59 protein-coding genes (1 of these 59 running past the window's edge) are annotated in these 55,591 nt (G+C 66.4%); 39 read left to right on the top strand and 20 right to left on the bottom strand.

Annotated features, from left to right (window positions below; translation table 11 throughout):
• Positions 1-112: 112 nt before the first annotated feature.
• The 5 genes from CHB74_RS04985 (at position 113) to CHB74_RS04965 (ending at position 4,382) form a co-directional block, all read left to right on the top strand.
• Complete coding sequence (locus tag CHB74_RS04985; protein ID WP_089218501.1) at positions 113-1,126, top strand: DUF7064 domain-containing protein; 1,014 nt, start codon at positions 113-115, stop codon at positions 1,124-1,126.
• Positions 1,107-2,255, top strand: a complete 1,149-nt coding sequence (locus CHB74_RS04980) for a phosphotransferase family protein (protein ID WP_245842635.1) — start codon at positions 1,107-1,109, stop codon at positions 2,253-2,255. The genes CHB74_RS04985 and CHB74_RS04980 overlap by 20 nt, the downstream gene beginning before the upstream one ends.
• An 85-nt stretch (positions 2,256-2,340) precedes the next feature.
• Entirely contained in the window at positions 2,341-2,652 is a 312-nt protein-coding gene (locus CHB74_RS04975) for a DUF6285 domain-containing protein (RefSeq protein WP_089218499.1), read from the top strand.
• Positions 2,653-3,420: an enoyl-CoA hydratase/isomerase family protein gene (locus CHB74_RS04970; protein WP_089218498.1), complete on the top strand. Its 768-nt coding sequence runs from the start codon at positions 2,653-2,655 to the stop codon at positions 3,418-3,420.
• A complete protein-coding gene (locus CHB74_RS04965; RefSeq protein WP_089218497.1) occupies positions 3,417-4,382 on the top strand; it encodes an enoyl-CoA hydratase/isomerase family protein in 966 nt (321 codons plus the stop codon). The genes CHB74_RS04970 and CHB74_RS04965 overlap by 4 nt, the downstream gene beginning before the upstream one ends.
• On the opposite strand, the gene CHB74_RS04960 is transcribed toward CHB74_RS04965, so the two are convergent.
• Genes CHB74_RS04960 through CHB74_RS04935 form a run of 6 tightly spaced genes read right to left on the bottom strand, consistent with a single transcriptional unit; the run spans position 4,349 to position 11,948 of the window.
• The gene (locus CHB74_RS04960) at positions 4,349-5,674 is read right to left on the bottom strand and encodes an amidohydrolase family protein (protein WP_089218496.1); all 1,326 of its coding nucleotides are present in this window, start codon (positions 5,672-5,674) and stop codon (positions 4,349-4,351) included. The two genes, CHB74_RS04965 and CHB74_RS04960, sit on opposite strands and share 34 nt — an antisense overlap.
• A complete protein-coding gene (locus CHB74_RS04955) occupies positions 5,668-6,957 on the bottom strand; it encodes a CoA transferase (protein ID WP_245842633.1) in 1,290 nt (429 codons plus the stop codon). Before CHB74_RS04955 ends, CHB74_RS04960 begins: the two co-directional genes overlap by 7 nt.
• Positions 6,958-6,995: 38 nt before the next feature.
• A complete protein-coding gene (locus CHB74_RS04950; RefSeq protein WP_089218495.1) occupies positions 6,996-7,934 on the bottom strand; it encodes an alpha/beta hydrolase in 939 nt (312 codons plus the stop codon).
• Complete coding sequence (locus tag CHB74_RS04945; RefSeq protein WP_089218494.1) at positions 7,931-9,088, bottom strand: thiolase C-terminal domain-containing protein; 1,158 nt, start codon at positions 9,086-9,088, stop codon at positions 7,931-7,933. The genes CHB74_RS04950 and CHB74_RS04945 overlap by 4 nt, the downstream gene beginning before the upstream one ends.
• A 2-nt stretch (positions 9,089-9,090) precedes the next feature.
• Complete coding sequence (locus tag CHB74_RS04940; protein ID WP_089218538.1) at positions 9,091-9,513, bottom strand: Zn-ribbon domain-containing OB-fold protein; 423 nt, start codon at positions 9,511-9,513, stop codon at positions 9,091-9,093.
• Positions 9,514-9,539: 26 nt separating this feature from the next.
• Positions 9,540-11,948 (bottom strand): CaiB/BaiF CoA transferase family protein, encoded by a 2,409-nt coding sequence (locus CHB74_RS04935; RefSeq protein WP_089218493.1) that lies wholly within the window; start codon positions 11,946-11,948, stop codon positions 9,540-9,542.
• 310 nt (positions 11,949-12,258) lie between these two features.
• Between CHB74_RS04935 and CHB74_RS04930 the strand changes: the two genes are divergently transcribed.
• The 21 genes from CHB74_RS04930 (at position 12,259) to CHB74_RS04830 (ending at position 32,362) form a co-directional block, all read left to right on the top strand.
• A complete protein-coding gene (locus CHB74_RS04930; protein ID WP_089218492.1) occupies positions 12,259-13,164 on the top strand; it encodes a VOC family protein in 906 nt (301 codons plus the stop codon).
• Positions 13,161-14,054 carry a CoA transferase subunit A gene (locus CHB74_RS04925; protein WP_245842631.1) on the top strand — a complete coding sequence of 298 codons (894 nt, stop codon included), beginning with the start codon at positions 13,161-13,163 and terminating at the stop codon, positions 14,052-14,054. The genes CHB74_RS04930 and CHB74_RS04925 overlap by 4 nt, the downstream gene beginning before the upstream one ends.
• Before the next feature lie 10 nt (positions 14,055-14,064).
• Positions 14,065-14,874 (top strand): CoA-transferase subunit beta, encoded by an 810-nt coding sequence (locus tag CHB74_RS04920; RefSeq protein WP_089218490.1) that lies wholly within the window; start codon positions 14,065-14,067, stop codon positions 14,872-14,874.
• Entirely contained in the window at positions 14,871-15,329 is a 459-nt protein-coding gene (locus CHB74_RS04915; RefSeq protein ID WP_089218489.1) for a Zn-ribbon domain-containing OB-fold protein, read from the top strand. Before CHB74_RS04920 ends, CHB74_RS04915 begins: the two co-directional genes overlap by 4 nt.
• Positions 15,326-16,507: a lipid-transfer protein gene (locus tag CHB74_RS04910; protein WP_089218488.1), complete on the top strand. Its 1,182-nt coding sequence runs from the start codon at positions 15,326-15,328 to the stop codon at positions 16,505-16,507. Before CHB74_RS04915 ends, CHB74_RS04910 begins: the two co-directional genes overlap by 4 nt.
• Positions 16,507-17,598 carry an NAD(P)H-dependent flavin oxidoreductase gene (locus tag CHB74_RS04905; RefSeq protein WP_089218487.1) on the top strand — a complete coding sequence of 364 codons (1,092 nt, stop codon included), beginning with the start codon at positions 16,507-16,509 and terminating at the stop codon, positions 17,596-17,598. Before CHB74_RS04910 ends, CHB74_RS04905 begins: the two co-directional genes overlap by 1 nt.
• 14 nt (positions 17,599-17,612) lie before the next feature.
• On the top strand, positions 17,613-18,365 hold the full coding sequence (locus CHB74_RS04900) for an enoyl-CoA hydratase family protein (RefSeq protein WP_089218486.1): 753 nt from the start codon (positions 17,613-17,615) through the stop codon (positions 18,363-18,365).
• Positions 18,366-18,368: 3 nt separating this feature from the next.
• Entirely contained in the window at positions 18,369-19,520 is a 1,152-nt protein-coding gene (locus CHB74_RS04895) for an acyl-CoA dehydrogenase family protein (protein ID WP_089218485.1), read from the top strand.
• A 5-nt stretch (positions 19,521-19,525) separates the two neighbouring features.
• Positions 19,526-20,527, top strand: coding sequence for an acyl-CoA dehydrogenase family protein (locus tag CHB74_RS04890; RefSeq protein ID WP_089218484.1), 1,002 nt, complete (start codon positions 19,526-19,528; stop codon positions 20,525-20,527).
• A complete protein-coding gene (locus CHB74_RS04885) occupies positions 20,520-21,671 on the top strand; it encodes an acetyl-CoA C-acetyltransferase (protein ID WP_089218483.1) in 1,152 nt (383 codons plus the stop codon). The genes CHB74_RS04890 and CHB74_RS04885 overlap by 8 nt, the downstream gene beginning before the upstream one ends.
• Positions 21,671-22,270 carry a gamma carbonic anhydrase family protein gene (locus CHB74_RS04880; RefSeq protein WP_089218482.1) on the top strand — a complete coding sequence of 200 codons (600 nt, stop codon included), beginning with the start codon at positions 21,671-21,673 and terminating at the stop codon, positions 22,268-22,270. The genes CHB74_RS04885 and CHB74_RS04880 overlap by 1 nt, the downstream gene beginning before the upstream one ends.
• Before the next feature lie 22 nt (positions 22,271-22,292).
• Entirely contained in the window at positions 22,293-23,195 is a 903-nt protein-coding gene (locus tag CHB74_RS04875; RefSeq protein ID WP_089218537.1) for an SDR family oxidoreductase, read from the top strand.
• Positions 23,196-23,199: 4 nt separating this feature from the next.
• A complete protein-coding gene (locus CHB74_RS04870) occupies positions 23,200-24,333 on the top strand; it encodes an acyl-CoA dehydrogenase family protein (RefSeq protein ID WP_089218481.1) in 1,134 nt (377 codons plus the stop codon).
• Positions 24,334-24,339: 6 nt separating this feature from the next.
• Positions 24,340-25,119, top strand: a complete 780-nt coding sequence (locus CHB74_RS04865) for an SDR family oxidoreductase (RefSeq protein WP_089218480.1) — start codon at positions 24,340-24,342, stop codon at positions 25,117-25,119.
• A 4-nt stretch (positions 25,120-25,123) separates the two neighbouring features.
• On the top strand, positions 25,124-25,585 hold the full coding sequence (locus tag CHB74_RS04860) for a MaoC family dehydratase (RefSeq protein ID WP_089218479.1): 462 nt from the start codon (positions 25,124-25,126) through the stop codon (positions 25,583-25,585).
• Between the two features lie 7 nt (positions 25,586-25,592).
• Complete coding sequence (locus CHB74_RS04855) at positions 25,593-25,964, top strand: nuclear transport factor 2 family protein (protein ID WP_089218478.1); 372 nt, start codon at positions 25,593-25,595, stop codon at positions 25,962-25,964.
• A gap of 6 nt (positions 25,965-25,970) precedes the next feature.
• Positions 25,971-27,173 (top strand): thiolase family protein, encoded by a 1,203-nt coding sequence (locus tag CHB74_RS04850; RefSeq protein WP_089218477.1) that lies wholly within the window; start codon positions 25,971-25,973, stop codon positions 27,171-27,173.
• On the top strand, positions 27,173-27,490 hold the full coding sequence (locus CHB74_RS04845; protein WP_089218476.1) for a 2Fe-2S iron-sulfur cluster-binding protein: 318 nt from the start codon (positions 27,173-27,175) through the stop codon (positions 27,488-27,490). Before CHB74_RS04850 ends, CHB74_RS04845 begins: the two co-directional genes overlap by 1 nt.
• 717 nt (positions 27,491-28,207) lie before the next feature.
• The gene (locus tag CHB74_RS04840; RefSeq protein ID WP_089218475.1) at positions 28,208-30,904 is read left to right on the top strand and encodes a TonB-dependent receptor domain-containing protein; all 2,697 of its coding nucleotides are present in this window, start codon (positions 28,208-28,210) and stop codon (positions 30,902-30,904) included.
• 16 nt (positions 30,905-30,920) lie between these two features.
• Positions 30,921-31,637 (top strand): PepSY domain-containing protein, encoded by a 717-nt coding sequence (locus tag CHB74_RS04835; protein ID WP_245842627.1) that lies wholly within the window; start codon positions 30,921-30,923, stop codon positions 31,635-31,637.
• A complete protein-coding gene (locus CHB74_RS04830) occupies positions 31,634-32,362 on the top strand; it encodes a PepSY domain-containing protein (protein WP_089218473.1) in 729 nt (242 codons plus the stop codon). The genes CHB74_RS04835 and CHB74_RS04830 overlap by 4 nt, the downstream gene beginning before the upstream one ends.
• Before the next feature lie 32 nt (positions 32,363-32,394).
• Here the strand turns inward: CHB74_RS04830 and hutC are convergent, their stop codons facing one another.
• The 9 genes from hutC to CHB74_RS04785 all read right to left on the bottom strand — a co-directional run bounded on the left by hutC (position 32,395) and on the right by CHB74_RS04785 (position 38,809).
• Complete coding sequence (gene hutC, locus CHB74_RS04825) at positions 32,395-33,150, bottom strand: histidine utilization transcriptional repressor HutC (protein ID WP_089218472.1); 756 nt, start codon at positions 33,148-33,150, stop codon at positions 32,395-32,397.
• A gap of 85 nt (positions 33,151-33,235) precedes the next feature.
• A complete protein-coding gene (locus CHB74_RS04820) occupies positions 33,236-33,682 on the bottom strand; it encodes a DUF411 domain-containing protein (protein WP_089218471.1) in 447 nt (148 codons plus the stop codon).
• A 218-nt stretch (positions 33,683-33,900) separates the two neighbouring features.
• Positions 33,901-34,356 carry a DUF1178 family protein gene (locus tag CHB74_RS04815; RefSeq protein ID WP_089218470.1) on the bottom strand — a complete coding sequence of 152 codons (456 nt, stop codon included), beginning with the start codon at positions 34,354-34,356 and terminating at the stop codon, positions 33,901-33,903.
• A gap of 43 nt (positions 34,357-34,399) precedes the next feature.
• Positions 34,400-35,362 (bottom strand): 2-phospho-L-lactate transferase, encoded by a 963-nt coding sequence (cofD, locus tag CHB74_RS04810; RefSeq protein WP_089218469.1) that lies wholly within the window; start codon positions 35,360-35,362, stop codon positions 34,400-34,402.
• On the bottom strand, positions 35,359-36,132 hold the full coding sequence (gene cofE / locus CHB74_RS04805; RefSeq protein ID WP_089218468.1) for a coenzyme F420-0:L-glutamate ligase: 774 nt from the start codon (positions 36,130-36,132) through the stop codon (positions 35,359-35,361). The genes cofD and cofE overlap by 4 nt, the downstream gene beginning before the upstream one ends.
• The gene (gene npdG / locus CHB74_RS04800) at positions 36,132-36,800 is read right to left on the bottom strand and encodes an NADPH-dependent F420 reductase (protein WP_089218467.1); all 669 of its coding nucleotides are present in this window, start codon (positions 36,798-36,800) and stop codon (positions 36,132-36,134) included. The genes cofE and npdG overlap by 1 nt, the downstream gene beginning before the upstream one ends.
• Positions 36,801-36,905: 105 nt before the next feature.
• Complete coding sequence (locus tag CHB74_RS04795) at positions 36,906-37,733, bottom strand: carbon-nitrogen hydrolase family protein (protein WP_089218466.1); 828 nt, start codon at positions 37,731-37,733, stop codon at positions 36,906-36,908.
• Between the two features lie 2 nt (positions 37,734-37,735).
• On the bottom strand, positions 37,736-37,993 hold the full coding sequence (gene grxC / locus CHB74_RS04790; RefSeq protein WP_089218465.1) for a glutaredoxin 3: 258 nt from the start codon (positions 37,991-37,993) through the stop codon (positions 37,736-37,738).
• A gap of 54 nt (positions 37,994-38,047) precedes the next feature.
• On the bottom strand, positions 38,048-38,809 hold the full coding sequence (locus CHB74_RS04785; protein WP_089218464.1) for a ComF family protein: 762 nt from the start codon (positions 38,807-38,809) through the stop codon (positions 38,048-38,050).
• 44 nt (positions 38,810-38,853) lie between these two features.
• Here CHB74_RS04785 and CHB74_RS04780 point away from each other — a divergent pair, with 44 nt between their 5' ends.
• From CHB74_RS04780 to acs, 3 genes are all read left to right on the top strand, one after another.
• On the top strand, positions 38,854-39,747 hold the full coding sequence (locus CHB74_RS04780; RefSeq protein WP_089218536.1) for a methyltransferase domain-containing protein: 894 nt from the start codon (positions 38,854-38,856) through the stop codon (positions 39,745-39,747).
• Between the two features lie 84 nt (positions 39,748-39,831).
• Positions 39,832-40,803: a bile acid:sodium symporter family protein gene (locus CHB74_RS04775; RefSeq protein ID WP_089218463.1), complete on the top strand. Its 972-nt coding sequence runs from the start codon at positions 39,832-39,834 to the stop codon at positions 40,801-40,803.
• A 70-nt stretch (positions 40,804-40,873) separates the two neighbouring features.
• Complete coding sequence (acs, locus tag CHB74_RS04770) at positions 40,874-42,814, top strand: acetate--CoA ligase (RefSeq protein ID WP_089218462.1); 1,941 nt, start codon at positions 40,874-40,876, stop codon at positions 42,812-42,814.
• Between the two features lie 99 nt (positions 42,815-42,913).
• Here acs and CHB74_RS04765 read toward each other — a convergent pair whose 3' ends face one another.
• The 3 genes from CHB74_RS04765 to CHB74_RS04755 form a co-directional block, all read right to left on the bottom strand.
• Entirely contained in the window at positions 42,914-43,216 is a 303-nt protein-coding gene (locus CHB74_RS04765) for a plasmid stabilization protein (protein WP_089218461.1), read from the bottom strand.
• 68 nt (positions 43,217-43,284) lie between these two features.
• The gene (locus CHB74_RS04760) at positions 43,285-43,581 is read right to left on the bottom strand and encodes a PspC domain-containing protein (RefSeq protein WP_089218460.1); all 297 of its coding nucleotides are present in this window, start codon (positions 43,579-43,581) and stop codon (positions 43,285-43,287) included.
• A 159-nt stretch (positions 43,582-43,740) separates the two neighbouring features.
• Positions 43,741-44,610 (bottom strand): alpha/beta fold hydrolase, encoded by an 870-nt coding sequence (locus tag CHB74_RS04755; protein ID WP_089218459.1) that lies wholly within the window; start codon positions 44,608-44,610, stop codon positions 43,741-43,743.
• Positions 44,611-44,647: 37 nt separating this feature from the next.
• Between CHB74_RS04755 and CHB74_RS04750 the strand changes: the two genes are divergently transcribed.
• The 10 genes from CHB74_RS04750 (at position 44,648) to CHB74_RS04705 (ending at position 54,612) form a co-directional block, all read left to right on the top strand.
• Positions 44,648-46,045, top strand: a complete 1,398-nt coding sequence (locus tag CHB74_RS04750) for a protein adenylyltransferase SelO family protein (RefSeq protein ID WP_089218458.1) — start codon at positions 44,648-44,650, stop codon at positions 46,043-46,045.
• Positions 46,046-46,153: 108 nt separating this feature from the next.
• Positions 46,154-47,569, top strand: a complete 1,416-nt coding sequence (astD, locus tag CHB74_RS04745; RefSeq protein ID WP_089218535.1) for a succinylglutamate-semialdehyde dehydrogenase — start codon at positions 46,154-46,156, stop codon at positions 47,567-47,569.
• 142 nt (positions 47,570-47,711) lie between these two features.
• Positions 47,712-49,265, top strand: a complete 1,554-nt coding sequence (locus CHB74_RS04740; RefSeq protein WP_218821386.1) for a hypothetical protein — start codon at positions 47,712-47,714, stop codon at positions 49,263-49,265.
• Positions 49,262-50,263, top strand: coding sequence for a glycosyltransferase family 2 protein (locus CHB74_RS04735; protein WP_218821385.1), 1,002 nt, complete (start codon positions 49,262-49,264; stop codon positions 50,261-50,263). The genes CHB74_RS04740 and CHB74_RS04735 overlap by 4 nt, the downstream gene beginning before the upstream one ends.
• 2 nt (positions 50,264-50,265) lie before the next feature.
• Positions 50,266-50,664, top strand: coding sequence for a GtrA family protein (locus tag CHB74_RS04730; protein WP_089218456.1), 399 nt, complete (start codon positions 50,266-50,268; stop codon positions 50,662-50,664).
• Positions 50,665-50,721: 57 nt separating this feature from the next.
• The gene (gene cobA, locus CHB74_RS04725; protein WP_089218455.1) at positions 50,722-51,510 is read left to right on the top strand and encodes a uroporphyrinogen-III C-methyltransferase; all 789 of its coding nucleotides are present in this window, start codon (positions 50,722-50,724) and stop codon (positions 51,508-51,510) included.
• A complete protein-coding gene (locus CHB74_RS04720; protein WP_089218454.1) occupies positions 51,507-51,803 on the top strand; it encodes a DUF2849 domain-containing protein in 297 nt (98 codons plus the stop codon). Before cobA ends, CHB74_RS04720 begins: the two co-directional genes overlap by 4 nt.
• Entirely contained in the window at positions 51,803-53,437 is a 1,635-nt protein-coding gene (locus tag CHB74_RS04715; protein WP_089218453.1) for a nitrite/sulfite reductase, read from the top strand. Before CHB74_RS04720 ends, CHB74_RS04715 begins: the two co-directional genes overlap by 1 nt.
• A complete protein-coding gene (locus tag CHB74_RS04710; RefSeq protein ID WP_089218452.1) occupies positions 53,430-53,855 on the top strand; it encodes a DUF934 domain-containing protein in 426 nt (141 codons plus the stop codon). The genes CHB74_RS04715 and CHB74_RS04710 overlap by 8 nt, the downstream gene beginning before the upstream one ends.
• Positions 53,848-54,612 (top strand): phosphoadenylyl-sulfate reductase, encoded by a 765-nt coding sequence (locus CHB74_RS04705; protein WP_089218451.1) that lies wholly within the window; start codon positions 53,848-53,850, stop codon positions 54,610-54,612. Before CHB74_RS04710 ends, CHB74_RS04705 begins: the two co-directional genes overlap by 8 nt.
• A 126-nt stretch (positions 54,613-54,738) precedes the next feature.
• On the opposite strand, the gene CHB74_RS04700 is transcribed toward CHB74_RS04705, so the two are convergent.
• Positions 54,739-55,212, bottom strand: a complete 474-nt coding sequence (locus tag CHB74_RS04700; protein ID WP_089218450.1) for a nuclear transport factor 2 family protein — start codon at positions 55,210-55,212, stop codon at positions 54,739-54,741.
• Positions 55,209-55,591: the 3' end of a DUF1214 domain-containing protein gene (locus CHB74_RS04695; RefSeq protein WP_089218449.1), read on the bottom strand. 700 nt of this gene lie beyond the right edge of the window; 383 of the gene's 1,083 nt are visible here — the last part of the coding sequence; its start codon lies off the right edge, out of view; the stop codon is at positions 55,209-55,211. Before CHB74_RS04695 ends, CHB74_RS04700 begins: the two co-directional genes overlap by 4 nt.

Here is a 55,591-nt window from a genome sequence, read left to right as displayed (position 1 = left end):
GGCGGGGATCCATAAACTCTGCGGTCGACGAAGCGCGGCACGGCTTGAGGATATGGATTCCCGCCTACGCGGGAATGACGAGAAAAAGATGAAATCACGGAGGGATGCCAGCATGAACCCAGCCGATTTCCGGCTCGACCGGGCCGACGAATTTCCCCACCCCGCCGGCCCCGAACCCCATTTCAACGAAAGCACCTATGCCAACGCCTTCGATGCCGTAACCGGCGTCGGCGGCTGGCTCCGGCTCGGCAACCGGGTCAATGAAGGCCGCGCCGAACTGTCGGTCTGCCTCTATCTGCCCGATGGCCGCATCGCCGTCCGCTTCAGCCGCCCGCGCATCGAAAACAACCTCGCCTTCGATGCGGGCGGCCTGCGCTTCGATGTCGTCGAACCGATGCGCCGCCTCGATGCCGCTTATGAAGGCGACGTGTTCATCGTCACCAACCCGGATGATCTGCGCACGCCTGAAAAACTGTTTGCGGAAGCGCCGCGCCTGCCCTGCTCGCTGGCGTGGCAGCTCACCACCATCTCGCCCCAGCATGGCGGCGAACCCGTGCGCGATGACGTGCAGACCATGTATGGCCGCGATTTCTCGCTCGGCCATTTCAACCAGCACATCGCCGCCACCGGCCATTTCACCATCGGCGACGAACATTTCCCCATCAACGGCCATGGCTGGCGCGATCATAGCTGGGGCCCGCGCTGGTGGACCAACATCATCTGGTATCGGCTGTTCCTGGCCGCCTTCCCCGATGGACGCGGCTTCATGATCCACCGCATTGCCGGCGAAGACGGCCGCACGCGCCGTTCGGGCGTGCTGCTGATGGACGGCCAATATCACGAGATCACCGATTTCGACGCGATCACCGAATGGACCGACCAGCAGGATCCGGCGGCGATGCGGATCATCGTGCGCACCGAAACCGGCCTCACCGCCGAAATCCGGGGCGAGGTGCTGTCGCTTGCGCCGTTGCGCAACCGGCGGGAGGAAAAGGGCCGCGAACTGCTCAGCCGCATCGCCGAAGGCCATACCCGCTTCACCTGGGATGGCGTGGTGGGTTACGGCATGACCGAATATATCGAGCGCGTTGCGGAGGATGGAAGCCTTGCCGGATACCCGCTCTGATCCTGCCATAGCGCTGGCCGCCGCCGTTCGCCGCCGCTTCGGTGGCGGCACCTCGGTCGAAAATGTCGTGCAGGCCACGCTCGGCGGGTCGAACCGCACCTTGTTGTTCGATCTGGTCGAAGGCGGCGGCACGCGCCGCCGCCTGGTCTCGCGCGAAGAAACCTTCACCGGCGAAGCCAGCCCCTTCCTGTCACCCGGCCAGCAATTCCGCCTGACGGCCTATGTCCACGCGGCCGGCGTGCCGGTGCCCGAACCGATCTTCGAATATGATGGCCAGGACGCACTCGGCCCCGGCTTCGTCACTGCCTTCGTCGCCGGCGAAACCCTGCCCCGCCGCCTCATCGAACGCGATGATCGCGCCGCCCTGCTCGTCCAGCTCGCCGAAGCACTGGTGCGGCTGCACGGGCTGGACGTGCCGCCCGCCTCTACCGAGCCATCATCCCGCCGTGGTGCATCATCCCAGCCCATTCCGTCATCCCAGCGAAGGCTGGGATCGCAAGCAGCCGAAGCGCAACGACAACAAAGCGATGCCAACCCACCCTCGCCTGACGCTGACGATAATGGCAGCACACAACACCCCCTCGCCTTCCTCGCCGACATTCCCGAATCCGGCGATCCCGTCGCGGGCATGCGGCTGCGGCTCGATGCGCTCGATGAACCCCATCCCGCGCTCGAACTCGGCCTGCGCTGGCTGGAAACACACCGTCCGCCCCAGCGGCCGCGCGCGCTGGTCCATGGCGATTTCCGCAACGGCAACTTCATGGTCGGCCAATCGGGGCTCGCCGCGCTGCTCGATTGGGAATGCAGCCATCTCGGCTCGGGCGTGGAAGATCTCGGCTGGCTCTGCACGCGCTCCTGGCGCTTCGGCCGCAATGCCGATCATGCCGGCGGCTTCGGCACCCGCGACGATCTCATCGCCGCTTATGCCTCCGCCGGCGGCCCGCGCCTCGACGCGGATGAAATCCGCTGGTGGGAACGCTTCGGCCTGATCCGCTGGGCGATGTTCAACGTGCTTCAGGCCCACGGCTTCGCCCATGGCCGCCGCTCACCCGCCTACGCCGTCTGCGGCCGCAACACCGCGCTCATGGAATATGATCTGCTGATGACGCTGAAGGGGAGCTATGATTGATGGCCGGCCAGCACCGCTTCGTCCCGTCAGCCCCTGATCGTCATCGCAGCGGAAGCCGGTATCGCATGTTCAGGGGAACCCGCTGATGCGCCACTACCGCCCCTCCACCGCCGATCTCCTCTCGGCCGTGTCCGATTTCCTGCGCGAACTCGGTCCCCGGCTCGAAAGCGGCGATCGTTACCAGTCGCTCGTCTGCACCCACATCCTCGCCATGGTCGAACGCGAGCTTCGCGGCGAACCGCTCGCCGACGAGGATGAAGCCGCTCTTGTCGCCGCGATCCGCGCGGGCGATCATGATGGTGATTGGGATGCCACCTTCGCCCGCATCCTCAACCGCACGGTCGCGCGCGTCGCGATCGCCAAGCCCGATCATCTTGCACCGGAGCACCGTTCCTGAATGTCCGATCGCGTCACCCTTGAAATCGCCGGCGGCATCGCCCGCCTCAGCCTCGCCAACCCCGCGCGCCGCAATGCGATCGATCTCGAATTCCTCGAGGATTTCGCCGCCGCCGCGCTCGATATCCAGTCCGATGCCAGCGTCCGCGTCATCCTCTTGCGCGCCGATGGGCCGGTCTTTTCGGTGGGTGGCGATCTCGCCGATATGGTCGCCAACCGGCACCGCGCCGAACGCCACGTCCTTGAAATGGCATCGCTCTTCCACCTCGGCATCGAACGGCTGCAAGCCTCGCGCGCGCCGCTGGTCGTCGCGCTGGGCGGCACGGCGGCGGGCGGCGGGTTCAGCCTCGTCCTCGGTGCCGATCTCGTCATCGCCGGCCAGTCGGCGAAGCTCGTTTCCGCCTATCTCAAGTCCGGCCTCACCCCCGATGGCGGCGCGACCTGGTTCCTGCCGCGCCTCGTCGGCCGGCAAAAGGCGTTCGAGATCATGGCATTAAGCCCCGTTCTTTCCGCCCAGGATGCGCAGGCGCTCGGCCTTGTCGCCCGCGTCGTCGCCGATGATGCGCTCGATGCCGAAGCCACGGCCGTGGCCGCGCAGCTTGCCGCCTTGCCGTCGGATGCCCTGTTCGTCCTCAAGCGCCAGCTTCACGCCAGCCCCGGCCATGGCCTTGCCGATCAGCTTGCCGTCGAAGCCGGCGGCATCGCCCGCTCCGCCGCCCAGCCCGACGTGCAGGCCGCGCTCGACGCCTTCTTCGCCAAGGGCAAATGACCGACATTCTCTCCGCCGATGGCCTCGCGGCGCTCGCCGCCGCGATGCCGCTGGCGGAGGAATTCGGCCCGCACAGCGATCGGCCCTATCTCGCCATCGCGCTCGACGGCGCTGATCCGCTTCATGCCGATTGGCTGCGCGGCCTGCCCTGCCCGGTCATCGGCCTCGGCGCCGGCCCGCTTGGCCCGGCCTGCGATACCGTGCTCGACGATCCCGCCGATCTCGCCGCCATCGCCCGCAACATCCGCGCCACGCCGATCGCCGCGATGGTCCTCGTCCAGCACCTGCGCGCTGCGGAGGGCCTGGACGCTACCGCACACCTCACGGCCGAAAGCTTCGCTTACGCCACGCTCCAGCAAGGCACTGAATTCAAAAAATTTTCCTTCACCCGCCGGCAGCCGGCAGCCAGCAACGCCCCGCTGATCATCATCGATCGCCCCGACGATGCCACCATCCACCTGACCCTCAACCACCCCGCAAACCGCAACGCGATCGACGTCGTCATGCGCGACGCGCTGGCCGAGGCGCTGGATCTCGCGCTCGCCGATCCCGATCGCCCGGCCGTCCACCTTGCCGCCGCCGGCCGCTGCTTTTCCACCGGCGGTGAAGTCGCGGAATTCGGCCTCGCTGCCGATCCCGCCACCGCCCACTGGGTCCGCTCGCTCCGCCTGCCCGCGCACCGGCTGGCGCGGCTGGCCGATCGGCTGACGGTTCACGTCCAGGGCGCGGCGATCGGCGCCGGCGTGGAGATGGCGGCCTTCGCCCACCGCCTCACCTGCACGCCCGATGCCTGGTTCCATTTGCCCGAACTCCAATATGGGCTGATCCCCGGCGCCGGCGGCACCGTCAGTCTGCCCCGCCGGATCGGCCGGCAGCGGACAGCGCAGATGGCGCTATCGATGCGACGGGTGCCGGCCGCGCTCGCGCTTCAATGGGGGCTGGTGGACGCCATCGCGGAATAGGCCATGGCGCCGCCCACCCACGTCCCGCGCACCTGAACGCCCGCAAGGTCGCGCCGCGCCGCCGCCCATGGCCGATCGATCAGGCAGAGATCCGCCACCTCGCCCACCGCCACCCGCCGCGCGGAGCCACCGGGGTCCGCCGCCGTGCCGGTGTAGAGCGCCAGCGCCTGTTCCGCCGTTATCGCCTCATCGGGGCGCAGGCCCGCCGGACGCGTCACCGCCGCCGCCATCGCCGCCCAGGGATCGCTGCCGCCGAAGGGCGCGTCGCTGCCCGCCGCCACCCGGATGCCGGCGTCGAGCAGCGAGCGCAGCGGATACAGGAAGGGCAGATCAGCGGCGTCCACCTCCGCCAGATAGGCCGCTCCCCGCTCGACGATGAAATGAGGCTGCGTCACCACCGTCAGCCCCAGCCGGGCGATCCATTCGATCGCGTGCGGCGGCGCGACGCCGCAATGTTCGATCCGATCGCCGGGATGCGGCCCGGCGGCCTCGATCGCGGCCAGCACCAGCATCAGTTCGGCCAGCGTGACGCAATGCGCGGCGACCGGCCGGCCGGCCTGATGCGCGCCCGCCACCTCCACCACCAGTTGATCGAGGCCCGGCAGATTGTGGTCGTGATAATGCAGCTTCACCGCACCCACGCCGTTCTGCCCATCGAGCGTCCGCCGCCCCATCACGACCAGGCGCTGCGGCAAGCCAGCCCCCAGATAGCGCGCCAGATCGTCGGGGCCGTTGCGCGGCGTCACCTCGGTCAGCCCGGTCACGCCGCGCCGGGCCAGCGCGGCGCCGACCGGCAACAGATCGGGCGGATCGCGGGGCAACCGATCGGCCAGCCAGCTATCGCCGTCGACCAGCCGGCCATCCGCCGGCCCGCCGCCGAGCAGGTCGATCGCCCGGCTATTGAGCACCCACATCCGCCCACCGCGATGCTGGATGCGGATCGGCCGCGCGGGGCCATGGGTGTCGAGCCAGTTGCGATCGATCGGGCCGATACTGTCGTGATAGCCAATGCCGCGCAGCCAGCCGGTACCCGGCGCCCCCGCCAGCGCGGCTGCCAGTTCGTCCAGCGAACGCACGTCGGGCGGCCCGCAGCGCAACGATGCCATCGCGGCGGCCGTGGCGTTGAGGTGGATGTGATGATCGTGCAGCCCCGGCAGCAGCGCCCCGCCGGCCGCCGGCATCACTGCCTCCCCCGAATGCGGCATCAGGAAGGGTGCGATTTCGGCGATCCGGCCATCGGCCAGCCGCACATCGACGATCGCCCCGCCCAGATCGGCATCCTGGATCAGCATTCCCCCAGCACCTCTGCCGTATCCGCCCCCAGCGGCCGGGCCGGCGGCCCCGGCGCGCGCAGCGGATAGAGTGGCGCATCGTCCGCATCGGCCATCGCCTGCCATTCGGCCAGTTGGGCCCCGGTGGCGATGCCCGCCCCGATCGCGTGCGCCACGATGCCAGCCAGCGACAAGGCGATCAGCCGTGCCTTGCCATTACGCCAGGCGGCGAGCGCGGCGAGCGCGGCATGAAGGCCGGTCAGCGGATCGGCGATCGCATCGCCGGCGAAGAGCGGCTCCCCCCAACCCTCCTGCATCGCGTTGGCCAAACCGCCCGCCACAGCCGTGTCATCGCCGAAACCGACGCGATCGGCGGCGGCCCCGTCGCGGCCATGAGCGGTGATCGATACCCAGATCGTCCCGCGCGCCACGGCCGCCGCCGCGTCCACGCCAAGCTGGGCAAGGCCGCGCGGCCGCGATCCTTCGATCACGATATCCGCGCGCGCGATCAGGCGCTGGAGCGCGGCACGCCCATCGGCCGATGCAAAGTCCAGGGCCACGCTTTCCTTGCCGCCATTGAGCAGATCGTAAAATCCGCCATGGCCGGAGCGCGCACCATCGGGCCGGCGGGTGCTTTCCACCTTGATCACCCGGGCACCGGCGCGACCAAGCAACGATGCCGCCAGCGGCCCCGCCCAGAGCGGCGACAGATCGACCACCAGCGGCCTTTCTCCGCTGCGGCAGGGCATTGGAACCGAGGCATGAAACCAGTGTGCACCCGTTGGTGCCGGCATGGCGCAAGCGATGGGCAGGCCGATTTGGATCCCGCGCTCGACCAGCGGCGCCACCGGCAGGCGGGCGGCGATTTCGGTAATGGCGCCCCAATCGCCGGCGCCGGCCTCCAGCCAGGCCGGGATCAGCCCCCAATCATCGTCACGGGCAAGGTTGAGCGCAAACGCCCCGTCGGCTGCGCCGATGATCCGGCACGAGCCATTGGCCGAGCTTCGCCCGCCGCGCCGCAGGCCCATCAGGCGCGCGCGTTCGCCGAGCAGCAGCGCCCCGCTGGCCGGAAGATCGGCAGCAGGCGCCAGCGCGCGCAAGGCAAGCAGGGCAGCGTCCGCCGCAACCGTGAGCGCGGCCGGGCACATCAGCGGCGGGCCATCCGCCTTTCCCGTCACTGCCATCAGCCCGGCGCGCCGCCAGCCAAAAGCGGGATGATCGCCCCCGCCATGCACCGCATCCGCGCGGCCGAGATCGGCAAGCAGCGCGCGGGCGCGTTCGGCGGCGGTGCTATCGGCAGTCACGGGTGGACCATGCCCGGATCGACGGCGCGAGGCGAGCCTCAGTCGACCGTCAAGCCATCAACCCACCCCAGAATGCGCCCATATAGCCGGTCCGCGCCCGGCGCGACGAAGACGTGATGGCCCGACGTGCGCACGACATAGAGGGTGAAATCGGGGCAATTGCCATAATCACGCGGCATCAGGTGCGGCGGCCCGGTCATGTCGCGATCGCCGACCGACAGGAATACCGGCACGTCCAGCTGCCCCAGTTCGCGAACGACATTGCCCGGCATCATCGCATGCGTGCCGACATTGGCGAGCACGCGATCCATCACCTGCCGCAGCGCGCGGCCGGACGGCGTATCCTTGTCATGCACGGGTGCGGGCAGATAGGGCTGATCGCCAAAGCGCGCGCGGGCAAATTCCACCACCCGTGAACGGCCGCCATCGGGCGTTTCGAGCGCGGCGCGAATATCATCGTCGAGATATTCGGGCAGGCCGACCGTGCCGAAGCAGAAGAGCAGCATGGCATGGAAATCGCGCCGTGCCGCCTGATGGACGACGCCGATCATCGCGCCCGCCGAATGGCCGGTGCCGATCGTCGGCAGATCGGCCAGGGCCGGAAGCCCCGCCACCTTGCCGGCCGCGATCCGGCGCCGCAATTCGGCCAGCGCGCGGATATTGGCTTCGGCGACGATCTCCGTCGTCAACGCATAGCCGTCCGCCGGGCGTGTGCTTTCGCCAACGCCCGCTGGATCGATCGTGGCGACGATATGCCCCGCCGCGACCATCGCGGCGGCGAAGCTAAAATCGCCCCCCTCGCCCGCCGGATCGCCGAGATCATAATAATTGCGCGACACGCCACCGCCCGGCACGCACCAGAACAGCAGCGGCCGCGAAGCAAGCACCGCCGGCACGTGGACGTCGAGGGCGAGCGTGATCGGCTCACCCCCGTCGACCAGCGCGCCGACGTCGAGGCGCAGGGTCTCGACGCTCACAGCCCGAGGATCGCGCCCGCCACGCCCGAGGCGCAGAACACGGTCTCGACATTCTTCACCTGATTGGCGGCCAGCCCGCGCAACTGGCGGACCCCTTCGGTGATGTTGTTCATGCCGTGGATATAGGCTTCGCCCATCAGCCCGCCATTGGGGCTGAGCGGCGTGCGGCCGTCGAGATCCATATGGCCGTCGCGGATATAATCCTTGGCCTCGCCCCGCCCGCAAAAGCCGAAGCCTTCGGTCTGGCGCAGGATCTGCGGGGTGAAATTGTCATAGATCATCGCGACATTGGTTTCGCGCGGCGAGATGCCGGCGGCCTTGGTGAGCCGTTCCGTCACGCGGCGCGAAACCTCCAGATCGGTCAGGTCGCCCTCATAATAATCCGAGATGATCTCGTGATTGTTGAGGAAGGCATATTCGGCGCCGAGGATGCGCGCCGGCCGGCTCTTGGTGTCCCGCGCGCGATCCATCCGGGTGATGACCAGCGCAACGCCGCCATCCGATTCCTGGCAGCAATCGAGCAGATGGAGCCAAGGCGCCACGATCCACTTGGAATTCTGGTGGTCTTCCAGCGTGATCGGCTTGCCATAGAACCAGGCGTTCGGGTTGGTCGCGGCATTCTGGCGCAGCAGCACCGCGATGCGGCCAAGATCTTCCGACGTGACGCCATAGCGGTTCATATAGGGTCCGCAGGATAGCGCCTCCCACACCGCCGGCGTCTGCGCGCCATAGGCCATGCACCATTCGATGAAGGTGCTGCTCTTGCCATTGGGCTGGATCTGCAGATTGGGCTGGCCGAAGCGATAGGCGGAACGCTCGTTCATCGCGCGCCACACCACCATCACGTCGCAAAAGCCCGATTCCACGGCCTTCTTGGCGTGAACGAGAGTGGTGACGGAGGACGCGCCGCCCTGGGGCGTGCGCAGCGTATATTTGATCTCCCGGCAGCCGAGGTTGCGCATGAGATCGACCTCGTCCGAATGATCGAGATCGAAGGTCAGGCAGCCATCGACGTCCTTGGGATCAATGCCGGCATCGTCGAGTGCGGCGAGCACCGCTTCGGCCATCAATTGCTGTTCGGAACGCCCCGAATTTCGCGAAAATTCGGTCTGCCCGATGCCGACGATGGCGGCCTGCGAATTGCGATCGACCATGATCAGCCCTCCTTCGCCGGATGGAAGACGGGGATCTTGTGGCCCCCGCGCGTGGTGGCGAAAGCGACTTCCACCTTCATGCCGAAGCGCATGTCCTGCGGCGCGACATTTTCGACATTGGTGACGAAGCGCAGCCCCTCCTCCACCTCGACCAACGCCACCACCGGCGGCTGATCGAAGCCGAAGGCCGGCGGGTGGATCGGCATCACCCAGCTGATCACCGTGCCACGACCCGACAATGGCTGTTCCTGCCGGTCCTTGCTGCGGCATTCGGGGCAGATCGGCCGGGGCGGATGCCATAGCCGGCCGCATCCGCCGCATTTCTGCGCCACGAAGCGCCCTTCGTTCGCGGCCCGCCAGAATGGTGCGCCGTCCACCGTCATGATCGGATCCGGACGGTTGGGATTGGGATTGACGTCGCTCACGGCCCCCTCCTTCATCGCGGCCCCGGTCATTGCCAGGGGCTCTTCATCTGCTGCTGCGTGGCGCGCGGCGGATCGCAGGCGATCGCGCCCTCCCCGGCCAGCGCGTCGATCCCGGCTTCGTCATAGCCAAGGCCGTGCAGGATCGCGGCGGTATCCTTGCCCACGATCAGCGGCGGCCCCTGGATCACACCGGGCGTACCCGACAGTTCGTAGGTAAGCCCCACCTGTTCCAGCTTGCCGACCGCCGGATCATGATATTCGGTCGTCCAGTTGCGCTGCTTGAACAGCGCATTGTCGAACAGGCCGAGCGAGTAGCGATCGTCCGAAAGCTCGCCTGGAACACCGGCTTCGGCCAGCGCCATCAGCGCCAGCGCCGCCGTGCGCCCGGCGAAGAAGCCAGCGGCGTCATCGCCGGCCAGCCGGTCGAACGCCGCCTTTTCGGCATCGCTGACGGCGGCCACCTGCACCCAGCCATCCTGCGCCTGATAGAGCCGGTAATGGCCGGAAAAGCCGGTCTGATCCTTGTCCAGCCGCGGCCGGGGGATCGCCGCGCCATCGGGCTTCGCAATGGCGTAGCTGGTGTTCAGAAGGCAGGCGTTGATGATCGAGGTATCGACGAACTGCCCCTTGCCGGTGCGTTCGCGATCCTTGAGCGCGTTGAGGATGCCGACCGCCGACAGGAAGCCGTTGCCGGTATCGCCGAGCGACGAGAGGCTCCAGATCGGCTTGCCGCCGGCATGGATCGCGCCGTCCTCATGCTGGATGCCCGCCAGGCAGGCGCCGGTCTGGTCGTTCCCCGGCAGGCCCATGCGCGGCCCCTTTTCGAACCCGCGCGTGTGGCAATAGATCAGCCGGGGATGTTCCTTGGACAGCGTTTCATAATCGATGCCGAGCCGCTGGGCCGCATCGTAGCGCATATTGTGCTGCACCACGTCCGCGCTGGCGATCAGCTCCTTCAGGATCGCCATCGCCTTGGGATGCTTAAGCATCAGCGCGATCGAGCTTTTGCCGCGATTGGCGACGTAGGCGATGTGGTTCTTGTGCCAGTAGGTATCCCACAGCGCGTTGATCTTGATCACTTCCGCGCCAAGATCGGCGAGCAGCTGGCAGCCGAACGGCCCCGCGATGGCAAGGCCGAGATCGAGCACGCGAATGCCCTTCAACGGGGCATCGCCCGCCGGCGCCTTCGCGGTCGCGGCCACGGGATCGGGCAGCGCTGCGGCTTCCGCCTTCACGGCGCCGGTATCGGCGCCGCGCGCATGCGCCGGCCCCTGCACCGCGCCCTGGCTGTTCGACAGGCGATAGGTGATGCCGACCTGGTTGATCGGCCCCAGTTCGGGGTCGTCCACCGTCGTCACGCAACGATCGTCGATCAGCAGCGGATCGGTGAGCGATTCTTCGAGCGAGCGGCATTCCTGCATCGTCATTTCGGCGACGCGCGCGGCCTCCACCCATTCGGCCGCGCTGAACTTGGAAATCGCGTCCTGCAGGATTGGCTGATAATGCGCCATCACCAGCAGTTCCTCCGGCCCGATGCCGAAGCGATCGGGATCGTTCTGCACGGTAAGATCGGGCGAGGCGTTGAGCGTGTCGCCCGCCGACGCGCCAAGGATGAAGCGCGGATTGGGCACCCAATTATGCACCCAGCGCCCATCCTTGCACTGGAAATGGCCCTTGGGCGACTTGGAGCTCAGGATCCAGGTGTTGAAGCCCGGCGCGTCCGGTTCCTCCATGCGCTGCCACACGCCCGCCGCGCAGGCCATCGCGCCCTGCTGGAGCGAGGTGCTGACCTTCTGGCCACGCCCCGTCTTCTCGCGCGCGAAGAGCGCGGCGGCAACGCCGGTCGATGCCGAGAAGAAGGCGCCGAGCGACGGCCATGGCGAGGAGACGAACAGCGGCCCTTCGCGATCCGCGCCCTGCACCCATTCGGGCTGGATGTCGGCCGCCTCGACGAACGGGTTTTCACGGCCGGTCATGTGCCAGACCGCACCTTCGGCATAGCCACGTTGTTCGAACTGCAGGCCGACCCGCGCCGCAACCAGCGCATCATAGCCCTTGCGATCCTGATCGGGCGTGCCTTCGCCATAAGCGGTGATCGAGCAATAGATCAGCTTCGGGTTGATCGCCGCCAGCGTGTCATAATCAATGCCCAGCCGCTTGGTGACGCCGGGCGAAAAGCTTTCGATCAGGACGTCCGCATCGGCCGCGAGTTTGAGAAACAGTGCGTTCTCGCCGGCGTCCTTGAGGTTCAGGACGGCGCTGCGCTTGCCGCGATTCCAGACCTTGTAGCCAAGCATGTGCGAGAACGGATCGCCTTCCGGGCGTTCGATCCGCGTTACCTGCGCACCATGATCCGCCAATAGCATCGCCGTCATCGGCCCGGCTATCCCCCAGGACAGATCGAGCACCTTGAGGCCGTCGAGAACGCCGGACATTAAGCTCTCCTCATCATCGCCCCGCGTCTTCGCGATGGCCGTTGCGCGCGACGCGGGAGATCACCCGAACCGCCAACATGAATCCAATTCACCTTGAAAGCCACGCACTGTCAACTGGCAAGCGGATTGCCGCGTCATTGGGCGGCATCACTCCGCACTGAGAGCGTTTTTGGCAGCGCGAGTGACCATATGCGCAATCGCATGCCGATTTTCGCCACGAAGACCGCTTGAAATGCGCGTGCCCCACCGATACAGCCGATCCCGTGCAACGCCGCCGCCAGCGCGGCGGATAAAGAGGAGTGTTGAGGGCATGGCCGTACATTCGCTCGCCTATCTTGTCGTAGGCGCCCGCGATCTCGATGCCTGGACGCGTTACGCCGAATCGGTTGTCGGCATGATGCGGACGGAATCGAACGAGAAAGACGTTCTGCTCTACCGCCTCGATCATCGCACGTTCCGGTTCCGGATCGAAGCGCATGATGCGGACAAGCTGCTTGCCAGCGGCCTGGAATGCGCGACCCGCGCGAATTGGGAAAAGGCGCTCGCGAATCTCGAAAAGGCGGGTGTCGCGGTCGAGAAGGCCAGCGCCGCCGAAGCCAAGGCGCGCGGCTTCCACGACATGTTCCGCTGCGTCGATCCGGCGGGCAACCCGCTGGAAATCGGCTGGGGCCACATCGTCGCCGGCACGCCGTTCGTCTCGCCGGAAGCGGTGGACGGCTTCGTCACCATGGACGGCGATCTCGACATGGGCTTCGGCCATGCCGTGCTGCCGGCCCCGAATATCGACGAGACGCGCGCTTTCTATGTCGATCATCTCGGCTTCGCCAATTCGGACGAGATGCGCGTCTATCTGCAGGGCGGCCCGGAAGATCCCGGCATCGGCATGCACTTCCTGCACGCCGGCGGCCCGCGCCACCATGTGATCGGCCTTGCCCAGTTCCCCAATCCTTCGGGCATGGTGCACACGATGGTCGAGGTCGCCACGCTCGATGAAGTGGGCATCGCGCTCGATCGCGCACTGGCGGCCGGCACGCATATCTCGTCGACGCTGGGCAAGCACACCAACGACAAGATGGTCGGCTTCTACATGCGTACGCCGGCCGGCTTCGACATCGAATATGGTTATGGCGGCATCCGCCCCGACTGGAACAATTTCACCCCCACCTTCACCATCAAGGAAGACCTGTGGGGCCACAAATGGGATTTCGGCCAGTGACTGAAGTGACATTCGACAAGCGCATGACGGTCGACGAGATCGTCGGCCAGCTCAAGGACGGCATGACGATCGGCATCGGCGGCTGGGGCCCCCGGCGCAAGCCGATGGCGCTGGTGCGCGCCATCCTCCGGTCTTCGCTGAAGGACCTCACCATCGTCGCTTATGGCGGCGCGGATGTCGGCATGCTGTGCGCGGCCGGCAAGGTGAAGAAGCTGATCTTCGGCTTCGTCTCGCTCGATGCGATCCCGCTGGAACCCTATTTCCGCAAGGCCCGCGAATCCGGCCAGCTGCCCGACATTCTGGAGCTGGACGAAGGCATGCTGCAGTGGGGCCTGAAGGCCGCCGCGATGCAGCTTCCCTTCCTGCCGACCCGCGTCGGCCTGGGCACGGACATCGCCACCTATGGCAATTTCGAGACGGTGAAGTCGCCTTATGCCGACGGCGAAGTGCTGCTGGCGATGCCGGCGCTCAAGCTGGATGCGGCGCTGATCCACGTCCACCGCGTCGATCATCGCGGTAACGTCCAGGCGCTCGGCCCCGACACCTATTATGACGAGTGGTTCGCGAAGGCCGCCGCCAAGACCTATGTCTCGGCCGAGGAAGTCGTCGAGCGGATGGACCTCAGCTATCCGGACGACGCCAAGGCGAACGTGTTCGAGCGTTGCTTCGTCACCGGCGTGGTCGAAATCCCGCAGGGCGCGCACCCGACATCGCTGCCGCCGAGCTATGGCTGGGACATGGGCCACTTCAAGGCCTATGCCGCCAGCGCCGCCGAAGAAGGCGGCTGGGACAAGTATATGGCCGAAGTGATCGGTCCCGACGAAGCCCATTATCTGGCCGCCGTGGGCGGCGCCGAGAAGGTGGCCCAGCTGCCCCTCCCGATCTTCTGAGGACCAAGGCATGAGCGTTTCTGATTGTTCGCTGGCCGAACTGCTGATCGTCGCCTGTTCCGAGGCATGGCGCGGCAATGGTGAAGTCGTCGCCACCGGCATCGGCCCGGTTCCGCGCCTCGGCGCGAGCCTCGCCAAGCTGACGCACACCCCGCAGCTGATGATGACCGACGGCGAAGCCTATCTGGTGGAAGAGCCGGTGCCCGTCGGCCCGCGCGGCTATGACGATCGCAAGGCGGCGGGTTACCTGCCCTTCTCGCGCTTCTTCGATTCCGCGGTGTGGACCGGCCGTCGCCACGCGATGGTTTCGCCCACGCAGATCGATCGCTTCGGGCAGACCAACCTGTCCTATCTGGGCGGCAGCTACCAGCAGCCGAAGACCCAGATGCTCGGCGCGCGCGGTTTCCCCGGCAACAGCATCTATCATATCAACTCGATGTTCGTGCCCTTCCACTCGAAGCGACTGTTCGTCGAAGGCGAGGTCGATATGGTGTCGAGCGTGGGCTACAACCCCGCGCGTCGCATCCCGGGCGGCAACTATTCGGGCGTCGATCTGCGCGTCATCGTCACCAACCTCTGCGTGATGGATTTCGGCGGCAAGGACAACGCGATCCGCGTTATCTCGCTCCATCCGGGCGTGACGATCGAGCAGGTGCGCGAAGCCACCGGCTTCGAGCTGCAGGTGGACGGCGATCTGCCGACCACGCCGCTGCCGACCGAGGAACAGCTGGCGATCATCGCCAAGCTTGACCCGCACAACCATCGTGCGACCGTCATCAAGGGGAATCCCCCGGCGATCGCCAAGGAGTCCGTAGCATGAGTGCAGGCGCCGCGCAGGCAACTGTCCCCGTCCTCGACGGCTGGTTCACCACCGCCGGCGCGGCGCCGCACCTGATCGGCACGCGGTGCTCGGGCTGCGGGACCTATTATTTCCCCAAGCTCGAAACCTTCTGCCGCAATCCGGACTGCGAAAGCTCGCAGTTCGAAACGGTCGAGCTTTCGCGCACCGGCAAGGTCTGGTCGTTCACCAACGCCTGCTACAAGCCGCCCGAACCCTATATCGCGGCCGAACCCTTCGTGCCCTATACCATCGCAGCGGTGGAGCTTGAGCGCGAGAAGATGGTCGTGCTCGGCCAGGTCGTCGAAGGCGTCGGCGTGGAAAGCCTGAAGGCCGGCATGGAAATGGAACTGGTGCTCGAAACCATTCCCGATGCGACGCTGCCGGAAGGCAAGCTCACCTGGAAATGGAAGCCCGTGGAAGGAGCCGGCCAATGAGCGGCGAGATCGCGATCATCGGCGTCGGCATGCACCCCTGGGGCAAATGGGGCCGCAACTTCGCTGAATATGGTGTCGCAGCCGCGCAGGCGGCGATCCGTGACGCCGGTATCCACTGGCGCGACGTGCGCTTCATCTCCGGCGGCGGCACCGTCCGCAACGGCTATCCCGGCTATGTCGCCGGCGCCACGATCGCCCAGGCGCTCGGCTGGCAGGGTGCGGAGGTCAACACCTCCTACGCGGCCTGCGCCTCCGGCTCGCAGGCGCTGGCGGCTGCCCGCACCAAGATCCTGTCGGGCGATTGCGAGGTCGCGCTGGTCGTCGGCGCCGATACCACGCCCAAGGGCTTCCTGGCCCCGGCCAAGGGCGAACGCCCGGACGATCCCGATTGGGTTCGCTTCCGCGTCGGCATCACCAACCCGACCTATTTCGCGCTCTATGCGCGCCGCCGCATGGAAATCTACGGCGACACGCAGGACGATTTCGCGCTGGTGAAGGTGAAGAATGCCGAACATGGCTTCACCAACGAATATGCGCGCTATCGCAAGAAGTTCACGGCTGAGGACGTCGCCGCGTCGGCGATGGTGGCCGATCCGCTGCGGCTGATGGACGTGTGCGCCACGTCCGACGGCGGCGCCGCGCTGATCGTGTGCAGCCTCGATTATGCGAAGAAGATCGGCAAGGGCGATGCCGTGCGCATCGCCGCGATCTCGACGGTGACGCCGAGCTTCCCGTCGGCGCTGGTCGAAATGCCCGATCTCGCCACCGACAGCGCGGTCGCGGCCGCGCCCTTGAGCTTCCGTTCGGCGCTGCCGACCAAGGCCTATGAGCAGGCCGGCGTCGACCCGAAGGACGTTTCGGTCGCCGAGGTTTACGACCTGTCGACCGCGCTCGAGCTCGACTGGATCGAGGATTGCGGCCTGTGCGCACGCGGCGAGGCGGCAGCGCTGACCCGTTCGGGCGCAACCCGCATCGGCGGGCGCATCCCGGTCAACCCGTCGGGCGGGCTCGCCTGCTTCGGCGAAGCCGTGCCGGCGCAGGCGCTGGCGCAGGTGTGTGAATTGACGTGGCAGCTGCGCGGTCAGGCGGGTTCCCGCCAGGTCGAAGGCGCCAAGGTTGGTATTACCGCGAACCAGGGCCTGTTCGGCCATGGCTCGTCCGTTATCGTGGTGCGTTGATGGCTTACGACCCCCTGAACAACATTCTGACCGAGCGGCTGGGTTGCCGCGTGCCGGTGATCCAGACCGCGATGGGCTGGGTTGCCGAACCGTCGCTGGTGATCGCGTCGACCAACGCGGGCGCCTTCGGCTTCCTTGGCGTCGCGGTGATGACGCCCAAGGAAGCGGCCGAGAAGATCAAGATCGTCCGCGAAGCGACGACCGCGCCGTTCGGCGTGAACTTCCACATGTTCCAGCCGGGCGCGTCGGAGATCGTCGATCTCGTCATCGCCAATAAGGATCGCGTGCGCGCCGTCAGCTTCGGCCGCGGGCCGGACAAGAAGATGATCCAGCGTTTCAAGGACGCCGGCATCCTCTGCGTGCCGACCGTGGGCGCGGTGAAGCACGCGCAGAAGATGGTCGAACTCGGCGTCGACATGGTGACCGTGCAGGGCGGTGAAGGCGGCGGCCATACCGGCGCCGTGCCGACCACCGTGCTGCTGCCGCAGGTGCTGGACGCGGTGAAGGTGCCGGTGATCGCCGCCGGCGGCTTCGCCGATGGCCGTGGCCTCGCCGCCGCGCTCGCTTTCGGTGCTGTCGGCATCGCCATGGGCACGCGCTTCCTGATGACGCAGGAAAGCCCGCTGCCGCAGAAGGCCAAGGACGTCTATCTGAAGGCCGGCACCGACGACATCATCGTCACCAAGAAGATCGATGGTCTGCCGCAGCGCATGGTCCGCACGCCCTTGTTCGACAAGATCGAAAGCTCCGGCACGATCGGCATGTGGCTGCGCGCGATGGAAGGCGGCCTCGAAATGAAGAAGCGCACCGGCGCCAGCTGGGGCGAGATGATCCAGGCGGCCAAGGGCATGACCAGCCATGGCGGCCTTAGCTTCATGCAGGCGATGCTCGCCGCCGCCGCGCCGACGCTGATCCAGAAGGCCGTCGTCGAAGGCGACATCGAAAACGGCCTGCTCGCCACCGGCGTCGTCGGCGGCCGGATCAACAAGCTGCCGACCTGCGCCGAACTGATCGCCGACATCGAGCGCGAGGCCCGCGCCCACATCGCCGCGCTGACCGGCGCCCCCGCCGCCGCCAACGCCGCGGCCTGAGGAGAGACAGAACCATGCCCATTCGCACCCATGTCGAGGACCGCATCGGCGAGATCATCATCGACCATCCGCCGGTCAACGCGCTCGATTCCGATGGCTGGAACGAGTTGCCCGAACACATCACCGCCATGGGTCTGCGCGACGACGTGCGCTGCATCCTGATCCGCGCCGAGGGCAAGGGTTTCTGCGGCGGCGTCGACATCAAGGAGATGCAGGCCAATCCGGGTCTGATCACCAAGCTGAACCGCGGCAATTACCGCACGTTCAAGGCGATCCACCTGAACCCGCTGCCCGTCGTCACGGCGGTCCACCGCTTCGTGATCGGCGGCGGCATCGGCATCTGCGGCGCGTCGGACGTCGTGATCGCGGCCGAGGACGCCTATTTCTCGCTGCCCGAGGTCGATCGCGGCGCGATGGGCGGGGCGAGCCACCTGCAGCGCATGTTCCCGATCCAGAAGGTGCGCGCCGCCTTCTTCACCGGCGGCAAGATCGACGCACAGGAAGCCTATCGCCTCGGCGCGGTCGAGATGGTGGTGCCCAACGACCAGCTCGTCACCAAGGCGCGCGAATTCTGCGCGGTGATCGCCGGCAAGAGCCGCAAGGCGCTGACCATCGCCAAGGAAGCGCTGAACGGCCTGGAGCCGCGCGACGTGGATCAGGGCTATCGCTGGGAACAGGGCTTCACGCTCGAAATGTACATGCACGAAGACAGCCAGAAGTCGCGCGACGCCTTCGTCCACGACAAGGGCCAGGCGGCGAAGTTCTAAGCCATGGATCTCAACTACACCCCCGAACAGATCGCCTTCCGCGCCGAAGTCCGCGCGTGGATGGAGGCGAACGTCCCCAAGACCCCGCTCAAGACGCTGGAAGGCCGCGAAGGCTATGACCAGCATGTCGAGTGGGAACGCACGCTCGCCTCCGGCAACTGGGGCATGGTGACGTGGCCGGAAGCCTATGGCGGCCGCAACCTCGATCTGATCCGCTGGCTGATCTTCGAAGAAGAATATTATCGTGCCAAGGCGCCGCTGCGCGCCAACCAGAACGGCATCTTCCTGCTCGGCCCGACCATCATGGAATATGGCACGGACGAGCAGAAGGCCCGTTTCCTGACGCCGATGGCCAAGGGCGAGATCATGTGGGCGCAGGCCTGGTCGGAACCCAATGCCGGGTCCGACATGGCGGCGATCCGCAGCCGCGCCGTGCGTGACGGCGATCATTATGTGATCAGCGGTCAGAAGACCTGGTCGAGCCGCGCGGCCTTTGCCGACTGGTGCTTCGGCCTGTTCCGCACCGATCAGGACAGCAAGCGCCACAAGGGGCTGAGCTTCATCCTGCTGCCGCTCAATTCGCCGGGCGTCACCGTGCGCCCGATCCGCCAGTTGCATGGCGAGACCGGCTTTGCCGAAATCTTCTTCGATGAAGTGCGCGTGCCGGTGGAAAACCGCATCGCCGGCGAAGGCGAAGGCTGGAACGTCGCGATGGCCACGGCGGGCTTCGAACGCGGCCTGATGCTGCGCTCCCCTGCCCGCTTCCAGGCGACCGCCAAGCGGCTGGTGGAGCTTTATCGCCAGCATGCGGCGACGGCGTCGCCGGCGGCGCGCGAGGCGGTGACGCAGGCCTGGGCGGATGCCGAGGCCTATGCGCTCAACACCTATATGGTCGCGTCGACCATCCAGGCGGGCGGCCATATCGGCGCCGAAGCCAGCCTCAACAAGATCTTCTGGTCCGAACTCGACCGCGCGATGCATCGCGTGTCGATGAGCTTGCTCGGCGCGGCGGCGGAACTCCGCACCAATGCCGATGGCAGCCTCAACGAATGGCTGGAAGGCTATATCTTCTCGCTCTCCGGCCCGATCTACGCCGGATCGAACGAGATTCAGCGCAACATCATTGCCGAGCGTCTGCTCGGCCTGCCGAGGTAAGCTCGATGGATTTCCGCTTCACCGAGGATCAGATCACGCTGCGCGACAGCGTGCGCGAATATCTCGAAGGCACGCACACGCCCGAATTGCTCCGCAAGCTGGACGAACATGGCAATCGCGACCCCCAGGTCTGGAACGGCCTGGTCGAAATGGGTCTCGCCGGCCTGCTCGTGCCCGAGGATCAGGGCGGGCTCGGCATGGGTCTGGTCGAAGCCGCTTTGATCGCGGTCGAACTCGGCCGCGCCGATGTCAGCGAACCGATCGTCGACACCGCCTTCGTCGCCGCCCCGTGGCTTGCCGCCAAGGGCCAGACCGACCGGCTGGGCGACATCGCCGCAGGCGAGCTCAAGGTCGCGCTTGCGCATGACGTGAACCCGTGGATCGCCGATCTCGATCAGGCGGGCGCCGTGCTTTCCAACGGCGCGCTGGCCGATGTCGCGTCGTCCCCCGTGGTGATGGATTCGGTCGATCCGCTGCGCCGGCTTTCGGCGCGCGGCGCGCTGGGCGGCAATGATCCGCTGCTGCTCGACCTCGCCGCCCTGATGTCGGCCGCCCAGTTGATCGGCGCGGCGGACCGGATGCTCGCTCTGTCCGTGGATTATGCCCAGCAGCGCGAACAGTTCGGCCAGCCGATCGGTTCGTTCCAGGCGGTGAAGCACCATGCCGCTTCGGTTGCGGTGAAGGTGGAATTCGCCAAGCCGGTGCTGTGGCGCGCGGCCTATGCGCTGCAGAACGGCCATGCCCGTGCCCCCATCCATATCAGCCACGCCAAGCTGGCCGCGACCGACGCCGCGATCTTCGCCGCCGAAACCGCGATCCAGATCCATGGCGCCATGGGCTACACCTATGAAGTCGATCTCCATTTCTGGATGAAGCGCGCCTGGGCCCTTGCCGGTGCGTGGGGAGATCGTACCTTCCACCTGAAGCGCATCGATGACGCCGTGATCGGCGGCGGCATCGATCTTGGTCCCGATCGCACCTTCGCAAGCGAGATGATCCATGCCTGAAGCCTATATCGTCGACGCCATCCGCACCCCCACCGGCAAGAAGAAGGGCAGCCTGGCTGCCATGCACCCGGCCGATATGGGCGCGATCCCGATCAAGGCGATCGTCGAGCGCACCGGCATCAACCCCGACGCCGTTGACGACGTCGTGTGGGGCTGCCTGGACGCGATCGGCCCGCAGGCCGGCAATATGGGCCGCACCGCCTGGCTCGCCGCCGGCTACACCGAAGCGGTGCCGGGCGTGACGATCGACCGCCAGTGCGGTTCGTCGCAGCAGGCGATCCACTTCGCGGCGCAGGGCGTGATGAGCGGCACGCAGGATCTGGTGATCGCCGGCGGCTGCCAGAACATGAACGCCATCCCGATTTCGGCGGCCATGTATGCCGGCCAGGCCTATGGCTTTGAAACGCCCTTCTCCGGTTCGCCGGCCTGGGCTGCCCGCTATGGCGACGAGGAAGTGAACCAGATCTACGCGGCCGAAAAGATCGCCAGGACCTGGGGCATCAGCCGCCAGGACATGGAAGTGTTCGCGGCCGAGAGCAACGCCCGCGCCGAACGCGCGATCGACGAAGGCCGTTTCGACAGCCAGATCGTGCCCGTCGGTGATTTCAAGATGGACGAAACCGTCCGTCGCGGCACCACGCTGGAAGGGCTCGCCGGTCTCAAGACCGTGCGCGAAGGCGGCCTGATCACCGCCGGCGTGTCGAGCCAGATTTCGGATGGCGCGGCCGCCGTGCTGATCGCCAGCGAAGCGGCGGTGAAGGCCCACGGCCTGAAGCCGCGCGCGCGCATCCACCACCTCACCGTGCGTGGCGACAGCCCGATCTTCATGCTGACCGCGCCGATCCCGGCGACCAAGCATGCGCTGGCCAAGGCCGGCATGAAGCTGTCGGACATCGATCTGGTCGAAATCAACGAGGCGTTCGCCAGCGTGGCGCTTGCCTGGGCGAAGGATCTCGACGCCGATCTGTCGAAGGTGAACGTCAACGGCGGCGCGATCGCGCTCGGCCACCCGCTCGGCGCGACCGGCGCCAAGCTGATGACGACGCTGCTTTATGAGCTGGAGCGCACCGGCGGCCGTTACGGCCTGCAGACGATGTGCGAAGGCGGCGGCCTCGCCAACGTCACCATCATCGAAAGGCTCTGATGCCCGTCTACGCCTTCGAAGGACTGGTTCCGGTCGTCGATCCGGCGTCCTATCTGCACCCCACTGCGGTGCTGATCGGCGACGTCGTGATCGGCCCGGGCTGCTATATCGGCCCGGGCGCGTCGCTGCGCGGCGATTTCGGGCGCGTGCTGGTCGAAGGCAATGCCAGCGTGCAGGACAATTGCACGCTGCACACCTCGTCGGAGAGCGATTGCATCGTCGGTTTCGGCTGCACGATCGGCCATGGCGCGGTGCTGCACGGCTGCCGGCTCGGCCGGAACGTGCTCGTCGGCATGAACAGCGTCGTCCTCGACGATGCGGAGATCGGCGAGGACAGCCTGATCGGCGCCCTGAGCCTGGTCAAATCCGACATGCGGGCACCGGCGCGCAGCCTGATCGCCGGCAACCCTGCGAAGGTGGTGAAGGAAATCCCGGCGGATAACGTGTTCTGGCGGATGGGTGAGGATGGCGAATATGTCCGCCTTGCCCGCCGCTCGCTCGCGGATCTCGTCGAATGCGAACCCCTGACCGCGATGGAACCCGGACGCGGCCGCCCCGAAGGCGGCGCACGCGCGGTGCGTTTCAAGCGGTCGAACTGAGATTGATACGGAGGAATTGAACGTGGGCATTTGCGAAGGGCGCGTGGCGATCGTGACGGGGGCCGGCAACGGCCTGGGCAAGGCCTATGCGCTGGGCCTCGCCGCCGAAGGCGCCAAGGTGGTCGTCAACGATCTGGGCGTCGGCACGCACGGCGAAGACGGCGCGACCAAGGGCGCGGCCGAACTGGTGGTCGAAGAAATCCGCGCGATGGGCGGCGAAGCCGTGGCCGACACCGGCGACGTGGCCGACTGGGATGCCGGCAAGCGCATGGTCGACCTCGCCGTTTCGACCTTCGGTCGCCTCGACGCGGTGGTGAACAATGCCGGCTTCGTGCGCGACCGCATGTTCGTTTCCTGCACGCCGGAAGAATGGGATGCGGTGACCCGCGTCCACCTGCGTGGCCATTTCTGCACCAGCCGCCACGCGGTCGATTACTGGCGCGCCCAGCAGAAGGCCGGCAACCCGATCGACGCGCGCATCATCAACACCACGTCGGGCGCGGGCCTGCAGGGTTCGATCGGCCAGAGCGCCTATGCGGCGGCCAAGGCCGGCATCGCCACGCTAACGCTGGTCCAGGCGGCGGAACTTGCGCGCTATGGCATCACCGCCAACGCGCTCGCCCCCAATGCCCGCACCCGCATGACCGCCACCGCGTTCGACATGAGCGTGGGAGAAGGCGAATTCGACGTGTTCGCGCCGGAAAACATGGCGCCGCTGGTCGCCTATCTGGTCAGCGAGCAATCGAAGAAGGTGACCGGCCAGGTGTTCGAGCTGAAGGGCGGCAACATCTTCCTGTCGCAGGGCTGGACCGACAGCCCCAATTTCGACAAGGGCGCCCGCTTCACCGCGGACGAGCTTGGCCCGATCGTCGAAAAGCTGATGGCGGAGCGCGAGCCCGCCAAGCCGGTCTACGGCGCGGCCTGAGCCCATGTCCGCGGGACTGACCGACGATCAGATCTTCATCCGCGACAGCGCGCGGAATTTCCTGCGCGACCAGGCGGATTTCGATCGGCTGCGCAAGGCCGTCGACGGCGCCGGCTGGGACCGCGAGCTGTGGGCGAGCTTCGCCGGCGAGCTGGGTTTCGCCGGCATCGGCATCTCCGAAGCCAATGGCGGCGCCGGGCTCGGCCCGGTGGAACTGTCGCTGATCGCGCAGGAACTGGGCAGCACGCTGGCGCCGATCCCCTGGTTCGAAACCGCCGTGCTGGCGGCAACCGCGATCGCCGAAGCGGGCACCGAGGCGCAGCAGGCCACCCTGCTCGCCCCGATCGCCCGTGGCGAGGCGATCGCGACGCTGGCGATGCGCGATGCCGCCGGCCAGCCGCTGCCCGACGGGATCGGCCCGGTTCTGACCAAGGACGGCGCCGGCTGGCGATTGACCGGCCGCGCCCATTTCGTGCCCTTCGGCGAAGCGGCGGACCTGCTGGTCGTCGCGGCCCGCACGGCGGGTTCGACGGGCTGGGACGGCATCAGCCTGATCGCGCTGCCGGCCGCCAATCTGAAGCGCGAAGGGCTGACCTCGCTCGATCTCACCCGTCCGCTCGCCCATGTCGATCTCGATCTGGCGGTGGATGACGATGCGATCCTGGGCGAAGCCGGCCAGGCCGGCCCGGCGCTGCGCCGCACGCTGGCGATCGCGTCCGCCATCCTCGCCTCCGAACAGGTGGGCGGCATGGCCCGCACGCTTGACGAGACGGTGGAATATTCCAAGCAGCGCGTGCAGTTCGGTCGTCTGATCGGCTCCTTCCAGGCGATGAAGCATCGCATGGCCGACATGAAGCTGTGGCTGGAAGCCGCCCGCTCTGCCGCTGCCATGGCCGCCGACGCGGTCGAGCGGAATGGCGACGACATGGAAACGCTGGCTTCGTCGGCCCGCGCTTATTGTTCGGACGCCTATCTGCGCATCACGGCGGACGGCATCCAGCTCCATGGCGGCATCGGCTTCACCTGGGAGCATCACGCCCATCTGTTCTTCAAGCGCGCGCGCGGCACCGCCTCGCTGCTCGACTCCCCTGCTCATCAGCGCGAGCTTGTCGCCCGCGCCATCATCGATACGGAATAAGCCCGCATGACCAGCATTCCTGCTTACCCCACCCCCGTCGGCCTGCTGAAGGGCAAGACTGTCGTCGTCACCGCCGCCGCCGGCACCGGCATCGGCTTCGCCACCGCCAAGCGCGCGGCCGAAGAAGGCGCGACCGTGCTGATCAGCGATTTCCACGAGCGCCGGCTGAACGAAGCCGCCGACAAGATCGCCGAAGCCGTGGGCACCCGCCCCTTCGTGCACATCTGCGACGTCACCAATGAAGAGCAGGTCCAGGCCCTGCGCGACGCGGCCGTCGCCCAGCTCGGCCATGTCGACGTGCTGATCAACAATGCCGGCCTCGGCGGCGAAGTCGATGTCGTCGACATGACCGACGACCAGTGGAACCGCGTGATGGACGTGACGCTGACCAGCGTGTTCCGCATGACCCGCGCCTTCCTGCCGCACATGCAGGGCCGCAAGACCGGTGCGATCGTCAACAACGCCTCCGTGCTCGGCTGGCGCGCGCAGAAGGGCCAGGCCCATTATGCTGCCGCCAAGGCCGGCGTGATGGCCTTCACCCGCTGTTCGGCGGTGGAAGCGGCCGAACATGGCGTCCGCATCAACGCGGTGTCGCCTTCGATCGCGATGCACGCCTTCCTCGCCAAGGTGACGACGGACGATCTGCTGGCCGAACTCACCAAGCGCGAAGCCTTTGGCCGCGCCGCCGAAGTGTGGGAAATCTCCAACGTCATGCTGTTCCTGGCGTCAGACCTTGCCAGCTACATGACGGGCGAAGTCGTTTCGGTTTCGAGCCAGAGGGCCTGACGCGATGACCGCCAGGATTTATGCCAAGCCGCATGATCTGGTCGGCCAGGAAGGCACCAAGCTGGGGCCGACCGATTGGCTGACGATCGACCAGAAGCGCATCGACGGCTTTGCCGAGGTGACGGGCGATCACCAGTGGATCCACGTCGATACCGAACGCGCCAAGACCGGCCCGTTCGGCCGCACGATCGCGCACGGCTATCTGACGCTCAGCCTTGCCAACTTCTTCCTGCCGCAGCTGATCGACGTGCAGGGCTTCGTCCATGCCGTGAATGTCGGCACGGATAAGACCCGCTTCCTTGCCCCCGTTCCCGAAGGTTCGCGCATTCGCGGCGTCGGCGAGATCGTCGGCGTGGAGGAGATCAAGGGCGCGATCCAGCTCGTCGTCCGCATCACCATCGAAATCGACGGCAGCGACAAGCCGGCCTGCGTCGTCGATACCATCGGCCGCTACTTTCCGGAGTAAGAGAGAGATGCCCACGCACGAACAGATGGTTGCCGCCGTCCACGCTTATGTGAACGCGTTCGCCAACAGCGATCCGGCCGCGGTTGCCGCCCTGTTCGCGCCCGACGCATCGGTCGAGGATCCGATCGGCTCGCCGGCCCATATCGGCCATGACGCGATCCTCGCTTTCTACACCGCGTCGATGCAGACCGGCGCCAAGCTGACGCTGGAAGGCCCGATCCGCACCGCCGGCAACCATGCCGCCTTTGCTTTTTCCGTCGCTTTGGCGTTCAAGGATACGGCACGGATCGACGTGATCGATACCTTCCGCTTCAACGAGGACGGCAAGGTCGTCGAAATGCGGGCCTATTTCGGCCCCAACAACATGCAGGGAATGTGATCAGTCATGCGTGAAGCCGTTATCGTTTCCACCGCCCGCACCGGCGTCGGCAAGGCCTATCGCGGCGCTTTCAACGACACCGAAGCCCCGGTCATGTCGGGCCATGTCGTCAAGGCCGCCGTCGAGCGTTCGGGCCTCGATCCCGCCCGCATCGACGATATCTTCCTGGGCGTCGGCACGCAGAGCGGCACGCAGAGCTACAATCTCGGCCGGCTGACCGCCGCGACCGCCGGCCTCGGCCAGTCGGTCGCCGGCTTCGCGCTCGATCGCAAGTGCGGTTCGGGCCTGACCGCCGTCGCGCTTGCCGCGCGCTCGATCATCGCGGGCGACATCGACGCGGCCGTCGCCGGCGGCGTGGAATCGATCTCGCTGACGCTCAACAAGCATGCGATGACCTATCGCAACCGCAGCAAGGCGGTGATCGCGGCCGAACCCCACGCCTATATGGCGATGATCGAAACCGCCGAAATCGTGGCCGAACGCTACGGCATCAGCCGCGAGGCGCAGGACGCCTTCTCGGCGCTGAGCCAGCAGCGCGCCGGTGCCGCCACCGCCGCCGGCCGCTTCAAGGACGAGATCGTGCCGATCACCGTCGAAAAGGCGCTGTTCGACAAGGAAGGCAACGAAACCGGCAAGGAAAGCGTCACGCTCGATCGTGACGAAGGTATTCGTGGCGACACGACCGCCGAGGCGCTGGCCAATCTGAAGCCTGTCTTCAAGAATGGCGATATCGTCAAGGAAGGCCGCTTCATCACCGCCGGCAATGCCAGCCAGCTTTCCGACGGCGCGGCCGCCCAGGTCGTCGTCGATCGCGCCATCGCCGAGAAGGAAGGCCTGCCGATCCTCGGCATCTATCGCGGTTTCCAGGTCGCCGGCTGCGCGCCGGAGGAAATGGGCATCGGCCCCGTCTTCGCCGTGCCGAAGCTGCTCGAGCGCGCGGGCCTGAAGGTGTCGGACATCGGCCTTTGGGAAATCAACGAAGCCTTCGCTTCGCAGGCGATCTACTGCCAGCAGAAGCTGGGCATCGACCCCGAATTGCTGAACGTGAACGGCGGCGGCATCGCCATCGGCCACCCCTTCGGCATGACGGGTTCGCGCCTCGTCGGCGCCGCGCTCCTCGAAGGCAAGCGCCGTGGCGTGAAATATGCCGTCGTGTCGATGTGCATCGCGGGCGGCATGGGCGCCGCCGGCCTGTTCGAGATCGTCTGATGATCACCATCAACGTCACCACCCGCGACGGAGAGCGCCAGCAGATCGACGGTGTCGAGGGCTCGGCGTTGATGGAGATGCTGCGCGACGCCGGCCTCGGCGTCGACGGCACCTGCGGGGGCATGTGCTCGTGCGGGTCGTGCCACGTCTATATCGCGAACGGCGCGGGCCTGCCTGCGCCGATCGAGGATGAACAGGATATGCTGGAAGGAATGGCCGAGATCGTCGAGGTCCGCCCCTCCTCCCGCCTCTCCTGCCAGATCCTGCTCAAGCCCGAGTTCGACGGCCTCGAAGTCGAAATCGCGCCACAATTCTGATGCCATGCGCCGTCATGCTGAACCCGCTTCGGCATGACGGCGCAGCGATGATGGATCCTGACGACCCTCGGGAGAACGGTCTGCCGCAAGGCACGCCGAGCGTCAGATGGAACTATATCCGCCGCCCCTGACGTTGTTTGCACGTTGCCTCGGCGGCTCCAACGCGCGACGGAACCGACCCTGGTCCTTCGGACGAGCCACCAGCCCTCGCGGATGCCCGCTCGATCGGATTGAGATCGGAGCAGCGGAACCGAAGAACGGGGATCTCGGGCACGGTGTTGCCCGTCATCCCGGCCCCCCTTCCCAATCATATCCCCGCGCATTCGCCAGACCGAACGGAGCGCCAAAAGCCAGCTCCCGGCAATGTTGCGCCATCTCGGCGGCTGGGGGCATTCCCGCGCGTCGGGCCTGCTGGCCTTCATGCCTGCCGCAGGCAGTGCAGTTCCATCGACCTTGCCGCCAGCAAAGACATACGCGGCGGAAAGATGCTCAGTGGGCGGCAGCGGCTTTGCCAGTGTTTCAGGAAATGCCGCCCTGACGGCAAAAAATTTCGTTCCACGCGAGGGGTGGGGCGACTGGATGCGTATTCATAGGGCCAGCTGCATTCCCGAGATTCCGCATTAACATATTGAAAAATAAAACAGAATCTGGGTTGACCTGTATATACAACCGATGCTCTCTGCCGCCGACAAAAAGACGGAAACAGGGAGCAAGTGAATGAACAAGCGGACGGCGCTGCTGCTCAGCGCGACCATATTGGGGGGATATTCGGCGCCGGCCGTGGCGCAGGCGGAACGCGATGCGACGGTGAGCGCCAGCGGCGGCTCCGGCGAGATCATCGTCACGGGATCACGAATCCGCCGGCAGGATCTGGCGGGCGTCGGCCCGGCCACCGTCGTTTCGGCCGAGCAGCTTGAAAATACCGGTGTGGTCAATATCGAGACCGCGCTGCAGCGGCTGCCGTCCAATGCGGGCTTCGCCGGCAACCAGACCTCCGCTTACTGGACCAACAACGGCTACGGCACCGCGCAGGTCAATCTTCGCGGCCTCGGCATCAAGCGTACGCTGGTGCTGCTCAACGGCCGCCGCCTCGTCGCCGGCGGCACCGGCGCCAACTCGTCGCCCGATCTCAACATGATCCCGGTGGTCGCGCTCGCCCGCACCGACGTGCTGAAGGATGGCGCCTCGGCCATCTATGGCGCGGACGCGATGGCCGGCGTCGTCAACCTCGTCACCCGCAACGATTATGAAGGCCTGGGCGTCAGCGCGCGCTATGGCATCACCGAACGCGGCGACGGCGGCGATTTTACCGCCGATCTGATCTGGGGCGCGCGCAACGATCGCGGCGGCATCATGGCGGCCGCGACCTATCAGAAGGCCGAAGCGGTCAACCTTGCCAGCCGCGCCCCCTGCTCGCTGGCGGAACTTACGGCGGGCACGCTCAGCTGCACCAACAGCTCCTCCACCCCCGGCGGCCGCGCGGTGCTGCCCAACGGCCAGCAGATCAACTTCAACCAGACGCCGGGCGGCAATGGCGACTTTTTCGAGCCGTATAGCGGCGCCAAACACAACCATAATATCCAGCGCTATCTGAATGCGGTCAGCCCGATCGAGCGGATCAGCACCGCGGTGTTCGGCGATTATCAGCTGACCGATGGCATCCAGGCCTTCGGCGAATTCCTCTACACCCACCGCAAGAGCGATCAGCTGGCGACGCCGGGCACGTTGCGCAACATCGCGATTTCGGCAAGCAACCCGACCAACCCGACCGGGCAGGATCTGGTGCTCGTGCGCCGCATGCTTGTCGAAGGCGGGCCGCGCGAATTCTTCCAGAAGACGGAAACCTGGCAGGGCACGCTCGGCCTGCGCGGCACCTTGGCCAATGATTGGAACTGGGAAGTTTCCGGCGCCTTCGGACGCAACACTGCGGTCGACGGTTCGACCAATGTCGCCAACCTCGCCAATGTCGCCAACACGCTCGATCGCACCAAGTGCAGCACCACGCCGGGCGCCGCGATCCCGTGCGCAGATTATCTCGGCGCCGGCGATGTGTCGCAAGAGGTGCTCGACTATATCAACTTCACCTCGCGCGATCGCGGCGGCAACGAACTGGCCACCGTCACCGCCGATCTGACCGGCAGCCTGTTCGAGCTGCCCGCCGGCGCGGTCTCGTTCGCAACGGGTGCGGTCTATCGCAAGGAAAAGGGCTGGCGCGATCCCGATCCGTTCACCGTGCTGGGCGTCGCCAACACCAACCAGCAGGATCCGATCTCGGGTTCGAGCACGGCGAAGGAAGCCTATCTCGAACTGTCCGTGCCGGTGCTCGCCGACACCGCTTTCTTCAAGGCGCTCACCCTGGACGGCGCGGTCCGCTATTCGGATTATGATCTGTTCGGCAGCGACTGGAACTACAAGCTCGGCGTCGACTGGGTGGTCAACGACGATATCCGCTTCCGCGGCACCTATGGCACGGGCTTCCGCATCCCCAATGTGCCCGAACTGTTCGGCGGCGTGTCCGAAGGCAATCTGACGACGACCGATCCGTGCAGCCATTACGCGGCCAGCGGCAATGCGACGCTGATCGCCAACTGCCAAGCGTCGGGCGTGCCGGCCAATTATGTCCAGCTGGGCAACACCATCCTCACCACCGTCGGCGGCAACGAGAATCTGAAGCCCGAAAGCTCGACCACCTGGACGATCGGCACGGTCATCCAGCCGCGTGGGCTGGTGCCGGGCCTGTCGCTGACCGCGGACTGGTTCGATATCGACATCAAGGATGCGATCCGCGCCATTCCGGGATCGACCAAGCTGGCCGTCTGTTACGCCAGCGCCAATCTGTCGCACCCTTTCTGTAACGATTTCACCCGCAGCCCGCTGACCGGCGAAGTGAACTTCCTGTCCGCGCAGCCGATCAATACCGGGCGGGAAAAGATGAGCGGCCTCGATCTCGGCCTCGTCTACAACCGCACCATTGGCGACGTGGCGGTATCGCTCGATCTCAACCTCACCTGGCTGAACGACTATACCGTCTATCCCTTCGCCGGCGGCGATCCGATCCAGTTCGATGGCTTCATCGGCGGCGGCAATGGCGGCTATCCGAAGTGGCGCGGCTATGGCGTGCTGAATGCGGAAAAGGACGGTGTCAGCGCCACCTGGTCGGTCCAGTGGATCGGCAAGGCGACCGATTTCAACGCCGCGCCCGGCGACATCGGCTATCGCACGCCGAACGTGTTCTACCACAATGCGCAGCTTGCCTTCCGCATTGACGAGAAGACGCGGTTCCAGCTCGGCGTCGACAATATCTTCGACAAGAAGGCGCCCTACATTCAGAGCTTCACCGATGGTAACACCGATACGATGACCTACGATCTGCTCCGCCGCCGCTTCTATGTCGGCGTCCGCACCGCGTTCTGAGGCAGGGAAACAGATCGTGGCAAAGATACGCTGGCCGCTCGTCGTCAGGCGCACGCACAAATGGCTTGCCCTGCTGGTCGGGCTTCAGGTCGTCCTCTGGACGCTGACGGGCTTCTACATGGTCGTGATCCATATCGACACGATCCATGGCGACCATCTGGTGCGTGCGCCCGTCGTGCAGCCTTATGATCTTGCCGCCCTCACTCCGCCGTCACGGATCGTGGCGGCGGAACCGGGGACGAGCGAGGTGCGCCTCCAGCGCCGCCTCGATCGTCCTGTCTGGCGGGCGGAAACGCCCGCCGGTCCGGTGCTCTACGATGCCGCCAGCGGCACGCGGCTGGCACCGCCGACGGAACAGGAGATCCGCGCGCTCGCCCGCCGGATCTACACCGGCGACGGCGCGATCGTGGCCGTCCGGCTGCTGACCACCGCCCCGCAGGAAATGCAGGCCCGCAAGCCGCCTTATTGGCAGGTCGAATTTGCCGGCTGGAACCGGCCGACACTCTATCTGTCGCCGCAAACGGGTGAACTGCTGTCGCGGCGCCATGCTTTGTGGCGGGGCTTCGATTTCGCCTGGATGCTGCACATCATGGACTATGACGAACGCAGCGACGTCAACAATCCGCTGCTTCGGGTCGCCACCTGGAGCACCTTCGCGATGGCCATCAGCGGCGCCTGGCTGCTCATCTGGTCCTTTCCGCGCCGCAAGAAGAAAAAGAAGACCGCAGCATGAAGCGCATTCGTCTTTCGACCCTGCTGTTCCGCCGGATCCACAAATGGGTGGGGCTGGTGCTCGGCCTCCAGTTCCTGCTGTGGGCCTTGAGCGGATCGGTGATGGCCTTGCTCGACAAGGACGAGGTGGGCGGCCACGGCGCCGCGATGGGCCACGCCCATCCGCTCTCCGCCGAAACCACCCTGATCGATCCCGCCGGCATCGCCGGGCTCGGGCCGGTTTCCGGGGTAACGCTGCGCGATCTCGCCGGCCGGCCAGTCTATGAGCTGAACACGCCCAACGGCATCCGGCTGGCGGACGCGGTGGACGGGAAAGCGATAGCCATCGATGCCGATACCGCGCGGACCGTCGCCTCGATGATGAACGACGCGCCGATCCGCGACGTCCGCCAGCTTGCCAAGGCCAATCTGGAGGCGCGCGAGCATAAGGGCGCGATGTGGCGCGTGGATTTCGCCGACGCGGCCAATAGCAGCGCCTATGTGTCCGCCGAGACCGGGCGTTTCCTCGTGATGCGGGGCGATACGTGGCGCACCTGGGATTTCTTCTGGATGCTCCACAACATGGATTATGTGAACCGGACGAGCTTCAACCACCCCTTCATCATCTTCGTCGGGTTCGGGGCATTGTGGCTTTCGGGAACCGGCTTCTACCTGTTGTTCAAAAGCTTCAGCCGCGCCGATTTCCGCTGGTTGCGCCGCCGCCGCGCACGGCCGGCCAGCGCCTGAGCTGAATTAGGGCATCCGCATCAGGGCTTCGGTCAGCCCGCTTCCACGGCGAAGCTGGCCGAAAGCTCGAACCGGCTCGCCGGGTGCGTCAGCCAGGCATGCGAAACGAGCCGGTTCCGGCTCCACGTCTGCCGCGTAAGGCGGAGCACGGGCTCCTGCTCCTCCATGCCCAGCAACTGGCGGGTCCGCTGGTCCGGCATCGCCGCAGAGACGCGATGTTCCACGCGCTCCAGCGGCGCCACCCGGGTCAGATATTCGTTGGGCGTGGTGTGGGTGAAATCCATGTCGGCATAGCCCGGTGCGATCGACGCCAGCACCAACCGCTCTTCAAGCTGGATCGGGAATTCGGCCTCATGATGGACGATGACCGAATGGAAGATTCGCGTGCCCACCGGCACGCCCAGCAAGGCGGCGGCTTCGGGCGCCGCTTTCTCCGCCTGGTTCTGGATGACACGCGCGCGATAGGCATGGCCGCGCGCGCGCACTTCGTCCGCGATGTTGCGGATCTCGATCATGTGCCCGATCGGCTTGGGCTCGGCCACGAACGAACCGCTGCCGCTTCGCCGCACCAGCACGCCCACGCTCTGCAATTCGCGCAGCGCCCGGTTCGCGGTCATCCGCGACACGCCGAAACGGGTGACAAGCTCGGCCTCGGAAGGCACGCGGTCGCCCGATTTCAGCGTCCCCGCCTTGATCGCATCGACGATGAACGCCTTGATCGCGGCATAAAGCGGCGCGCCGCTGGTGCTTGTTTCCTGTGTTGCCGGGGCCGCTGCGGACGATGTCATCACCTGTCTATACAATCGGGTTTCGCGACAGGCCATCGCTTGTCGCGTCCCAATCGCATGGGCCGGTCGCGGCGGTCAGCCGGCGTCAGCCCCCGTGGCGGGCAAAGACGCGGCGGACGCCCGGCCCGAAGGCGATGACATTATAGGCTTCGGGCCGCACGCCGGCGACTTCCATGCCCGGCGAACCCAGCGGCATGCCCGCCACGGCCAGCCCCTTGATGCCCTTGGGCCGCTGCGCCAGCAGGCGCTTCATGTCGGCGATCGGCACATGGCCTTCGAACACCAGCCCGTCGATAATCGCGGTGTGGCAGGATGAAAGGTCCGCCGGCACGCCGCGCACCTTCTGGAAGGCGGCCCGCCGCTGATCGTCGACCATCGCGACGCGCCGCCCGAACTGTTCGCGCACCTGCGCCGCCCATTTTCCGCAGCAGCCACAGCCCGGATCGCGATGGACGAGGATCTCGTTCGCGGCGATCGCGGTGGCCGGCGCCGCGATCAGCAACAGGGCCGCCAGAAATTTCAGGCTCTTCATATCCACTCTCCCTGCGCAGGTCGTCACCGTCGATACGCCGCCCGCCGCTCAACCCCTCAAAATCTCTTGGAAGCGGGCTTCCGCCGTCGCCTCGCCGGTCCTCGCTCTGCCTTCGATGGCGCGCAGGATCAGCAATTCCCTGGGCAATGCCGGCAACGGGGCCATCACGCGCGGCGCGGACCCCGTCGACTTCCATCTTTTCCGAAAGACGCCCCCGGTCAATTGTCCGTGCCGGGCGCGCGCACCGGAAATGGCAGCGGCGAAACCGCCACGCCCTCGTCGATCAGCGCCCTTGCATCGTCGATGCTCGCCTGGCCGTGGATCGCGCGATGCTCGGCTTCGCCCAGATGCATGGCTCGGGCCTCGTCGGCAAAGCGCTCGCCCACATAGTCCGAACCTTCCAGCGCCTTGGTTTGCGCCTCCGCCAGCGCCGCCATCATCTGGCGCAGCTTGCCCGGCCCGTCATTGGCCAGCGGCACGGGCGCCGTTTCGGCACGCTGGTTGCCCTTGGCCGCGACGCGCGGCGCCATCACCGCCTTGCCGATATCCGCCGATCCGCACATCGGGCAGGAAAGCCAGCCCTTGGCGCGCTGGCCTTCATAATCCTCGGTCGACCCGAACCAGCCTTCAAAGACATGGCCGTTTTCCGCGCAGGCAAGATCGAACACGATCATCGCGCCGCATCCCCCGCCGGAATATCGCTGTTCCACGTCATCTTCAGGCCTTTGGCGCGGAAATGGGGTTTGCGCCAGCCAAATGCCACTGCTGCACCCAGCCTATGACCGCTTCGGCCAGCGCGTGGCGATCAGCATCGTCGCGCATCAGCGTGGGCGTCACCAACAGGCGCATGTCGCGGATCTCGTCCACGGCGGCGCGATCGCTCTCGTCGATCACCAGCCCGTCGATCCAGCCGCGATAATGATCGGCAATGCCTGCCGACGATACCGGCACGCCCAGTTCGGCCATGATCTTCGCCGCCGGCCCCTTCACCGCCTTGCCCGCGATGATCGGCGATACGGCAATGATCGGAACGCCGCGCGCCTTCAGCCGCTCGCGCACGCCATCCAGCGCCAGGATCGGATCGATGCTGAGATAGGGGTTGGACGGGCAGACGATTACGCCCTCGAGCGCGGGATCGTCGATGAGGGCGGCAAAGGCCGTGCTCGGCCGGACATGCGGGGCAAGCGCCAGCCCGGTCAGCTTCGGCGCGCATTGCCGGCGCACGAAATAATCCTGAAAGGCCAGCGCGCCTTCATCGCTGTGGACGATCGTCGGCGCCGGATCATCCGCCATCGGGACGATGCGGTGGGCGATGCCATGCGCCCCGGCCAAGGCGGCGGTGATCGTGGTCAGGCTCTCGCCCGCCGCCAGCCGCCTCGTCCGTTCGACATGGGTCGCAAGATCGCGATCGCCCAGCCGGAACCAGCTTTCCCCGCCCAGTTTCGCCAGCTGATCCATGAACGCCCAGCTTTCGCCGGCAATGCCCCAGCCCAGTTCGCGATTGGCGATGCCCGCCAGCGTGTAGGTAACGGTATCGATGTCGGGCGAAATTCTGAGGCCGAGATGCTCGAAATCGTCGCCCGTATTGACGACGATCGCCAGTTGCTCGGGCGGCAGCACCGCCGACAGCCCGGCCGCGAGCTTCGCGCCGCCGACGCCGCCTGCCAGCGCCAGGATCATCGGAACAGATCCATATGCGCGGGCCGCACCAGATCGCGCGCCGTGCCCCGTTCGGCCATCGGCGCCATCCCCCGGATCAGCACGACGGGGCAGCCTTCCGCCGCCTGCCCCATCAGCAGCGATCCGGCCGCCGCCACCTCGTCGGCAAAGCCAAGTTCGGATGTCTGGAGCGCGCGGCCATGCAGGTCCGCCTGCCCGCGCAGATCGAGCAGGCCCGGCAGGCCATGCACGCCGATCGCGGTGCCCACCGTGCCCATGCGCCACGCCCGACCCAGGCTGTCGACGATCACCACCGCCGGCGCGATGCCGGTGTGCGCCGCCACGCCCTCGGCAATCGCCCGCGCGCTGGCATCGGGATCGATCGGCAGCAGCAACGCCACCTCGCCCCCGGCATGATCGACGTTCGACTGGTCGATCCCGGCATTGGCCAGCATCAGCCCGCGCTTGTCGCGCACGATCAGCGCACCGGGCCGCGTGCGCGACACTTCATCGGTTTCGCGCAGGATCAGCTCGACCAGCCGGGGATCCTTGTCGACCTCGACCGCGAGCTTTTCGGCCTCGGCCGATGGCGTCACCTCGGCCAGGCGAACCAGCCGCCCCTCGGCCTTGGACACCACTTTCTGCGCGATGACCAGCACGTCGCCGGGCGCAAGCCGCATATCGGCCGCGTCGAGCGCATCGGCGACGATCGCGGCCAGCTCGTCGCCAGCCGCCACCATCGGCACGCCCGGCACCGCCCGGATCAGCAGTTCGCGCGCCGGCGTCGCCATCAATCGGCGAGGCCGGTGATGCGGATGCCGGCCGACGGCACCTTGTAGCGCTGGTTGATCGAAATCAGCACCGACGTCAGCGCCTCGGCGACGACCGAATTGCACAGCGGGCCGGCATGGAAGCCGCGCAGCTTGGCGGCCTCGGCGAGCTTGATCACGTCCTCGCGCGCTGCAATGTCGTCACCGGCGACCAGCACGTCGCAATCCAGATCATGGTCCAGATCGCGCAGATGGTGGGCGGAGATGTTCTGGAAGGCAGAAACCACCCGCACGCCATCGCCCAGCGCCGCCTGCAGCGCCAACACGGCCGATCCGCCCTCAGGCAGTTGCACGCGGTTCACCTTGGGCGGCACCAGCGGCACGGTCACGTCGATCAGGATCTTGCCTTCCAGCGCGGCCTTCACGCCCAGCGCGGTCGCCTGTTGCGCGGCGAAAGGCACGGTCAGCACCACGATCTCGCCGGCCGCCGCCGCCGCCGCATTGTCGGCACCGCGGATGTTCGCGCCGGGGATTTCCGCCGCAAGCTCCGCCGCCACCGCTTCGGCCTTGGCGGCTTCGCGCCCGCCGATCACGACCTCATAGCCGGCCGCTGCCCAGCGCGCGGCCAGGCCGCTGCCTTCCTTGCCCGTTCCGCCCAGCACCGCGAGCGTGGGTTTTCCTTCGGCCATAATCTCTCCTGTCGATATGCTGCAGAGCTCTTAGGCCGGCAGGACGCGAGAGAAAAGCGGGCTGATTTTACGCAAAGCGCAGATCATGCCACGACTTCGGTGCAATCAGGCGATGGTGACGGCGGGAATCGGCCGGCGATGGCTCAAAACCGGGATGCGCGCCCGCACATCGGCAAGCCGCTTCAGGTCGAGATCGGCGAAACCGACGCCATTTTCGCCCTGCATGTCCAGCAGCACATCGCCCCAGGGGTCGATCGCCAGCGAATGGCCATAAGTGGCGCGCCCGTCCTCATGCGCGCCGGCCTGCGCGGCGGCGATCACGAAGGCCCCCGCCTCGATCGCGCGGGCACGCAAAAGTACATGCCAGTGTGCCCGCCCGGTCGGCACGGTAAAGGCCGCAGGCACCGACAATATGGTCGCGCCAGCATCGCTCAGCGTGCGGAACAGATCGGGGAAGCGCAGATCGTAACAGATGGCCAGGCCCATTCGCCCCCAGGGCGTATCGACCACCACCGCCTGATTGCCCGGCGCATAGGCCGCCGATTCGCGCCAGCTTTCGCCGGTGGGCAGATCGACGTCGAACAAGTGCATCTTGTCGTAACGCGCGCGAATCGCACCGGCAGCGTCGATCAGGAAGGCGCGATTGACGAGCCGGCCGTCGCGCCGCTCGCCAGCCAGCGCCAGCGACCCCAGATGCACCCAGATGCCGGCCTTCACCGCCGCCTCGCGCACGCTGGCCAGCACCGGATCATGCGCCTCGTCGGCCAGATGGTCGGCTGCGCGCGCCCGGTCGCGGTCCAGAAGGCCGCTCATTTCGGGCGTGAAGATCATGTCCGCGCCGCCGGCCCTGGCCTGCTCGATCGCCGCCACCAGCGCGGCCGCGTTCGCCTGCGGGTCGATGCCCGTGCAGCTCTGGAACAGGGCGGCGCGCATCGTCACGCCGCCAGCAACGCGTCCAGCTTGCCGGCGCGATCCAGCGCATGCAGATCATCCGATCCGCCGACATGCTGGCCGTTGATGAAAATCTGGGGGACCGTGGTGCCGCCGTTCGCGCGTTCCAGCATTTCGGCGCGCTTTGGCCCGCCCATGGTGATGTCATATTCCTCGAACGTCACGCCCTTGTCGCCCAGCAGCTTCTTGGCGCGCACGCAATAAGGGCAGAGAAACTTGGTATAAATTTCGATCTTGGGCATCAGCGCCTGCTACTTCCTGTTTTGGATTTGACCGAAAACCTGTGGTCCGCCCCCTCAATTGTCAACATCGGCGCCGTCGCCATCCCCTTCCAGCGACACGCGCGCCCAGCTGATCAGGCGCACTTCGGCGGCGCCTGCCCGCTTCAACGCCCGCGCGCAGGCATTGGCCGTCGCCCCGGTGGTGTGAACATCGTCGACCAGTAGCACCGATCGCCCCTTCACCCGTTCGCGCATGGCCGGATCGACAGCGAAAGCGCCGCGCACGGCCCGGCCCCGCGCCTGCCGGCCGAGCCCGCGCAACACCGGGGTTGCGCGCGTACGCCTCACCAGATCCACCTCCACCGGCAGCCCCGATTGCCGCGCCAGAACGCGCGCGATCAGCGCGGACTGGTTGTAACCGCGTCGCCAGATCCGCCAGCGATGCAGCGGCACGGGGATCAGCACCGCGTCCTCCTCGCGCACCAGCCGGCCCATCAATCGTCCGATGGTTTCGGCATGGCCCGGGCGGCCACCATATTTGAGCCGCATCACCACATGGCGCGCAATCGGGCCATAACCCACCACGGCGCGCGCGCCGTCCAGCGCCGGTGGATCGGCAAGACATCCACCGCAGATCGTGCCCGCCGGCGCCATCGCAAGCGGAATGCCGCACCGCGCGCAACCGTCATCGCCCAGAAAATCCAGGCTTTGCCAGCAGATCAGGCAGAAACGATGATCGTCGGGCGTTACCGCGCCGCACCCCGGGCAACGCGGCGGCAGCGCCAGCGCAACGACGCGCGACGCCGCCGCTTTCGCCGATGCGACGATCCCCCTCATGTCGCCCCTTGTTCCAGCCGCCGCGCGGGCGCACAAGCCCGGCGATGCAGCAGCCACCCGATCTCGCCGAAATCTTCGATCGCCGCGTTCGTCGCCTGCGGCGGGATCGCGCCGCGCGCGCCTTTGCCGATCACGCCTTCCTGCGCGATCGCATGGTGGAAGATATTGTCGACCGGCTCGATTCGGTGAAGCGCCAGTTCACCCGCGCGCTCGATCTCGGCACCGCCGATGGCGCGCTGGCGGCGGCCCTCCGGCAGCGCGGCATCCCCGTCGTCGCGGCCGATGCGGGCTTCGCCTTCGCCCGCGCGGCGGGCGGCATCCAGTGCGACGAGGATCGGTTGCCCTTCGCCGATGGCAGCTTCGATCTCATCGTCTCGGCCGGCGCGCTCGATACCGTGAACGATCTGCCCGGCGCGCTCGCGCTCATCCGCCTCGCGCTGCGGCCCGACGGGTTGTTCCTCGGCGCTTTCTTCGGCGCGGGCTCGCTGCCGCGCCTGCGCAGCGTGCTGATGGCGGCGGACGAAGCCGCCGGCCGTGGCGTCGCCGCCCGCATCCACCCGCAGATCGACGTTCGCGCCGCCGGCGATCTCCTTGCCCGCGCGGGCTTTGCCCTGCCTGTCGCCGATATCGATCACGCGCAGATCCGCTATGGCGATCCCCTGCGTCTGATTTCGGATCTGCGCGGCATGGGCGCCACCAACATCCTGCGCCAGCGCGCCGCCGCGCCGCTCACCCGCGCGCATCTGCCGCATCTGTTCGATGCCTTCGCAGCGCTGGCCGATGCCGATGGCCGCGTCACCGAAACCGTGGAAATCGTCCACCTCACCGCGTGGTCGCCCGGCCCCGATCAGCCCCAGCCCGCCCGGCGCGGCAGCGGCCAGGCCTCGCTGGCCGACGCGCTGAAGCCGGTGCCGCTCAAGGGGCCGTCGCAGCCATGATCGGCGGCGGCGGCGCCTGCCCGCTCACCGGACGCCATTTCAGCGACTTGGCTTTCATCGAGCGACTGGCCTAAGCCCTTGCCCATGTGGCGCCGGCTGATTCCAGACACCTTCATCTTCACCCTGCTGGCCACGGTGGCGCTCGCCAGCCTGATGCCCGCGCAAGGCGCCTTTGCCGGCATCGTCGATGCCCTGGCCACCGCCGCCATCGTCATGCTCTTTTTCTTCCACGGCGCGAAGCTCCCGCGCGAAGCGATCATCGAAGCGCTCGGCCATTGGCGGCTTCACGCCGTCATCCTCGGCTCCACCTTCCTGATGTTCCCGCTGCTCATCCTGGCGATCCGCTGGCTCGCGCCGGGCCTGCTGCCCACGCAATTATGGACGGGCATGCTGTTCATGGCCGCGCTGCCGGGGACGGTGCAGTCCGCGATCGCCTTCACCTCGCTGGCCCGTGGCAATGTCGCCGCCGCCATCGCCGCTTCGTCGGCCTCGCAACTGCTCGGCATCTTCCTCACGCCGCCGCTCGTCGGCCTGCTCGCCGATGCCCATGGCGGCGATGTCGATACGGCGGGCATCGGCCGCATCCTGCTCATCCTCTTCGTCCCCTTCGTCGCCGGGCACCTCGCCCGGCCGTGGATCGGCGAATGGGTGAAGCGCCACCGCCAGCTGATCGGCCTCAGCGATCGCAGCGCCATTCTGCTCGCGGTCTACAGCGCCTTTTCCGCCGCCGTGATCGAAGGGATTTGGCGCCAGCTCCCGCTGCCCGTGCTCGGCACGCTCGTCATTCTCTGCCTCGTCGTGCTCGCCATCGCCCTGCTTTTCACGCGCGGCGCCGCCCGCCTCCTCGGTTTTTCGCGGGCGGACGAAATCGCGATCATGTTCTGCGGCACCAAGAAATCGATTGTGCAGGGCGTGCCGATGGCGCGCGTGCTGTTCGCGCCGGCCGATGTCGGCCTCATTCTCATGCCGATCCTGCTCTTCCACCAGTTCCAGTTGATGGCCTGCGCGTGGATCGCGCGGCACTATGCCGCCCAAACGGACGATGCGGACGGCTGATGATTTGGCTTCAACCCACGCCGCCCAACCCTTAAGTAGCGGCCCGAACATATATCAGGAGAATGCCCGAGTGACCGATCCGGCGATCTATCCCGTCCCTGCGGAATGGAAGGCAAAGGCCAAGGTCGATGCGCAGCGTTATGCCCAGCTTCACGGCCGTTCGCTGGCCGATCCGGGCAGCTTCTGGCTTGAACAGGCCAAGCGACTCGATTGGATCAAGCGCCCCGAAATCGCGGGCGACTGGTCCTTCGACGAAAAGGATTTCCACATCTCCTGGTTCGCCGACGGCAAGCTCAACGTCGCGGCCAACTGCACCGATCGCCATCTCGCCACGCGTGGCGATCAGACAGCGATCATCTGGGAACCGGATGAGCCGTCGGAAGAACCGCGCCGCTACACCTATGCCGAACTGCACAAGGAAGTGTGCCGTTTCGCCAATGTGTTGAAGGCGGCGGGCGCCAAGAAGGGCGATCGCATCACCATCTACATGCCGATGATCCCGGAGGCCGCGTTCGCGCTGCTCGCCTGCGCGCGCATCGGCGCGGTTCACTCGGTCGTGTTCGGCGGCTTTTCGCCCGATGCGCTGGCCGGCCGCATCCAGGATTGCGATTCGACGATCGTCGTCACCGCCGATGAAGGCCGTCGCGGCGGCAAGAAGGTGCCGTTGAAGGCCAATGTCGACAAGGCGGCGCCACTCTGCCCGTCGCTCGAAAAGGTCGTCGTCGTGCAGGCCACCGGCGGCAGCATCGACATGGAGCCCGGACGCGACGTCTGGTATCACGACATGGCGGCGATGGTCGCCGATGAATGCCCGGCCGAAGCGATGGGCGCGGAAGACCCGCTGTTCATCCTCTACACCAGCGGATCGACCGGCAAGCCCAAGGGCGTGCTCCACACGTCGGGCGGCTATCTGCTCTGGGCCAGCCTCACGCACGAGATGATCTTCGATTATCGCCCGGGCCAGATCTACTGGTGCGCGGCCGATATCGGCTGGGTCACCGGCCACAGCTATATCGTCTATGGCCCGCTCGCCAACGGCGCCACGACGCTGATGTACGAAGGCGTGCCCAACTGGCCCAACGCCTCGCGCATCTGGGAAGTCGCCGATCGCCACCAGGTCGAAATCCTCTACACCGCCCCCACGGCGCTCCGCGCGCTGATGAAGGAAGGCGATGATTTCGTCACCAAAACCAGCCGCAAGTCGCTGAAACTTCTCGGCACGGTCGGCGAACCGATCAACCCGGAAGCGTGGCGCTGGTATCATGAAGTGGTGGGTGAAGGCCGCTGCCCCATCGTCGATACGTGGTGGCAGACGGAAACCGGCGCGGCGATGATCGCCCCGCTGCCCGGCGCCATCGATCTCAAGCCGGGATCGGCCACCAAGCCCTTCTTCGGCATCGAACCCCAGCTCGTCGATGCGGACGGCAAGGTGCTCGACGGCGCGACCGAAGGCAATCTCGTCATCGCCCGCTCATGGCCCGGCCAGATGCGGACGGTGTGGGGCGATCACCAGCGCTTCTTCCAGACCTATTTCACCACCTATCCGGGCAAATATTTCACCGGAGACGGCTGCCGCCGCGATGAGGACGGCTATTACTGGATCACCGGCCGCGTTGATGACGTCATCAACGTCTCCGGCCACCGGATGGGCACCGCCGAGGTGGAAAGCGCGCTCGTGCTGCACGGCAAGGTCGCCGAGGCCGCTGTCGTGGGCTTCCCCCACGATATCAAGGGCCAGGGCATCTATGCCTATGTCACGCTCAACGCGAATTGCGAGGCGAGCGACGAGCTCCGCAACGAACTGAAGCAGTGGGTGCGCGCCGAAATCGGGCCGATCGCGACGCCCGATGCCATCCAGTTCGCGCCGGGCCTGCCCAAAACGCGCTCGGGCAAGATCATGCGCCGCATCCTGCGCAAGATCGCCGAAGGCGATGTCACCTCGCTGGGCGACACGTCCACGCTGGCGGATCCGTCGGTCGTCGACGATCTCGTCGCCAACCGGGTAGGCTGATACCAGCCACCGAACGCACAAGGCCCGGATAGATCCGACCGGCGATCGACTTTACGGTTGATCGATCCGGGCCTCGCTAAAACCGCTGACGCAGTGGCATCAGCCCGCTTTGCGCCTGCGCGTTTCCCAGCCTTTCCTGGCTGATGCCGAACGCGCGGCGGCGGAGCGATTGGCCGAAGCCCGTCCCCCGATCTCGCCGCCCCTGCGCGCGGAAACATGAGTATCGGGCTTGCCGCGCCCCGAACCGGATTTATTGCCGCCGCCCGATTCCTTGTTCACCGTCGCCCAGGCGCGGCGCGCGGCCTCGTCTTCCGGCACGCCGCGCGCTTCATAGCCTTCCTCGATATGCGCGGCCTTGCGCTTCTGCTTGTCGGTATATTTGTCCTTGTCGCCTCGGGGCATGGCATGTCTCCGTCGCCCCCGCATTACGCCATATCCAACGCACCACCGCGCGGGGCGCTCCTGCCCCGTCACGCGGCCAGCGGCATCTCGATGGATTCTTCGGACGGCGCGATCAGGATCGGCGGCGCAACGGCAGCCGCCTCCGGAACAGCCGCGAGCTTGGGGTTGGGGAAGATGATGCGGGTCAGCAGCGCGACGACGCCGACCGCGAAATAGCCGGCGACCACCGCCACCGGGTTCCACAGCATCAGCACGCCCAGCCCGATCCGCAGATAGAGCGGGTTGAACCCGAAATCCTCACCCAGCGCGGCACACACGCCGAACAGACTTTCTTTGCGGGCGGGAACGGACGGGGAAGCATGCATGACCGGAACTCCATCTGCGCGCGGAACGATCCGCGATGATGGTTTCCGCATTGCAGGCCCCGTGCCAATTCGCATCGGCCGCGCATTTGCTGGCCCAAGCACCCGCATGAGCGCATGTCGGCGGAGCGATTTTCACCAATTCTTGGCGGAAAGCGCCAATCAGGCCTTTGCAAGCACCTCGCCCAACAGCCGATCAATGGCCGCGATGCTCTCAGGCTCGTTCAGCACCGGCGCATGGCCGATGCCGGGCACCGTGACGAGATCGAGGCCATCCACCCGTCGCGCCATCTCCAGCGCAGTGGCCGCGCTCAGCACGTCGGAATGCTGGCCGCGCAGCAGGGTCACGGGGCGCCCGCTCAACCCCTCGAACGCCGGCCACATGTCGATGCCGGTTTCGCCCCCGGGCAGCTTGAACGGCTCGGCGATCTTCATGTCGTAATCATAGGTGATCCGGCCCGCCGGGGTCAGCCGGCACAGCCGCTTGGCCATGGCCAGCCATTGTTCGATGTCATAATCGGGATAGACGGCGAAATTGCCCTGCTGGATGCCGCGCGCCGCATGCAGCCAGGTCGGCCAGCTTGCCTGCTTGCCCACATAAGTGCGGATGCGCGCGATCCCGCCCGGCTCCAGCACGGGGCCGACATCGTTGAGCAGCGCGCCCGCGATCCGCTGGCGCCCGGTCGCGGTCATCAACATGGTCAGGAGCCCGCCAAGCGACGTGCCGAACGCGATGAAGCGATCGAGCTTCAACTCCTCGAACAGCGCCTCGATATCCTGCAAATAGGTCAGCGGCACATAGGTCATCGGATCCTTGGCATAGGCACTGTCGCCGCGGCCGCGCAGATCGACGCAGATCAGCCGCCATTCGCCCGCCAGCCGATCAGCCACCGGCGCAAAATCGCGCGCATTGCGGGTCAGGCCGGGGATGCACAGGATCGGCGGCCGCCCGTCATGGCCCCCGGCATAATCGCGATAATGGAGCCGCAGCCCATCCTTGGACCACCAATAGCCTTCGCTCCATTCCGCCATGCTTGCGCCTCCAAGGGTCTCGCCCCCATATCGCCGTATGACCGCTTTGCCGCAACCCGCGCCCTATCGCCCCGATCCCGCCATCCTGAAGCTCGGCCCGGATTTCTACGATCCCGTGGGCGCGGCGGATTTCCCCGAAACCCGCCTGCGCTTCCGCAACGATCGCTGGGCCGCCGCGATCGGCCTTGGCGATCTCGACGATGCCGCGTGGCTGGCCCATTTCGGCCGCTTCCAGCCGCTGCCCGATAATCTCGCGACGCCGCTGGCGCTGCGTTATCACGGCCATCAGTTTCGCGTTTACAACCCCGATATCGGCGATGGCCGTGGCTTCCTGTTCGCCCAGATGCGCGATGCGTCGGGCCGCCTGCTCGATCTCGGCACCAAGGGCTCCGGCCAGACGCCCTATAGCCGCTTCGGCGATGGCCGGCTGACGCTGAAGGGCGGCGTGCGCGAAGTGCTGGCGACCGAAATGCTCGAAGCATTGGGCGTCAACACATCCAAAAGCTTTTCACTGATCGAAACCGGCGAGCAATTGCAACGCCATGATGAGCCATCGCCGACGCGCTCGGCCGTGCTCGTACGCCTCGGCCACGGCCATATCCGCATCGGCACCTTCCAGCGGCTCGCTTATTTCCGCGAGACCGATGCGCTCCGCCGCCTGATCGATTATTCGCTGCGCGAACTTTATGGCGAGGAACCCGGCGACCAGCCCGAAATCCGCCTGCTCACCCTCGCTGTCGAGCGCACGGCGAAACTGGCCGCTTCCTACATGGCCGCCGGCTTCGTCCACGGCGTGCTCAACAGCGACAATATCGCGATCACCGCCGAAAGCTTCGATTACGGCCCGTGGCGCTTCACCCCCCGATGGGAACCGGGCTTCACCGCCGCCTATTTCGATGAAAACGGCCTCTATGCCTTTGGCCGGCAGGCGCAGGCGATCCATTGGGATGTCGTGCAGCTTGCCGTCGCGATGCGGCAAATCGCCGAGGCGGAGGCCCTCACCCCGCCGCTCGAAACCTTCCCGGCCCTCTACGAAGCCGCTTTCCGCGACGCGACCTTCGCCCGCCTCGGCATCGCGCCGCTGGACGAAGAGTCCGATTACGCATTGCTCGAAGCCATGGAGCGGGGCCTCACCGAAACCGGCGTCACCATCGACCGCTTCTTCTTCGACTGGCGTGGCGGCAAGCGGCGCGGTCCGTCGCCCGCCGACGAATTTTACCGTCACGACAGCTTCGCCGCCTTCGGCATGATGCTCGGTGCCTTCCCCAAGGTGGCGACGACCGATCATCCCTATTGGTCGGATGCCGCGCCCTGCTCGATGCATATCGACGAACTGGAAGCGATCTGGTCGCGCATCGACCAGGCGGACGACTGGACGCCCTTCCACGCCAAGATCGCCGCCATCCGCCGCATGGGCGATGCCATGCGCGGGTGACACAGCACCGCCGCGCGGTTGCGAAACCGCGTGCGCGTCGCCATTGTGGCCGCCATATCCGATGCGGACATTCGATCCGCACCGTTCAGCACCGGGATCGCCGCTTACATGTCCGCCAACGAGATCATCTCCACCGAACCCGCCACCGGCATCGAATTGTGGCGCGGCGCCGTCGGCAATGCGGCGCACGAAGTCGCCCTCGCCCGCGCCGCCTGGCCGGCCTGGGCGGCCCAGCCGCTTGCGGTGCGCACGGAAACGCTGCGCCGCTTCGCCAATGTCGTGCGCAGCAAGCTCGATGCGTTCGCCGATCTCATTGCCCGCGAAACCGGCAAGCCGCTTTGGGAAGCCCGCACCGAGGTCGAAAGCGTCATCAACAAGGTCGATATCTCGATCTCGGCCTATTCGGAACGCACCGCCCAGCGCCGTTTCGAAGGCGCACTCGGCGCCAAGAGCGCGATCCGCCACAAGCCGCATGGCGTGCTCGCCGTGCTCGGCCCGTTCAATTTCCCGGCCCATCTGCCCAATGGCCACATCGTGCCCGCCCTGCTTGCCGGCAATGCGGTGGTGTTCAAGCCGTCGGAAAAAACGCCGGCCACCGGCGCTTTCCTCGTCGATTGCTTTCACGCCGCCGGTATCCCGCAGGGCGTGATCCGTCTGCTCGTCGGCGGGCCGGATGAAGGCCGCGCCCTCGCCGGCGAACCCGGCATCGATGGCCTGCTGTTCACCGGCTCGGCGCGGGCCGGCCAGGCGCTCCACCGCCAGTTCGCCGAAACCCCGCAGAACATCCTCGCGCTCGAACTGGGCGGCAACAACCCGCTGGTCGTGTGGGATACGCCGGATATCGCCTCGGCGGCGGTGATCGCCGTCCAGTCCGCCTTCATGTCCGCCGGCCAGCGCTGCACCGCCGCCCGGCGGCTGATCGTCAAGGATGGCGCGCACGAACCGCTGGTGGAGGAAATCGGCCGGCTGATCGATCGCATCATCATCGATCAACCCCACGCCAATCCCCAGCCCTTCATGGGATCGGTGATCGACAACGCCACCGCCGATCAGGTGCAGGAATCCTTCCTCAACCTGATCCTCAAGGGTGGCCGCGCGATCAAACAGATGGCCCGCCCGCAGGCCGACCGCCCCTTCCTGACGCCCGCGCTGATCGACATGACCGGCATTGCCGGCCTGCCGGACGAGGAGATTTTCGGCCCCGTGCTCCAGATCTTCCGCGTCGCCGATTTCGATGCCGCGATCGCCGAAGCGAACAACACCCGCTTCGGCCTCTCCGCCTCGCTCGTCGCGGGCGATCCGGCGCTTTATGATCGCTTCTGGGGCAATGTCCGTGCCGGCGTGATCAACTGGAACCGGCCGACCAACGGCGCACCGTCCAACGCCCCGTTCGGCGGCGTCGGCCTGTCGGGTAACCATCGCCCCAGCGCTTATTATGCCGCCGATTATTGCGCTTATCCCGTCACGTCATCGGAAGCCGATCAGCCGCGCGCATCGATCGGCGTGGGCCTGCGCGAAGGCTGACGGCACGTCCGGCGCAAGGGCCGGGGCGGTGGATTGTTCCACTCGCCCCGAACCCGCTCTAATCCTTCATTAACCATGCCGCCTTACCGCTGGCGACATGGAAGAATCGCACCCTCGCGAATGGTGGTCGGGCCGCACGGCCATGCTGCTGCTGGTCCTCGCCGCCGCGCTGCCGCTCGTCTGGCCCACGATCCCGCCGCTCACCGATCTTCCCGGCCATATGGCCCGCTACAAGGTCGCGCTCGATATCGGCCAGTCGCCTTATCTTTCGCGCTATTTCGAGTTTCACTGGGCGCTGTTCGGCAATCTGGGCGTCGATCTGCTGGTCATGCCGCTCGCCCGCGCGATCGGCCTCGAACCGGCGGTCAAGCTGATCGTGATGGCGATCCCGCCGCTCACCGTCGCCGGCATGTTGTGGGTCGCGCGCGAGGTCCACGGCCGCGTGCCGCCGACCGCGCTGTTCGCCCTGCCGCTGGCGTTCGCCTATCCGTTCCAGTTCGGCTTCGTGAACTTCACGCTGTCGGTCGCGCTGATGTTCCTCGGCATCGGCCTCTGGCTCCGCCTCGGCCGGCTCGGCCGCCTCCGGCTGCGCGCCGCGCTGTTCCTGCCCTTCGGCTTCGTCATCTTCCTGGCCCACAGTGTCGGCTGGGGCATGCTGGGCCTCGCCATCTTCGCGATCGAAGCCATGGCCGCCCGCCAGAACGGCGCAACCTGGCTAAAGGCGGGCTGGGCAGCCGCTCTCGCCTGCCTCCCCCTCGCGCCCCCCGTGCTCCTGATGGCCGATTGGTGGACCAACCGGACGAATGGCGGCGGCGGCGCAGGCAATTGGCGTTGGGACGCAAAAGTCTATCATCTACTAAGCGTGCTGCGGAACACGTCCCAGATTTTCGACATCCTGAGCGCGACCGCCCTTTACATACTCGTCTGGCACGGCATTCGAAAAATGGGCCTGCGTTTCGACGCCCGGCTGGGATTTGCCGGTCTGGTCCTGTTCGCGGCATTTCTCGCTTTGCCCGGCGTCCTGATGGGTGCGGCTTACGCCGATATGCGGCTTGCCGCTTATGCCCTCGGCATCACCATCCTGGCGCTCACGCCCACCACTTCCGATCCCAAATGGCCGCGGATCATCGCCGTCGCCGGCATCGCCTTCTGCGCATTGCGGCTGGGGGTTCAGACCTGGACCTACTGGACACTCGATCGCGGCTATCAGGCCCAATCCGCTGCACTCGATCATTTACCGAAGGGCAGCAGCACTTTCGTGATGGCGAATGTGCCCTGCATGGGCACGTGGAACGCCGCCCGGCTGGATCATTTTGGCCAGCTTGCCGTGGTCCGCCGCGAAGCCTTTGCCAATGGACAGTGGCCGATGCCCGGCGGCCGCCTGCTCGGCGTCCGTTATCCACAGGCTCCCGCTTTTACGCTCGATCCCTCGCAAATGCTCCAGCATGAAGCATGTCGCCAGCGGGACAGCCATTCTCTCGACTACGCACTAAAGAACCTGCCACGCCCCGCCTTCGACTATCTTTGGCTCATCGACCTTCCGCGCAAGCAATGGCCGCGCGATCCGGGTCTTTCGATCGTATGGAGCAGGGACAATGCCGTGCTCTACCGGATCAGGCGCTTACCAATGCTTAACCATTCCGCCGCATCGTCGCCGCAGACGGCAGCACGGCAGGCAGGGGAAGCAACGCCATGACGCAGATGGGCGACGCAACACACCCGGACATCAGCCTGGTCATCCCGGTCTTCAACGAGGAGGCGGTTCTTCCCGCCCTGTTCATCCGGCTTGACGCACTGATGGCGGTGATCCGCGGCCGGGTCGAAATCCTGATGGTCGATGATGGCAGCCGCGATGCCTCCGCCGCCATGATCGTGAAGCGCGCCGCCGCCGATCCGCGCTATCGCTATGTCGGCCTGTCCCGCAATTTCGGCCATCAGGCCGCGATCACCGCCGGCATGGAACTGGCCGCTGGCGATGCCGTCATCGTCATGGACGCCGATCTGCAGGATCCGCCCGAAACCGTGCTCGAACTGATCGCCCGCTGGCGCGAGGGGTATGAGATCGTTCATGCCCGCCGTCGCAGCCGCGCCGGTGAAACCCGCTTCAAGCTATGGACCGCGAGCCTCTTCTATCGCGGCCTGCGTGCGCTCACCAAGGTCGACATCCCCGCCGATGTGGGCGATTTCCGCCTCGTCGATCGCCGTGCGATCGAAACCTTCCGCGCCATGCCCGAACAGGATCGCTTCGTCCGCGGCATGTTCGGCTGGATGGGCTATCGCCAGGCCGTCGTCGAATTCGATCGCGACGAACGCGCCGCCGGCGTCACCAAATATTCGCTGGGCAAGATGGTCCGGCTGGCCCTTGATGGCGTGGTCGGCTTCTCCGATGTTCCGCTGCGGCTGGCGCTGTGGACCGGCGCGATCATCTCGCTGGGCTCCTTGCTTTATGGTGCCTATGTCGTGGCGATGGCGATCTTCGGCGCCGGGCTGGTCAGCGGCTGGGCCTCGCTCGCCGTGCTTGTTTCCTTCCTGTCGGGCATCAACCTCCTCATGACGGGGATTGTCGGCGTCTATGTCGGCCGCACGCATCGCGAGGTGAAGCAGCGTCCGCTCTACATCGTGGCGCGCGATACCGGTGGCCAGGCCGCAGCCGCCGCATCGGCCCCGCGGCTACGTCGCGTCGAAACCGCCTGATCATGCTTGCCCGCAAGATCGGCGCCTTCAGCCTCGTCGGGGCCATTTCGACACTCGCTTATACCGGCCTCGCACTGGCCTTCGGAAAATTGGGGCTACACCCTGTGCCCGCCTCCTTCGCGGCTTATGCGGTGGGCATGGCGATTTCCTATACGGGCCATCGCCGCCTCACCTTCGGCTCCAGCCGCCCGCATCGCGAAGCCTTTCCCCGCTTCGTCATCGTCAACCTGTTCGGCATAGTGGTGTCGATCGCGGCGCCCTGGGCGCTGACCGTGCACCTCGCGCTGCCGCCTATCGTGGCCGTGCTGACCACCACTTTCCTCGTCCCATTGGCCAGCTTCGTCGGCCACAATCGCTTCGTCTTCCCATCTGCCTCCCAGCCACCCCACAAGCTTTCCTAACCCGCCCCAAAGCAAGCTTGGATTGCGCGGTGCGGCATTCGGGGCCATCTGCCGGCCATGTCCTCGCTTCTCGATCCGCACGCGCGCGGGCGCGTCATCCTCGTCGGTGCCGGGCCGGGTGATCCCGGCCTGTTGACGCTGCGCGCGGTGGAGGCGCTCCGCCAGGCCGATGTCGTCGTCCATGACGGGCTGATCGATCCGCGCGTGCTCGATTTCGCGCCGCCCGCCGCGCAGCGCATCTCGGTCGCCAAGAGCCGCGCGCGCCATACGCTGCCGCAGGAAGCGATCAACGCGCTGATCATCGCGCACGTCAAGACGGGCGCGATCGTCGTGCGGCTGAAGGGCGGCGACCCGTTCGTCTTCGGCCGTGGCGGCGAAGAGGTGGAAGCCGTGCGCGCCGCCGGCCTGAAGGTGGAGGTCGTTCCCGGCGTCTCCGCCGCGCTGGGCTGCGCCGCCGATGCCATGCTCCCCCTCACCCATCGCGACTGGTCGAGCGCGGTCAGCTTCGTGGCGGGCCAGTGCAAGGGCCTTACCGAACAGAATTGGGCGGGGCTGGCCGGCCATGGCCGCACGCTCGTCATCTATATGGGCGTCGCCTGCGCCACGCTGATCGCGGACAAGCTGATGGCCGACGGCGTCGCGCCCGACATGCCGGTGGCGGTGCTCGAACGCGGCACGCTCGAAGGGTCGCGCGCGCTGCGCACCCTGCTCGCCGATCTGGGCGGCATGGTGGAGCGTGAAGAGGTGGTCAGCCCGGCGATCATCGTCGTGGGCGAAGTGGTATTGCTCTCGGACGCCGAAAATCGGCTCCAGGCATTGGCGAAGCAGGCGGAGGCGCTCTCTTGAAGATTCTGACGGGCAATGATCTGGGCACCGGCGATGTCGTCTGGTGGACGGGCAGCGATTGGTCGCGCCACGTCGCCGATGCCGTCGACGTCGACAATCATGGCGAGGCGATCGCCGCCGCCGAGGAGGCCGCCCGCCGCGTCAACGCGCCTTATGTGATCGATGCGGAACAGACGCCGCAGGGGCCCCGCCCCGGCCATATCAAGGATCGCATCCGTGCCGCCGGCCCGACCGTGCGGCTCGATCTCAACATCAAGCCCGCCGATCCCGCGGCGGGAAGCTGGGTGATCTGATGTATAAATACGACCAATATGATCAGGCGATCGTCGACGCCCGCGTCGAGGAGTTTCGCGATCAGGTTCAGCGCCGCCTGGCGGGCGAGATCAGCGAGGACCAGTTCAAGCCGCTGCGGCTGATGAACGGCCTCTATCTCCAGCTCCATGCCTATATGCTGCGCGTGGCGATCCCCTATGGCACGCTCGACAGCCGCCAGATGCGGATGCTCGCCCACATCGCGCGCAAGTATGACAAGGATTACGGGCACTTCACCACCCGCCAGAACCTCCAGTACAACTGGATCAAGCTGGAGGATGCGGCTGATATCCTTGCCGATCTCGCCTCGGTCGAAATGCATGCCATCCAGACGAGCGGCAATTGCATCCGCAACATCTCGTCCGATCAGTTCGCCGGCGCCGCCGCCGACGAAGTGACCGATCCGCGCCCGTGGGCCGAACTGCTCCGCCAGTGGTCGACGTTCCACCCGGAATTCAGCTACTTGCCGCGCAAGTTCAAGATCGCGGTGATCGCGGCGGAGGAGGATCGCGCGGCGGTGAAGCTGCACGATATCGGCCTCCAGATCCATCGCAACGACGCGGGGGAACTGGGCTTCCGCGTGTTCGTCGGCGGCGGCATGGGCCGCACCCCGATGGTGGCGCCCGTGATCCGCGAATTCCTGCCGACGGCGGATTTCGTCAGCTATATGGAAGCGTGCCTGCGCGTCTATAATCGCTATGGCCGCCGCGACAATATCTACAAGGCGCGTATCAAGATCCTCGTGCATGAGATTGGCGCGGAAGAATATGCCCGCCAGGTCGAGGAAGAATGGGCGCATGTGAAGACGCTCGGCCTCGATCCGCCGGCAGGCGAATTCGAACGCATTGCCGCCCATTTCGCGCCGCCCGCGTTCGAAGGCGGCCTGTCAGACGATCTCGATCGCACGGATCCCGATTTCGCGCTCTGGCTCGATCAGAACGTCAAGGCGCACAAGCAGCCGGGCTATGCGATCGTCAATATCAGCCTGAAGCCCGTCAGCGGCATTCCGGGCGATGCCTCGTCCGCGCAGATCGACCTGATGGCCGATCTCGCCGAACGCTACAGCTTCGATGAACTGCGCGTCACCCATGCGCAGAACATCGTCCTGCCGCATGTGAAGAAGGCCGATCTCTACACGATCTGGCAGCAGCTTGAAGCCAATGGCCTCGCCACGCCCAATCTCGATCTGATCAGCGATATCATCGCCTGCCCGGGGCTTGATTATTGCAGTCTTGCCAATGCCCGTTCGATCCCGGTCGCGCAGAAGATCGCCGATCGCTTCGCCGGGCTCGATCGCCAGCGCGATCTGGGCGAGCTGAAGCTCAAGATTTCGGGCTGCATCAACGCCTGCGGCCACCACCATGCCGGCCATATCGGCATTCTCGGCGTCGATCGTAAGGGCACGGAAAACTACCAGCTTCTGCTCGGCGGCTCGGGCGCGGAAGATGCCAGCCTCGGCCGCATCACCGGCCCCGGCTTCGACGAAGACGGCGTCGTCGACGCCATCGAACGCACGGTGGAAAAATATCGCGAGCTGCGAACCGAGGGCGAACGCTTCCTCGATACCTACCGCCGCGTCGGAATGGACCCCTTCAAGGAGGCGATCTATGGTTGAGTTCCTTCGCTTCCGCGATGACGTGCCGCATGAAGAGCCGGCGGTGACGCTCGATGCCTTTCTCGGCCAGACCAACGCCACCGCCGTGCGGCTGGAATCGGATGAGGACGCGCGCAAGCTCCTCCCCCAGCTCGGCCAGCTCGCGCTGATCGAGATCGCCTTCCCCAAGTTTCGCGACGGTCGTGGCTATTCCGCCGCGCGCATTCTGCGCGAGGCCGGTTATGAAGGCGAATTGCGCGCGGCCGGCGACGTTCTCGTCGATCAGATTCCGCTGATGCGGCGTTGCGGGTTCGACAGTTTCGTGCCCGAAGCCGCGATCGATCCGGCCGCGCTGGAACGCGCGCTCGGCCGTTATGACGATGTCTACCAGAAGGCCGCCGACGGGCGCTCGCCCGTGTGGGCGCTCCGCCATGGCTGAGCCGGCGCGCAGCATCGACATGATCGACACGTCCCCGCCCTTTTCGGCCGAGGATGCGGCGCGCCTCAACGCGCGCTTCGAAGGCGTCGATACGGCGACGATGCTGCGCGAACTGCTCCGCGGCGAACTCGCCGGTCGCACGGCGATCGTTTCGTCCTTCGGCGCCGAATCCGCCGTGCTGCTGCATCTCGTGGCGCAGGTCGATACCGAAACGCCGGTTATTTTCGTCAATACGCAGAAGATGTTTGGTGAAACTCTTGCCTATCGGGATGAGCTTTCCGAACGGCTTGGCTTCGTCGATCTCCGCGTCTTTCGGCCAGATCCGCGCATCCTGGCGGACAAGGACAAGACCGGGCTACGCTGGTCCTACGATCCCGATGGCTGCTGCGAGATCCGCAAGGTCGAACCGCTGCGCCGCGCGCTCCAGCCCTTTCAGGCGTGGATTTCGGGGCGCAAGGGTTTCCAGTCGGGCACCCGCGACGCGCTGCCGCGTTTCGAGATCGACGAAGGCCGGCTAAAGATCAATCCGCTCGCGGACTGGCCGAAGGAAAAGCTGGAAGCCTATTTCCACGAACATGATCTGCCCCGCCACCCGCTCGAGGCGCAGGGCTATCTGTCGATCGGCTGCGCGCCCTGCACCAGCGTCGTCAAACCCGGCGAAGACCCCCGCGCGGGCCGCTGGCGCGGCTGGGACAAGGTGGAATGCGGCATCCACGGCGGCCGCACCCCTGGTCCGGACGAAGAACCGGTTTTCTGATCGAACGCCTTCGGCGGCAGCGCGGTGGCCGACACATCAGCACTTGCCGCTCGACATATGAAAAAGCCGGGGAAGCACATGCGCTTCCCCGGCCAAATTCAATCTCGATCGGAGTTCCGCAGCGGCTTACGCCCCCGGCAGCGGCACCCACTCGGCCTTCACGTCCTCGGCCAGCTTGCCCGTCACCACCGCGCGCTGGATCGCCTTGGAATAGCTGATGCGCCAGCCGTCGGCCGTCTTCACATATTCGTCGGCGTAGAAATTGGCGAGCAGGCGGAAGCTGCCTTCGCGCGGGTCATAGTTGACGTAACCCAGGTTCCACCGCGCCTTGGCGGTATCGCCGTCGATGTCGATCTCGCCATTATGGCCGTGATGCACGTCGGTGATCGGCGTGTTCACCGCCATCTGGGTGAAGATACCGATCAGCCCGTCGACATCGAACTCGCCCAGCGGCGGAAAGTCGATCACCGCATCCTTGGTGAAGCAGCCACGGATCTGTTCCACATCCTTGGCGTCGCAGGCGTTCAGATAGCGCGCCTTCAACTTGCGGATGTCGCTTTCGGCTTCGAGACGGGCGATACGGGCTTCGAGATCACTCATGACAGCTTGATAACCTTCGTGGTGGGAACGGGCTTGTCCTTGGCGTCGGTCCAGCGCCACAGCATCGTGCCATGGGCGTGGCCGGCGGTGTCGACCCAATTGCCGAAACCGGGGTCGCGCGCGGCGATGACCAGCGTCACCGTGCCGTCCGGGTTCGGCTTGGCGGTCGTGTCGTTATAGTGAATCTGGTGGAAACGATAATCGAGCGATTCCATCCAGTAATTGTCGAGCTGGAAGTTCCATACCCGGCATTCCGGCACGCTCGTCTCGATCACCAGCGCCTCGTCCGGCGCCAGTTCCCAGGCGCCGTGCAGATAATGGATCATCGGGTCGCCGCCGCCCCTGATGAACAGGCTCTGGTCGACGGTATCGAGCTTGT

The sequence above is a fragment of the Edaphosphingomonas laterariae genome, assembly GCF_900188165.1.
In the GTDB taxonomy this organism is placed as follows: Bacteria; Pseudomonadota; Alphaproteobacteria; order Sphingomonadales; family Sphingomonadaceae; genus Sphingomonas_E; species Sphingomonas_E laterariae.
This window is presented reverse-complemented; position numbering and strand designations above follow the sequence as displayed.

Coding starts and splice junctions, on each gene's coding strand:
- CHB74_RS04785 (WP_089218464.1), bottom strand. CDS start 38,809: ATGAGGGGGATCGTCGCATCGGCGAAAGCGGCGGCGTCGCGCGTCGTT.
- CHB74_RS04730 (WP_089218456.1), top strand. CDS start 50,266: ATGCTTGCCCGCAAGATCGGCGCCTTCAGCCTCGTCGGGGCCATTTCG.
- CHB74_RS04970 (WP_089218498.1), top strand. CDS start 2,653: ATGTCCGATCGCGTCACCCTTGAAATCGCCGGCGGCATCGCCCGCCTC.
- CHB74_RS04920 (WP_089218490.1), top strand. CDS start 14,065: ATGAGCGTTTCTGATTGTTCGCTGGCCGAACTGCTGATCGTCGCCTGT.
- CHB74_RS04845 (WP_089218476.1), top strand. CDS start 27,173: ATGATCACCATCAACGTCACCACCCGCGACGGAGAGCGCCAGCAGATC.
- CHB74_RS04975 (WP_089218499.1), top strand. CDS start 2,341: ATGCGCCACTACCGCCCCTCCACCGCCGATCTCCTCTCGGCCGTGTCC.
- CHB74_RS04700 (WP_089218450.1), bottom strand. CDS start 55,212: ATGAGTGATCTCGAAGCCCGTATCGCCCGTCTCGAAGCCGAAAGCGAC.
- CHB74_RS04895 (WP_089218485.1), top strand. CDS start 18,369: ATGGATCTCAACTACACCCCCGAACAGATCGCCTTCCGCGCCGAAGTC.
- grxC (WP_089218465.1), bottom strand. CDS start 37,993: ATGCCCAAGATCGAAATTTATACCAAGTTTCTCTGCCCTTATTGCGTG.
- CHB74_RS04795 (WP_089218466.1), bottom strand. CDS start 37,733: ATGCGCGCCGCCCTGTTCCAGAGCTGCACGGGCATCGACCCGCAGGCG.
- CHB74_RS04935 (WP_089218493.1), bottom strand. CDS start 11,948: ATGTCCGGCGTTCTCGACGGCCTCAAGGTGCTCGATCTGTCCTGGGGG.
- CHB74_RS04915 (WP_089218489.1), top strand. CDS start 14,871: ATGAGTGCAGGCGCCGCGCAGGCAACTGTCCCCGTCCTCGACGGCTGG.
- CHB74_RS04965 (WP_089218497.1), top strand. CDS start 3,417: ATGACCGACATTCTCTCCGCCGATGGCCTCGCGGCGCTCGCCGCCGCG.
- CHB74_RS04930 (WP_089218492.1), top strand. CDS start 12,259: ATGGCCGTACATTCGCTCGCCTATCTTGTCGTAGGCGCCCGCGATCTC.
- cobA (WP_089218455.1), top strand. CDS start 50,722: ATGTCCTCGCTTCTCGATCCGCACGCGCGCGGGCGCGTCATCCTCGTC.
- CHB74_RS04755 (WP_089218459.1), bottom strand. CDS start 44,610: ATGGCGGAATGGAGCGAAGGCTATTGGTGGTCCAAGGATGGGCTGCGG.
- CHB74_RS04780 (WP_089218536.1), top strand. CDS start 38,854: ATGCAGCAGCCACCCGATCTCGCCGAAATCTTCGATCGCCGCGTTCGT.
- CHB74_RS04735 (WP_218821385.1), top strand. CDS start 49,262: ATGACGCAGATGGGCGACGCAACACACCCGGACATCAGCCTGGTCATC.
- CHB74_RS04945 (WP_089218494.1), bottom strand. CDS start 9,088: ATGGTCGATCGCAATTCGCAGGCCGCCATCGTCGGCATCGGGCAGACC.
- CHB74_RS04740 (WP_218821386.1), top strand. CDS start 47,712: ATGCTGCTGCTGGTCCTCGCCGCCGCGCTGCCGCTCGTCTGGCCCACG.
- CHB74_RS04870 (WP_089218481.1), top strand. CDS start 23,200: ATGTCCGCGGGACTGACCGACGATCAGATCTTCATCCGCGACAGCGCG.
- CHB74_RS04860 (WP_089218479.1), top strand. CDS start 25,124: ATGACCGCCAGGATTTATGCCAAGCCGCATGATCTGGTCGGCCAGGAA.
- CHB74_RS04830 (WP_089218473.1), top strand. CDS start 31,634: ATGAAGCGCATTCGTCTTTCGACCCTGCTGTTCCGCCGGATCCACAAA.
- CHB74_RS04820 (WP_089218471.1), bottom strand. CDS start 33,682: ATGAAGAGCCTGAAATTTCTGGCGGCCCTGTTGCTGATCGCGGCGCCG.
- CHB74_RS04760 (WP_089218460.1), bottom strand. CDS start 43,581: ATGCATGCTTCCCCGTCCGTTCCCGCCCGCAAAGAAAGTCTGTTCGGC.
- CHB74_RS04900 (WP_089218486.1), top strand. CDS start 17,613: ATGCCCATTCGCACCCATGTCGAGGACCGCATCGGCGAGATCATCATC.
- CHB74_RS04890 (WP_089218484.1), top strand. CDS start 19,526: ATGGATTTCCGCTTCACCGAGGATCAGATCACGCTGCGCGACAGCGTG.
- CHB74_RS04885 (WP_089218483.1), top strand. CDS start 20,520: ATGCCTGAAGCCTATATCGTCGACGCCATCCGCACCCCCACCGGCAAG.
- CHB74_RS04960 (WP_089218496.1), bottom strand. CDS start 5,674: ATGCTGATCCAGGATGCCGATCTGGGCGGGGCGATCGTCGATGTGCGG.
- CHB74_RS04710 (WP_089218452.1), top strand. CDS start 53,430: ATGGTTGAGTTCCTTCGCTTCCGCGATGACGTGCCGCATGAAGAGCCG.
- CHB74_RS04715 (WP_089218453.1), top strand. CDS start 51,803: ATGTATAAATACGACCAATATGATCAGGCGATCGTCGACGCCCGCGTC.
- CHB74_RS04765 (WP_089218461.1), bottom strand. CDS start 43,216: ATGCCCCGAGGCGACAAGGACAAATATACCGACAAGCAGAAGCGCAAG.
- astD (WP_089218535.1), top strand. CDS start 46,154: ATGTCCGCCAACGAGATCATCTCCACCGAACCCGCCACCGGCATCGAA.
- CHB74_RS04840 (WP_089218475.1), top strand. CDS start 28,208: ATGAACAAGCGGACGGCGCTGCTGCTCAGCGCGACCATATTGGGGGGA.
- CHB74_RS04815 (WP_089218470.1), bottom strand. CDS start 34,356: ATGATCGTGTTCGATCTTGCCTGCGCGGAAAACGGCCATGTCTTTGAA.
- CHB74_RS04880 (WP_089218482.1), top strand. CDS start 21,671: ATGCCCGTCTACGCCTTCGAAGGACTGGTTCCGGTCGTCGATCCGGCG.
- CHB74_RS04985 (WP_089218501.1), top strand. CDS start 113: ATGAACCCAGCCGATTTCCGGCTCGACCGGGCCGACGAATTTCCCCAC.
- CHB74_RS04750 (WP_089218458.1), top strand. CDS start 44,648: ATGACCGCTTTGCCGCAACCCGCGCCCTATCGCCCCGATCCCGCCATC.
- CHB74_RS04910 (WP_089218488.1), top strand. CDS start 15,326: ATGAGCGGCGAGATCGCGATCATCGGCGTCGGCATGCACCCCTGGGGC.
- CHB74_RS04905 (WP_089218487.1), top strand. CDS start 16,507: ATGGCTTACGACCCCCTGAACAACATTCTGACCGAGCGGCTGGGTTGC.
- CHB74_RS04865 (WP_089218480.1), top strand. CDS start 24,340: ATGACCAGCATTCCTGCTTACCCCACCCCCGTCGGCCTGCTGAAGGGC.
- npdG (WP_089218467.1), bottom strand. CDS start 36,800: ATGGCCGAAGGAAAACCCACGCTCGCGGTGCTGGGCGGAACGGGCAAG.
- CHB74_RS04855 (WP_089218478.1), top strand. CDS start 25,593: ATGCCCACGCACGAACAGATGGTTGCCGCCGTCCACGCTTATGTGAAC.
- cofD (WP_089218469.1), bottom strand. CDS start 35,362: ATGATCCTGGCGCTGGCAGGCGGCGTCGGCGGCGCGAAGCTCGCGGCC.
- hutC (WP_089218472.1), bottom strand. CDS start 33,150: ATGACATCGTCCGCAGCGGCCCCGGCAACACAGGAAACAAGCACCAGC.
- CHB74_RS04775 (WP_089218463.1), top strand. CDS start 39,832: ATGTGGCGCCGGCTGATTCCAGACACCTTCATCTTCACCCTGCTGGCC.
- cofE (WP_089218468.1), bottom strand. CDS start 36,132: ATGGCGACGCCGGCGCGCGAACTGCTGATCCGGGCGGTGCCGGGCGTG.
- CHB74_RS04705 (WP_089218451.1), top strand. CDS start 53,848: ATGGCTGAGCCGGCGCGCAGCATCGACATGATCGACACGTCCCCGCCC.
- CHB74_RS04850 (WP_089218477.1), top strand. CDS start 25,971: ATGCGTGAAGCCGTTATCGTTTCCACCGCCCGCACCGGCGTCGGCAAG.